The organism is Nioella sp. MMSF_3534 (genome assembly GCF_030732985.1).
GTDB lineage: Bacteria > Pseudomonadota > Alphaproteobacteria > Rhodobacterales > Rhodobacteraceae > Nioella.
Genome location: NZ_JASHJX010000035.1, coordinates 1 through 48,234, shown reverse-complemented (window position 1 = coordinate 48,234; position 48,234 = coordinate 1). Strand labels below are relative to the sequence as shown.

Genomic DNA, 48,234 nt, shown 5'->3' with positions numbered 1-48,234 from the left:
GGGTTCATCCCCGCCATCCCGTTATGCGTATTTGGACTGGATCTCTTCCGAGATGTTCTGCGGAACCGGCTCGTAGTGGTCGAACTGCATCGTGAAGTTCGCACGGCCCGAGGACATCGAGCGCAGCGTGTTGATGTAGCCGAACATGTTGGCCAGCGGCACAAAGGCGTCGATCGCGATGGCGTTGCCACGGGTATCCTGCCCCTGAACCTGACCGCGACGGGACGTGAGGTCGCCGATGATGCCACCGGTGTAGTCCTCGGGCGTCACGACCTCGACCTTCATGATCGGTTCCAGGAGCTTTGCCCCGGCTTTCTTCATGCCCTCACGCATGCCCATGCGAGCTGCGATTTCGAAGGCCAGAACGCTGGAGTCAACGTCGTGGAACTTACCGTCGACCAGGGCCACCTTGAAGTCGATCACGGGGAAGCCAGCCAGCGGGCCGCTATCCATGACGGACTTGATGCCTTTTTCAACACCGGGGATGTATTCCTTCGGCACGGCACCACCAACGATGCGGGATTCGAAGGAATAGCCTTCGCCCGGCTCGGTCGGCGAGATGATCAGCTTCACTTCGGCGAACTGACCAGACCCACCCGACTGTTTCTTGTGGGTGTAGGTATGCTCGACCTCGTGGCCGATGGTTTCGCGGTAGGCCACCTGCGGCGCACCGATATTGGCTTCCACCTTGAATTCCCGCTTCAGGCGGTCGACGAGGATGTCGAGGTGAAGTTCGCCCATGCCCTTCATGATGGTCTGACCGGACTCGAGGTCGGTTTCGACGCGGAAGGACGGGTCTTCGGCGGCCAGACGGGCCAGACCCTGGGACATCTTCTCCTGGTCGGCCTTGGTTTTCGGCTCGACCGCGATCTCGATCACCGGATCGGGGAAGGTCATGGTTTCCAGAACCACCGGATCGTTGACGGCGCAGAGCGTGTCACCGGTCGTGGTGTCCTTAAGGCCTGCCAGTGCGATAATGTCGCCTGCGAACGCTTCCGTGATTTCCTCACGGTTGTTCGAGTGCATCATCATCATCCGGCCAACGCGTTCCTTCTTGCCCTTGGTGGAGTTCAGAAGGGTATCGCCCTTGTTGAGCACACCGGAGTAGATGCGGGTGAAGGTCAGCGAACCGACGAACGGGTCGTTCATGATCTTGAACGCCAGGGCCGAGAAGGCCATGTCGTCATCGGCACGACGCGGGATGTTCCGGGTTTCGGTTTCGTCGCCGGGCTTGAAGCCCATGTAGTCGACCACGTCCAGCGGGCTGGGAAGATAGTCCACCACGGCGTTGAGCAGGGGCTGCACGCCCTTGTTCTTGAACGCCGAGCCGCACAGCACGGGAATGAACGACATCGACAGGGTGCCCTGACGGATCAGCTTGCGCAGCGTCGGAACGTCAGGCTCGTTGCCTTCCAGATATTCCATCATCGCTTCGTCGTCCATTTCGACGGCGTTTTCGATGAGCTTGCCACGCCATTCTTCGGCGGTGTCCTTGAGCGAGTCACGGATGTCGCGCTGTTCCCAGGACGCGCCCAGGTCTTCGCCGGCCCAGACCCATTCTTTCATGGTCACGAGGTCGACGATGCCTTCCAGCTCGTTCTCGGCGCCGATCGGGATCTGGATCGGGGCCGGGGTCGCGCCGGTGCGGTCTTCGATCATGCGCACGCAGTTGAAGAAATCTGCGCCGATCTTGTCCATCTTGTTGACGAACACGATGCGCGGAACCTTGTAGCGGTCAGCCTGACGCCAAACGGTTTCGGTCTGGGGTTCAACACCTGCGTTGGCGTCCAGAACGGCAACGGCACCGTCGAGAACCGCCAGCGAACGTTCCACTTCGATGGTGAAGTCAACGTGGCCGGGAGTGTCGATGATGTTCATCCGGTGCTTGGGCGTGTCGGCATTGGTGCCATCTTCGGTGCGTTCCCAGAAGGTGGTGGTCGCAGCCGAGGTGATGGTGATGCCGCGTTCCTGCTCCTGCTCCATCCAGTCCATGGTGGCTGCACCATCGTGCACCTCACCGATGTTGTGGGATTTGCCGGTGTAGTAGAGGATACGCTCGGAACAGGTGGTCTTGCCCGCATCAATGTGGGCCATGATCCCGAAGTTCCGGTAACGGTCGAGCGGATAGTCGCGAGCCATTGGTTTCGGTCCTTTGGCGAAAAAGAGAAAACCGCCGGGGGATCATTCCCCCGACGCGATTGCTTACCAGCGGTAGTGCGAGAACGCCTTGTTGGCGTCTGCCATCTTGTGGGTGTCTTCCCGCTTTTTGACGGCGGTACCGCGTCCATTGACGGCATCGACAAGCTCGCCTGCCAGGCGCTCTTCCATGGTGTTTTCGTTCCGCTTGCGCGATGCGGCGATCAGCCAGCGAATGGCGAGCGCTTCGCGACGTTCGGGACGCACTTCGACGGGAACCTGGTAGGTGGCACCACCGACGCGGCGGGAACGAACCTCGACAGCCGGTTTGATGTTGTCGAGAGCTTCGTGGAAGACTTCGACGGGGGCGCGCTTGAGCTTGCTCTCGACCCGGTCAAAGGCATTGTAGACGATGCGTTCTGCGACCGACTTCTTGCCGTCGATCATCAGGTTGTTCATGAACTTGGTCAGCACCGTATCGCCGAATTTGGCGTCGGGCAGAACTTGGCGCTTCTCAGCAGCGTGGCGACGAGACATCTGTTGATCCTCTTACTTGGGGCGCTTGGCGCCGTATTTCGAACGACGCTGACGGCGGTCCTTGACACCCTGGGTGTCGAGCACGCCGCGGAGGATGTGGTAACGGACGCCGGGAAGGTCTTTTACACGACCGCCACGGATCAGGACGACAGAGTGTTCCTGAAGGTTGTGGCTTTCACCGGGGATGTAGCTGATCACCTCGTAGCCATTGGTCAGACGGACCTTGGCCACTTTCCGCATGGCCGAGTTCGGCTTCTTCGGGGTGGTGGTGTAGACGCGGGTGCAGACACCACGCTTCTGAGGGCAGGATTCCAAGTGCTGGGACTTGGAGCGCTTCACTTTGGGCTGCCGCGGTTTGCGGATCAGCTGTTGGATCGTCGGCATGGGGTCTCCCCGTTTCGCTCGTTCATGTCATCAGACGCAGTTGCTTGCACAAAAACGTCTATGGCCGCATGTGCCCCTTCCCTACCTGGAGGACACAGCGGTGGAATTCTCAGAGGATCGGGGCACAACAAACGGCCCGGATCATGACCACTCAAATCTGTATACCGGACCCACGCCGCGATGAACGCGAAGGGGTCAGGTGGCGCGCGGTATAGGGGGAATCGGATAGGGTGTCAACAGCCGCACAGGGCCGTGCAACGCATAGGTCAGAAGCCGCGCTGCAACGCGGCCCAACCTCGCCGGAAGGCCTCAATATCCACCTCAAAGCGCCGTTTGACAAGGTCCGGCAGATCTGCCGGATCAATCTCAGCCGGGTGGGTTCCGGTCAGGCTGATCGGGCTGTCATTCGTCGCATGTGCGCCACGCAGGAACATGACCTGATCCGTGAACGACACAAGCGGCATCCGCTGCCAGACCCGCTGATGGGGAAAGTCCATGACGCAGGCGTCATCGCCGGGGCGCAGATAGACGGTCAGCGCCGGGGCCCAACAATGGGCCAGCACCGGCGTCAGCGTGATATCAGGACCGGTCGCCGCCACCACAACGCCCTTTCCCTGATCCAGCGCCAATCGCCCCCTTGGCCGCCAGATATCCCTGAGCTGACCAAAGCTGCGGCGAATATTGGTGACGTAGTTCAACGCAACCGCGTCGTCGTCATCCAGCCGGAATTCCGCCACCGCCCGCGCCTTGGGGTCGCGTGCGGCTTGCAGGAGTTCTCGGTAGACCTGCCGGTGTGGCCCGGTCGGGCGATAGACAGGCCGGATCTGCGGCAGCGGATCGATCAGCGCATGCAGGCGGCTGTGCCATGGGTCCGGCAGATCATCGCCCATCAACAGCAACAGGGTAAAGTCCTGCCCGGTTTGCGCCCGGATGCCGGGCAACAGGATATGCTCGAACCAGAAAAGCCGGGTGTCCAACCGCTCCGGCGCATAGAGCGCGGCGCGGCGGTCTTCCATCGTCTCATGCCGGGTCTAGAACCCCTCCAATGCGGCGGGATAGGAAAAGCGGCACAGCCCCAGAACCTGCACCCCACCGTCAGCCATCCGCCGCCTCGCGCAGCTTGCGTTCGCGGTAGAGCGTGAAGATGCCCGTTGCCACCACGATCGCCGCGCCCAACAGGGTCAGCGGACGCGGCCAATCGCCAAAGACGAACCAGCCCAAAAGCAGCGCCCAGACCAATGCCGTATAGCGGAAGGGTGCCACGAAACCGATTTCTCCCACCCGCATCACCATGATCGAAAAGAGATAGCCGCCGATGATGAAGAAGGCTGCACCGGCGACCAGACCGGCTTGTCTCACGGTTACCGGCTCCCATCCCTGCCAAAGCATCAGAACCCCGCCGAACAGCCCGACCGATCCCGCCGTGATCACCGCCACGGCCAGCGACGGCACCCCGTCCGAAAACCGCCGCGTGACAAGATCCCGCGCGGTGACCAGCAGGACCGCCAGAACCGCAACGAGGGAGTAGACGTTGAACCCTTCGGCCCCCGGCTTGACGATCAGCAAGACGCCGGTGAAGCCCACGACAATGGCCGCCAGACGCTTCCATCCCACGGGCTCGCCCAGAAACAGCGCACCAGCGAGGGTGATGGTCAGGGGCAGCGCGGCGAGGATCGCCGTCACATTGGCCAGCGGCATGTTCACCAGTGCCACAAGGAAGGCCACCATCGAGGTGATCTCGGCCCCGGTGCGGCCTGCCACCCTGCCCCAATCCCCACGCGGGATGGCCAGGCTGCGCAGCCCGAGCGCATAGGCCAGTGCGCCGATGAACACCGTCGTCAGGATGCCGCGCAGAAACACGATCTGAAAGAGCGGCAGATCCTCCGCCACCAGCTTTATGCAGGCGTCGTTGAAGGTGAAGGCGGCCATGCTTCCCATCATTAGAAGCGCGCCTTTCAGGTTGGGAGAGAGGATCATTCCCCGTCATTATCCTTGTCGGAAGCAAACTGCCGCCACATCAGCGGCAGCACCTCCTCCGGGTCAAGCCCGAAACGGTCAGACAAGATCTTCTTGCCCTGCCATTTCGCCAGCGGCTCCGCCCCCGGCGGGATGGTCCGGCCAGAATCATTGTGCTGATGAAGCGTCCGCACGAACATCAGGTCGGTGGGGTCCGACCACATCCGCGCATGGGCCGCCACGCGCCGGTGATTCCAGCGAAACATGTTGGACCGGGCATCGGGCCTGGTTATCATGGCACTGGCCAGCCCGAGCGGACCGATTTCCCGGAAGTCATAAAAGGGCTGCTCCCGGTCATTGAGATCCCAGTAGATTCCCCGATGAAAGGCGATGACAGCCGGGTGATCCTCATCCGCCCAACCCAGCCTGATCAACTGGTCGGCCACGGCGCGGGTCCTCTCGATATAGTCCACCGCCACGGCGTCATCATCGTCAATCCGAAAACCCGTGATGTAATCGGCCCCCGGTTCGGTTCCACGCCGAAACGCGCGCCGGGTGGCGTTCAGCGGGCCATTGGGTTCGATGGCGCAAATTCGCAGGAATGGATAGCGCTCGGCCAGCCCCTTCAGGCGCTTGCGAAACCGCATGGGCATCGAGGTGCCGATCAGCACGACCAGCCGGAAACCCTGGTCGGTCTGGGCCGCAAGCGAGGGCAGGCAAAGCTTTTCGAAGAAGGCAAATCGGCGGGCCATACGGGCAGGATCGTAGAGCAGGTCCATAAGCGCGGCTTCGTCCAGCTTCGACGCCTCGAACCCGCCTGCGCCAAGATAGGAGAAGCGGCACACACCCACGATCTGATTGTCGAAACCCGTGGCCATGCACCCACCTTGTCACACAAAAACCGATGGGTCGAATGCTAGGCCAAAGCAGCGTTCGAGGGAATCCCTCAATCATGGGTCCGCGCGATGTACGCTCTCGACCCCGATGAACCGGGCCATGCGGGCCAGCTCTGCCTCCAGCTTCTCTTCCCGCGCGGGCCTCCATTTCACTCCCGGTTCCGGCCAAAGCTTCAGAACATCGAGGCGAGAGGCCTTGCGGTCTGCCTTCACCTCGATCCGGCCCACGAAACGCTCCCCTTCCAGGATCGGAAAGACGTAGTATCCCCAGATCCGCTTCGCGGCGGGCACGAACATTTCGACCCGGTAGTCGAATCCGAAAAGCCGCGACAGCCGGTTGCGGTCGCGGATCACCGGATCGAACGGGTTGAGGATACGCAGGCGGCTGGTAGCAGGGGACAGCCCGAAAAGCCGGCTCTCGATATCCGGCGGCGCAACGGCGCTGGCCCAACTGCCATCGGCACCCTGGACCGAGACGGGAACAAGCGGCGTCCGCTCCGCCCAGGCCCGTGCCTCGGGCAGCGTGACCGCATCCCAAAAACGTTTCACATCGCCCGCAGATCCGAAGCTCATCCGGTCGAGCGCGGCATCGCAAAGCCAGGTAATCTGATCACCTTCGCTCAGCTCCTTCTCGCGCAGATGCGCCGGGAACACCCGTTCTGCCAGATCATAGAACTTGGTGAAATTGACACGGTGGCAGGTGGCCAACTCGCCCGCATACCACATGTAATCCAGCGCAAGCTTGTGCGGCGGGCGGTGCCACATCTGCCGCTCGCCCTCGATCTTCGTGTCAAACGCATGGGTGGAGAGTGCCCCTTCCCGCGCGATCCGGTCCTTGATCTTCTGCCGACCCTCAGCATCGGGCAGCCCTTTCACCCAACCGGCCCGGTCGTAATAGGCGCGCATCCGGTCGAACTGCCGTCGCCACATGGGCAGGAACTCCATCGGCAGGACGCTGGCGTCATGGGTAAAATGCTCGAACACCGCGCGATCCCTGGCCAGCAGCCAGTCCAGCATCGGTTCGCGGTAGTTCTGGTTGCGGCTCCAGAGAATGTGGTGATGGGCGCGGGAGACGACCTGGATCGTATCCAACTGCACGAAACCAAGCGCGCGGACCATTGCCGCCAGATCCAGCGGGCCGGTCGGCGTTTCCCCCAGACCCTGGGAATGCAGCCAGAGCCGCCGCGCGTTGCGGTTGTCGATCTTCAGTTCGGCCACGGTGGCGCCTCAGGTGGTCAGGTTGGTCTTCACCCTAGGGGCGCTCTGGCCAAAGAAAAACCCCCACCGGCGGACCGGCGGGGGCTTTGATCTTGTCAAACCTCGAAGGGCTTATTCGTCCTCGGGGGCCGGAGCGGCGAAGACATCCGCCTCTGCCGGGGCCTCTTCGGGGGCGGCCAGCGCGGCGGCGGCTTCCGCCTCGGCACGGGCCTCTTCGATCACCACATTGTCACGCTCTTGCGCGATCTTGCGGACCTGCTGCGTGGCACCACCGGTACCCGCCGGGATCAGACGGCCGACGATGACGTTTTCCTTCAGGCCCACCAGCTTGTCGCGCTTGCCCTGAACCGAGGCTTCGGTCAGCACGCGGGTGGTTTCCTGGAAGGACGCCGCCGAGATGAAGGACCGGGTCTGCAGCGAGGCCTTGGTGATCCCCAGAAGGATCGGCTCGCCCTGTGCCGGACGGCCGCCCTTGGCGATCGCCTTCTCGTTGGCCTCGTCGAACTCTGCCTTGTCCACGTTTTCGCCTTTCAGCAGCGTGGTTTCGCCAGAGTCGAGGATCTCCCACTTCTGCAGCATCTGGCGAACGATCACCTCGATGTGCTTGTCGTTGATCTTCACACCCTGCAGGCGATAGACGTCCTGCACCTCGTCGATGAGGTAATCGGCCAGAGCCTCGATCCCCATGATCCGCAGAATGTCATGCGGTGCCGGGTTGCCATCCATGATGTAGTCGCCCTTCTGGACGAAATCGCCCTCGGCAACGGGGATGTGCTTGCCCTTGGGCACCATGTATTCCACGGGTTCCTGGGTGTCGTCGGCGGGCACGATCGAGATCCGGCGCTTGTTCTTGAAGTCGCGACCGAATTTCACGTAGCCGTCTTTTTCGGCGATGATGGCGTGATCCTTCGGACGACGTGCTTCGAAGAGTTCGGCCACACGCGGCAGACCACCGGTAATGTCCTTCGTCTTCGCGCCTTCACGCGGGATACGGGCCACAACCTCACCGGCAGCAACCTGCTGGCCGTCTTCGACCGACAGAATTGCGTCCACCGACATCGGATAGGTCACCGGGTTGCCCGCGTCGTTGCGGACCGGTTCGCCATCTGCGTCAGCGATCAGGATTTCCGGCTTCAGTTCGTTGCCCTTGGGCGCGGTGCGCCAATCCATCACGATCTTCTGGGTCATGCCGGTGGCATCGTCGGTCTCCTCGCGCACGGCAATGCCGCTGACGAGGTCGACGAATTTCACGGTACCCGCCTTCTCGGCGATGATCGGCAGGGTGTACGGATCCCATTCGAACATCCGCTGACCGCGTTCCACGGCTGCGCCTTCCTCGACATGGATCTTGGCACCGTAGCCCGGCTTGTAGCTGGCCCGTTCCGCGCCCTGATCATCGACGATGACCAGCTGCATGTTGCGGCCCATCACGATCTGCTCGCCTGCCGAGTTGGTCAGCAGGTTGGCGTTGCGGTACTCGATCTTGCCGGCCTGGCCCGCTTCCTGGAAGGACTGCTGGCCACCCTGGGCAACACCGCCGATGTGGAATGTCCGCATCGTCAGCTGCGTGCCGGGTTCACCGATGGACTGCGCCGCGATGATGCCCACGGCTTCGCCCGTGTTCACCCGCGTACCGCGGGCAAGGTCACGACCGTAGCAGGTGGCGCAGACGCCCTCTTCGGCCTCACAGGTCAGCGGGCTGCGGATGCGCATCGACTGGACACCCGCCGCTTCAACGGCGTCGGCCTTGCGTTCGTCGATCAGCTCTCCTTCCGCAACGATCACCTCATCGGTGCCGGGCACCAGCACATCTTCACCACAGGTGCGGCCAAGGATGCGCTCCGCCAGCGAGGACACAACCTCACCGTCGCGGGTGGCGGCCTCTGCGGTGATCGTGTTCGAGGTGCCGCAATCGACCATGCGGACGATGCAGTCCTGCGCCACGTCCACCAGACGGCGGGTCAGATACCCCGAGTTCGCCGTCTTCAGAGCGGTATCGGACAGACCCTTACGGGCGCCGTGGGTGGAGTTGAAGTACTCCAACACGGTCAGGCCTTCCTTGAAGTTCGAGATGATCGGCGTCTCGATGATCTCACCCGACGGCTTGGCCATCAGGCCGCGCATACCGCCAAGCTGCTTCATCTGGGTGACCGAGCCACGCGCCTTGGAGTGGGCCATCATGTAAACCGAATTCGGTTCCATTTCGGCGCCGGTCTCATCATGGCGAATGGCCGAGATCGTATCCATCATCGCCGCGGTGACCTGGTCGTTACACTTCGACCAGGCGTCGATGACCTTGTTGTACTTTTCGCCCTGGGTGATCAGGCCGTCCATGTACTGCTGTTCAAAGCCTTTGACCTGCTCGCGCACGTCGTCGACGATTTCCCACTTGGTGTCGGGGATCACCATGTCGTCCTTGCCGAACGAGATGCCCGCCTTGAACGCCTCGCGGAAGCCCATGCCCATGATCTGGTCGCAGAAGATGACCGACTCCTTCTGGCCGCAATAGCGGTAGACGGTGTCGATGACCTGCTGAACTTCACCCTTCTTGAGCAGGCGGTTCACCAGTTCGAACGGGGCCTTGGCGTTGAGCGGCAGCAGCGCGCCCAGTTTCAGACGGCCCGGTGTGGTCTCGTAGCGCTTGAGAACCTCGTTGCCTTCCTCGTCGATCTGCTTGATCCGCGCGGTGATCTTGGCGTGCAGGTGCAGTTCGCCGGAATCCAGCGCGTGTTGAACCTCGTCGATATCGGCGAAGATCATGCCTTCACCCGGCATCCCTTCCCTCTGAAGGGTCAGGTAGTAGAGACCAAGAACCATGTCCTGCGAGGGAACGATGATCGGCGCGCCGTTGGCGGGCGACAGAACGTTGTTCGTCGACATCATCAGAACGCGCGCTTCCAGCTGCGCCTCAAGGCTCAGCGGGACGTGCACGGCCATCTGGTCGCCGTCGAAGTCGGCGTTGAAGGCCGAACAGACCAGCGGGTGAAGCTGAATGGCCTTGCCTTCGATCAGCACGGGCTCGAACGCCTGGATGCCGAGACGGTGCAGCGTGGGCGCACGGTTCAGCAGCACGGGGTGTTCGCGGATCACCTCATCGAGGATGTCCCACACCTCGGGGCGCTCTTTTTCCACCAGCTTCTTCGCCTGTTTCACGGTGCTGGACAGGCCCTTGGCCTCCAGCCGCGAGTAGATGAAGGGCTTGAACAGTTCGAGCGCCATCTTCTTGGGCAAGCCACACTGGTGCAGCTTCAGTTCCGGCCCGGTCACGATGACCGAACGGCCCGAGAAGTCGACCCGCTTACCCAGAAGGTTCTGACGGAAACGACCCTGCTTGCCTTTCAGCATGTCGGACAGCGATTTCAGCGGGCGCTTGTTGGCCCCGGTGATGACACGACCACGACGACCGTTATCAAAGAGGGCATCGACCGATTCCTGCAGCATCCGCTTTTCGTTGCGGATGATGATATCGGGCGCGCGCAGTTCAATGAGGCGCTTCAGACGGTTGTTCCGGTTGATGACCCGCCGATACAGGTCGTTCAAGTCGGAGGTCGCGAAACGGCCACCATCCAGCGGCACCAGCGGGCGCAGTTCCGGCGGAATGACCGGGATCACGGTCAGGATCATCCATTCCGGGCGGTTGCCGGATTCCAGGAAGTTCTCGACGATCTTCAGCCGCTTGATGATCTTCTTGGGCTTCAGTTCACCGGTGGCTTCTTTCAGGTCCTCACGCAGCTGCGCAGCTTCGGCTTCGAGGTCGATATTCTGCAGCATCTCGCGGATCGCCTCGGCGCCGATATTGGCCTGGAACGCGTCCATGCCATAGGCGTCCTGCGCATCCATGAACTCTTCTTCGGTCATCAGCTGGCCGTAGGTCAGGTCGGTCAGACCCGGCTCGATCACCACGTAGTTTTCGAAGTAGAGAATGCGTTCCAGATCGCGCAGGGTCATGTCCAGCATCAGGCCGATGCGCGACGGCAGCGACTTGAGGAACCAGATATGCGCGACCGGCGCGGCCAGTTCGATATGGCCCATGCGTTCGCGGCGGACCTTTTGCAGCGTGACTTCCACACCGCATTTCTCGCAGACGACGCCGCGATACTTCATCCGCTTATACTTGCCGCAGAGACATTCGTAGTCCTTCACCGGCCCGAAGATGCGGGCACAGAACAGGCCGTCACGCTCGGGCTTGAAGGTCCGGTAGTTGATGGTCTCGGGCTTCTTGATCTCACCAAAGGACCACGAGAGGATCCGTTCCGGAGAGGCCAGAGAGACCTTGATTTCGTCGAACACCTTCTGGGGGGCCAGCGGGTTGAACGGGTTGTTGGTCAGTTCCTGGTTCATGTCTTAACCTTTCTCAGGCTGTGCGTTCGGGTTGAGAGGGGCGAAGGCGCTTCGAAGCGCCTTTCCAAGCGCCTTCGAAGGCGCTTTTTCCGTCACTCTTCTCCACCCTCCGCATCCAGGAGTTCCATGTTGAGGCCGAGGCCCCGTACTTCCTTGACGAGAACGTTGAACGACTCCGGCACGCCGGCTTCGAAATTGTCCTCACCCTTGACGATCGACTCGTAGACCTTGGTCCGGCCGGCCACGTCGTCCGACTTCACCGTCAGCATTTCCTGCAGGGTGTAGGCGGCACCATAGGCTTCCAGGGCCCAGACCTCCATTTCCCCGAAGCGCTGACCGCCGAACTGCGCCTTACCGCCGAGCGGCTGCTGCGTTACCAGCGAGTACGGCCCGGTAGACCGCGCGTGGATCTTGTCGTCCACCAGGTGGTGCAGCTTCAGCAGGTACTTCACGCCCACGGTCACCTTGCGGCTGAACTTCTCGCCGGTGCGCCCGTCAAAGAGGTCGGACTGGCCCGAGGTGTCGAACCCGGCACGCTCAAGCGCGTCGTTCACGTCTGCCTCTTTGGCACCGTCGAAAACCGGGGTCGCGATCGGAACGCCACGGGTGACGTTGCCGGCCATCTCGACCAGCTGATCCTCGCCCGCATCAGACATGATCTCGTCATAGACGTCGCCATAGGCGATCTTCATGGCGTCACGGACCGGGGTCATGTCACCGGTGCGGCGATAGTCCTGCAGCGCCTCGTCCACCTTCAGGCCCAGACCGCGTGCGGCCCAACCCATGTGGGTTTCAAGGATCTGACCGACGTTCATCCGGCTCGGAACGCCGAGCGGGTTCAGAACGAAATCAACCGGCGTGCCATCGGCGAGGAAGGGCATGTCTTCCATGGGAACAACCTTGGAGATAACCCCCTTGTTCCCGTGGCGACCGGCCATCTTGTCGCCCGGCTGAAGCTTGCGCTTCACGGCGATGAAGACCTTGACCATCTTCATCACGCCCGGCGGCAGGTCGTCACCACGACGCACCTTCTCGACCTTGTCCTCGAAACGGTGATCGAGTGCGCGTTTCTGCGCCTCGAACTGCTCGTGCAGGGCTTCGACCTGGGCTGCGTCCTGCTCATCCCCGAGGGCAAGCTGCCACCACTGGCCACGGCTGAGCGTATCCAGCAGATCGTCATTGATCTCGGAGTTCGCCTTGACGCCTTTCGGGCCCTTCACGGCCGTCTTGCCAATGATCATCGACTTCAGACGCGCGTAGATGTTGCGTTCGAGGATGACCAGCTCGTCGTCCCGGTCACGGGCCAGACGTTCCACTTCCTCACGCTCGATCTGCAGCGCCCGTTCGTCTTTCTCGACGCCATGACGGTTGAAGACACGAACCTCCACCACGGTGCCGAAGTCACCGGGCTTCACGCGCAACGAGGTGTCGCGCACATCCGACGCCTTCTCGCCGAAGATGGCGCGCAGAAGCTTTTCTTCCGGCGTCATCGGGCTTTCGCCCTTGGGCGTGATCTTGCCGACAAGGATATCGCCCGGTGCAACCTCGGCGCCGATATAAACGATGCCAGCCTCGTCGAGGTTGCGCAGCGCCTCTTCCCCGACGTTCGGGATATCGCGGGTGATCTCTTCCGGCCCCAGCTTGGTGTCACGGGCGGCGACTTCAAACTCCTCGATATGGATCGAGGTAAAGACGTCATCGCGCGCGATCCGTTCCGAGATCAGGATCGAGTCTTCGTAGTTGTAGCCGTTCCACGGCATGAAGGCGACGACGACGTTCTTGCCGAGCGCCAGTTCCCCCATATCGGTGGACGGGCCATCGGCGATGACCTCGCCCTTCGACACGCTGTCACCCACCTTCACCAGCGGACGCTGGTTGATGCAGGTGTTCTGGTTCGACCGCTGGAATTTGCGCAGACGGTAGATGTCGACGCCCGCATCGCCCAGTTCCAGATCCTCGGTAGCGCGCACCACGATCCGGGTGGCGTCCACCTGGTCGATCACGCCGCCACGCTTGGCCTGGATGGCCGCGCCGGAATCGATGGCCACCTTGCTTTCAATGCCGGTGCCCACGAAGGGCGCATCGGCCTGCAGAAGCGGCACTGCCTGACGCTGCATGTTCGAGCCCATCAGCGCGCGGTTGGCGTCGTCGTTTTCGAGGAACGGGATGAGCGAGGCCGCAACCGACACCAGCTGCTTGGGCGACACGTCGATCAGGTCCACGCTTTCGCGCGGCGCCATGGTGTATTCACCCGATTTGCGGGTGTTCACCAGGTCGTTGATGAACTTGCCGTCCTCATCCAGCGTCGCGTTGGCCTGGGCCACGGTGTGACGCATTTCCTCGGTCGCGGACATGTAGTTGACCTCGTCGGTCACCTGGCTGTCCACCACCTTGCGATAGGGGGTCTCGATGAAGCCGTATTTGTTCACGCGGGCATAGGTGGCCAGCGAGTTGATCAGGCCGATGTTCGGACCTTCCGGCGTTTCAATCGGGCACATCCGGCCATAGTGGGTCGGGTGCACGTCGCGCACCTCAAAGCCCGCACGTTCGCGGGTCAGACCGCCCGGCCCAAGCGCCGAAAGGCGCCGCTTGTGGGTCACTTCCGACAGCGGGTTGGTCTGGTCCATGAACTGCGACAGCTGTGAGGAGCCGAAGAATTCACGCACGGCAGCCGCGGCGGGCTTGGCGTTGATCAGGTCCTGCGGCATCACCGTGTCGATCTCGACCGAGGACATACGTTCCTTGATCGCGCGTTCCATGCGTAGAAGGCCGACGCGATACTGGTTTTCCATCAGCTCGCCAACGGACCGCACCCGGCGGTTGCCGAGGTGGTCGATATCGTCGATGTCGCCCAGACCGTCGCGCAGTTCCACCAGAGCCTTGACGCAGGCGATGATGTCTTCCTTGCGCAGGGTCCGCTGCGTGTCTTCCGCATCCAGCGCCAGACGCATGTTCATCTTGACCCGGCCAACGGCGGACAGGTCATAACGCTCGGAATCGAAGAACAGCTGGTCGAACAGGTTCGACGCGGCCTCGACGGTCGGCGGCTCACCCGGACGCATGACGCGGTAGATATCCATCAGCGCCGTGTCGCGGCCCATATTCTTGTCGGCGGCCATGGTGTTGCGGATGTAGGGACCGACATTGATGTTGTCGATGTCCAGAACCGGGATCTCGGTAAAGCCCGCGTCCAGCAGCTCTTTCAGGCTGCCGCCGGTCACTTCGCCGTCCTTGTCGACCTCCCAGGTCAGCTCATCCCCGGCTTCGACATAGATCGCGCCGGTTTCCTCGTTGATGATATCCTTGGCGACATAGCGGCCAACGATCTGCTCGAACGGCACCAGCAGTTCGGTGACATTGCTCTCTTCGATCAGCTTCTTGACCGCGCGCGGGGTCACTTTCTTGCCCGCTTCGGCAATCACTTCCCCGGTGGCGGCGTCCACGAGATCGTGGGTGGGACGGGTGCCGCGCACGCGCTCGGGGAAGAACTGGGTTGCCCAACCCTTGTTCTTCTCAAGCTTGAAGGTGACCGTGTTGTAATAGGCATCCATGATGCCTTCCTGGTCCAGGCCGAGCGCATAGAGCAGTGTGGTCACCGGCAGTTTGCGGCGACGGTCGATACGCGCATGGACGATATCCTTGGCGTCGAATTCGAAATCGAGCCAGGAGCCGCGATAGGGAATGATGCGGCAGGCAAAGAGCAGCTTGCCGCTGCTGTGTGTCTTGCCCTTGTCATGATCGAAGAACACGCCGGGAGACCGGTGCATCTGGGAAACGATGACCCGCTCGGTGCCGTTGACGATGAAGGTACCGTTTTGCGTCATCAGGGGCATGTCGCCCATGAACACATCCTGTTCCTTGATGTCCTTGACCGACTTGGCGCCGGTATCCTCGTCCACATCGAACACGATCAGGCGCAGCGTCACCTTCAGCGGCGCGCTGTAGGTCATGTCGCGCTGCTGGCATTCCTCGACGTCGTATTTCGGGCTTTCCAGCTCGTATTTGACGAATTCGAGAATCGCGGTTTCGTTGAAATCCTTGATCGGGAAGACCGACTGGAACACGCCCTTGATGCCTTCGCCATCGGCGGGCTGTTCCTGGTCGCCGGACTTGAGGAAGAGGTCGTAGGACGACTTCTGCACCTCGATCAGGTTCGGCATTTCCAGCACTTCGCGGATTTTGCCGTAAAATTTGCGGATTCGTTTCTGGCCTGCGTAGGTCTGAGCCATGCTCTCGGACACCTTTCGTTTCTTCGCGCTCGCACGGGCCGTCGGGGCACCGGCCATGCGTCGCACTGAAACCAGACGGGTTCGGATCAATTCATGCCTGCCGTCCCACCGGCGGGCTCCCGATCCTGTGAACCGCGTCTTGGGGAAGGTCCGTCACATGCGGGCCCTCGCCAAGACGAGGCTGGCTGGACCCGGGAAATCCCCGGATCCAGCCGCTTCTTTCAACGTCCCGACACAAAAGGCCGGGCGCAGATTACTTGAGCTCGACTTCGGCGCCAGCTGCTTCCAGCTTGGCTTTGATGTCTTCGGCTTCGGCTTTGGAGACCTGCTCCTTGACGGCTTTGCCGCCAGCTTCGACCAGCTCTTTTGCTTCTTTGAGGCCCAGGCCGGTGATGCCGCGGACTTCTTTGATGACGTTGATCTTCTTGTCGCCAGCGGACTTCAGGATCACGTCAAATTCGGTCTGCTCTTCAGCAGCAGCAGCTTCGCCGCCGCCAGCAGGACCGGCCATCATCACAGCGCCGCCAGCGGCGGGCTCGATGCCATACTCGTCCTTGAGGATGGTTTTCAGTTCTTGGGCTTCCAGCAGGGTCAGGTTGACGATGCTTTCAGCAAGTGCTTTCAGATCAGCCATTTTTCAGGTTCCGTATCTAGGTATGTGTTCCAACGTCGAGAGCATTGCGCCCCTACGACGGGTCTCAGGTTGCTTACGCGGCTTCGGCCTTCTCTTCGATGGTCGAAAGGATGCTCGCGATGTTCGAAGCAGGTGCGCCAATGGCCCCGGCGATGTTCGAAGCGGGTGCCCCGATGCAGCCAACGATGGAGGCGATAAGCTCCTCGCGGGACGGCATGTCGGAGACGGCTTTGACACCGGCGCGGTCCAGAACAGTGTCCCCCATTGCGCCGCCAAGAATGACGAACTTGTCATTCTTCTTGGCATACTCCTCGGCCACCTTGGCTGCTGCCACGGGGTCCTCGGAGAAGGAGAGCACGGTCATGCCCGTCATCAGGTCAGCAATGCCTGCGCACGGCTTCCCATCGAGGGCGATCTTGGCGAGCCTGTTCTTGGCGACACGAACGGACCCACCCGCTTCACGCATTTGCGCGCGCAGGTCCTGCATCTCGGCAACCGTGAGGCCCTCGTAGTGGGACACTACGACGACGCCAGAGCTTTCGAAGATCTGGCCGAGTTCCTCGACCACTTTCTCTTTCTGGGCTCTATCCACAGTTTCACTCCAATTTGGGGGTCTCCCCCCGGCTCAAGTTTGGCTGGGTTTCCCCAACCTCTTCGGGTCCAAGTCAGGGTCCCGAGCCGTCAGATCGCCCGAAGGAAACCTTCGGAAATTCCTAGTCTCGCTTCCCATCTCAGGAAGGAATTATCAGGCTTTCGCCCAACCCTCCGTCTCGGACAGGACGAGGCCACCTTGGCGGCCCCGCCATTCACACCGGCGAACCGGTGCAAAATTCGTAGGGTGGGCAGTTCTGCCCACCTCCGGATCAGTTGCCGGTCGCGCTGTCGACGGACACGGACACGCCCGGGCCCATGGTCGAGCTGAGCGACACGCGCTTCATGTAGGCGCCCTTGGCACCGGTCGGCTTGGCTTTCGACACCGCGTCCACGAAGGCACGGATGTTCTCGGCCAGCTGGTCGGCGTTGAACGACACCTTGCCCACACCGGCATGCACGACACCTGCCTTCTCGGCGCGGAACTGGACCTGGCCACCCTTGGCCGCTTTCACGGCTTCGGCAACATCCATGGTCACGGTCCCGACCTTCGGGTTCGGCATCAGGTTCCGGGGGCCGAGCACCTTACCCAGACGGCCGACGATCGGCATCATGTCCGGGGTGGCAATGCAGCGTTCGAACTCGATGGTGCCGCTCTGAACGGTTTCCATCAGATCCTCTGCGCCGACGATATCCGCGCCTGCGGCCAGGGCTTCTTCTGCCTTGGGGCCACGGGCGAAGACGGCGACGCGGACGGATTTTCCGGTGCCATTGGGCAGGGTGACCGTGCCGCGGACCATCTGGTCGGCGTGGCGCGGGTCGACGCCCAGGTTCATCGCGATCTCGACCGACTCGTCGAACTTGGCGTTGGCGTTGGCCTTGATCAGCGCAACGGCGTCCTCGACGGTGATATCTTCCTTGCCGGCGAAGGCTTCGCGGGCGGCGCGGGTACGTTTACCGAGCTTTGCCATGATTTACCCTTTCACCTCGATGCCCATCGAATTGGCCGAACCGACGATGATCTTCATCGCGGCTTCGACGTCATTCGCGCTGAGATCCTTCATCTTGGCTTCCGCGATCTCGCGGACCTGCTTGACGGTCACGGTTGCGATCGTTTCACGGCCGGGATTCTCGGCGCCGCGAGGACGGTTGCGCTTGCCGACGGGCTTCAGGCCGGCGGCCTTCTTGAGGTAATAAGACGCCGGGGGCGTCTTGATCTCCATCGTGAAGGACTTGTCCTGGTAGTAGCTGATCACGGTCGGGCAGGGCGAACCCGGCTCCATTTCCTGCGTCTTGGCGTTAAACGCCTTGCAGAATTCCATGATGTTGATGCCGCGCTGACCGAGGGCCGGACCCACGGGCGGAGACGGGTTGGCTTGCCCCGCCTTGATCTGCAGCTTCATCTTGCCGATCAGTTTCTTGGCCATTTGGCCTCTCCTTCCATCATCGGCGGGGATCATCCCGCCCTATGAAGACGCAACGCGTTGCGCCCTCGGTGGTTAGCGTGGTGCGGTCCGGACACGCGTGCCCTCGCCTCCCACGAATGATCACGTCAGGCCTGCTTGGTGACCTGCGTGAATTCCAGTTCGACCGGGGTTTCCCGGCCAAAGATCGACACCGTCACCTTCAGGCGCTGATTGGCGTCGTCCACTTCTTCGACCATGCCATCGAAATCCTCGAACGGGCCTTCGTTGACCTTGACCTTCTCACCGATCTCGTAGGTGATGGTCGAGCGCGGCTGCGCCTCGCCCTCTTCGACCCGGTTCAGGATCGCATTCACCTCGGCGTCGCGCATCGGCATCGGGCGGCCTTGCGGGCCCAGGAAGCCGGTGACGCGCGGGATCGAGTTGATGGCGTGATAGGCGCGGTCGGTCATCTCCATGCGCACCAGCACATAGCCGGGCATGAAGCGGCGCGGTACGGTGACTTTCTTGCCGCGGCGCACCTCGATCACGTCCTCTTCGGGCACCAGAACTTCCTCGATCTCGTCCTGGAGGCCGCCTTCTTCCACGGCAGTTCTGATCTGCTCGGCAATGCGCTTTTCGAAATTCGAAAGCACCGAGACCGAATACCACCGCTTCGCCATACCTGCCCGTTCCTCAAGCCCGGGGTCGCAGACCCCAAAATTTCCAAGTGTTCCCAATGCTTTACCCAAATCGGGCCGAACAAAAAACAGCGTGCATCACGAATCGACGCACGCCATTTCCGGGAAAGTGAGCCGTGACCTACCCCCCAAGTGACGGAAAATCAAGGGGTTCGGTCCGGGTTTCTTCTGGTCAGCCAGCCATCGTCAGGATCAGTTCCAGACCCCACCGGATCAGGATGTCCACGAAGGAAAAGAAAATCGCACCGACAATGGCCAGAGCAAAGACCATCAGAGTGGTCACTAGCACCTCGCGCCGCGTCGGCCAAACGACCTTGGAGACCTCCGAACGGGTCTGTTGCAGGAACTGAAGCGGGTTGGTGGCCATGGAATCTTCATCCGGATGAGTGCGTCTGACCGGGGGTATATACGCAAGGGGGACCGGCGGCGCAAGGCGGGCAAGCGGGGCAAAATGGCCTGTCGCCATGCGTGCACCCCCCGTGCACCCCCTGTACACCCCCCGTGCATATGAAAAGCCGGTTTCGCCGACTTCGTCGTCGACCCGGGAGCGGCCCTCCTCAACCCCCGGCTGACGCCGGAGGCCTCGTCGGTCCGCGTTGCCACGGAGGCGTGGTGAGGGTGGAGCGCGATGGATGCGGGCGGTCCAGTGGCGCGGGAGGGATGCCTCCGGCGGAGGTATTTGGGGCCAAGATGAAAGGGGGCGTTCGGTGCCTGACCAGAGAGATACGAGTCATCCCAGGCGCCATCCGGTCACGCCACGTCCCGCGCGATCTGGAAGAGGGCGTCGCCCCGGTCCACCCGTCCGAGCGCGCGCATGGCGAGAATCATTCCATCATAGTCCGAGACGATCCCGGTCGGGGCGCGCTTTGGGTCGTCGGGGTGGTGAATCGTGGCAAGGACTGTCCCGACACCAACCTCGGCGCCGATTTCCAGCAGGGGTTCGAACACGCCCCGTTCATAGGCATGGACCAGGCCCTGAATATGCAGCTCTCACGTGCCGCGCGGCGCGTCCGGTTCATATCCCGGCAGCATCCCGACCGCGTGCAGAGCACGTTTCAGCCCGCGCTCGGCCAGCGCCAGGATCTCGGGCGTGACCGCGCCGCCGCCGCCGAGTTCCGCGTTCACGGTCACGACCCCCTTGCGCGCGGCTGCCCCCATCGTGGTACGCGCCGTGCTGTTCGGGCCGCCACCGCCGGTGAAGACCCAGGCGTAAGGCAGATCGAAGGCGGTCTGGAGTTTGCGCAGAGTCGCGGATTCTTCCTCGGTCCAGCCGGGACAGCGCATGAAGGTCGGCGGATAGAAGAGAGACGCGCCGCCCGAATGCAGGTCGATGGCATAATCGGCCAGCGGCATCAGCACCTCTTCGACATAATGCGCGATCAACTGGGTCGGCGTGCCGCGCGGATCGGCGGGGAAGGCGCGGTTGAGGTTGCCCTCGTCCACCGGGGAACAGCGCAGGCCCGCATCGGCGGCGGGGAAGTTCAGCATCGGCAGGCAGATGATGCGGCCGGTGATCTGGTCCGGCCGCAGGGTCTTGGCCAGCCGGTCGATGGCGACCTGGCCTTCATATTCGTCGCCATGGGTGCCGCCCATCAGCACCATGGTCGGACCCTCGCCGTTTTTCAGCACCGTGACCGGGACCGGAATGAAGCCGTAGGCGCTGCGGGTGACGGAATGGGGCACGCGGAGATAGCCGGTCTGGCGGCCCTCGGCCTCGTAATCCACCTCGGACGTGATCAGCGTTTCGGTCATGGGGCACCTCCTTGGGTCAGCCCCAGTCCATCACAACCTTTCCGGCCTGACCAGAGAGCATCGCGGCGAAGCCCTGTTCGAAATCGTCGATGCCGATCCGGTGTGTGATCAGCCCCGTGAGGTCCAGCCCCGACTGCACCAGCGCGATCATCTTGTACCAGGTTTCATACATCTCGCGCCCGTAGATGCCCTTCACGGTCAGCATCTTGAAGATGATCTCGTTCCAGTCGACGGCGAACTCCGTTGGGGCGATGCCCAGAAGGGCGATCTTGCCGCCATTGTTCATGCGGTGGATCATCTGGCGCATGGCCGCCGCGGCGCCGGACATTTCAAGGCCCACGTCGAAGCCCTCGGTCATGCCGATCTGGCCCATCACCTCGCGCAGGGTGGTGGAGGAGGTATCGACAACATGCTGCACGCCCAGATGCCGGGCAAGGTCGAGCCGGTAGGGCGCGATATCGGTCAGCACCACCTTTCGCGCGCCCGCCTTTTGCGCCACGAGCGCGCCCATGATGCCGATGGGGCCCGCGCCGGTGACCAGCACGTCCTCGCCCACCAGATCGAAGCTGAGCGCCGTGTGAATCGCGTTGCCGAAGGGATCGAAGATCGCCGCGATTTCGTCGGGGATGTCGTCGGGGATGGGCACCACGTTCGATTCGGGGATGCAGAGATACTCGGCAAAGCTGCCGGGGCGGTGGACGCCCACGCCCTTGGTGTTGCGGCACAGGTGCCCCCGGCCCGCGCGGCAGTTGCGGCAGGTGCCGCAGGTGATGTGCCCCTCGCCCGAGACACGCTGGCCGATTTTGTATTTCGTGGCCGCCGCGCCCATATCGACGATCTCGCCACAGAATTCATGGCCCACGACCATGGGAACGGGCACGGTCTTGGCGCTGAACTCATCCCATTTCCAGATATGCACGTCGGTGCCGCAGATGGCCGATTTCTTCACCTTGATCAGCACGTCTTGCGGCCCCGGTTCGGGGACGGGCACGCGTTCCATCCAGAGGCCGGGTTCGGGCCTGGCTTTGACGAGGGCTTTCATGTCGTTGCGCATGTCAGATCACCCCCATGTCGCGGCCAACGGCGATGAAGGCGTCGATGGCGGTGTCGAGTTCCGCGCGGCTATGGGCGGCGCTCATTTGCGTGCGGATGCGATCCTGGCCCTTGGGCACCACGGGGAAGCTGAAGGGGGCGACGTAGACGCCCTTGGCATCGAGCCGCGCCGCCATGTCCTGCGCCAGTTTCGGGTCGCGCAGCATGACGGGGATGATCGGGTGTTCGCCGGGCAGAAGGTCGAAGCCCGCCGCCCCCATCCGCGCGCGGAAATGGGCGGCGTTTTCCATCAGCCGGTCGCGACGGTCCGTGGACGCCTCCAGCATGTCGAGCACCTTGAGTGAGGTGGCGGCGATGACCGGCGCGAGCGTGTTCGAGAAGAGATAGGGGCGGGAGCGTTGGCGCAGCCATTCCACCACCTCTTTCCGCCCACTGGTATAGCCGCCGGAGGCCCCGCCAAGCGCCTTGCCGAGCGTACCGGTCAGGATGTCGACCCGATCCGCAACGCCGCAATGTTCCGGTGTCCCGCGCCCGCCTGCGCCCATGAATCCAACCGCGTGGCTGTCATCGACCATGACCATCGCGCCATACTTGTCGGCCAGATCGCAAATCTCGGGCAGCTTCGCGATGTATCCATCCATGGAAAAGACGCCATCGGTCGCGATCATCTTGAACCGTGCGCCGTCTGCGGCCTGCAACTGCGCCTCCAAATCGGCCATGTCGGAATTGGCGTAGCGCAGGCGCTTGGCCTTGCACAGGCGCACCCCGTCGATGATCGAGGCGTGGTTGAGCGCATCCGAGATGATCGCGTCCTCGGGGCCAAGCAGCGTTTCAAAGAGCCCCGCATTGGCATCGAAGCAGGAGGAATAGAGGATCGTATCCTCATGCCCCAGAAAGCGCGAGAGGCGCGCTTCCAGCTCCTTGTGTTCCTCCTGCGTGCCGCAGATGAAGCGCACGGACGACATGCCGTAGCCGTAGCGGTCGAGCGCATCGCGCCCCGCCGCCACCAGATCGGGGTGATCGGACAGGCCGAGGTAATTGTTGGCGCAGAGGTTGATCACCTCGCGGCCTGTAGAGAGGCCGACCGTGCCCGCCTGCGGTGTGGTGATGACTCGTTCGGATTTGAAAAGCCCGGCCTCGCGCAGGCCGTCCAACTCTTGCGAAAGATGGTCGATGAAAGCCTTGGTCATGCGCTGTTCCCTTTGCCATGTTGCGGCGACTGTCCTGCGGATGCACAGGGCTTGTCACGCCCTGCCCGCGTCATGCAACGGCCTGTGTGCGACGATCAGCCGGTTTGGCGCAGGCGGGCCAGCAATTCGTCGGTGGCAACGCCGGTTTCCGGCAATCCTTGCGCGCGCTCATAGGCGCGGATCGCGGCGCGGCTGGCGGGGCCGATCACCCCGTCGCTGCCGCCTGTGTCAAAGCCTTGGGCGGTCAGCCGCTCCTGCAGTTCGATCCGGCCCGCACGGGTCAGGCCGTTTTCGTCGGGCGGGTAGTTGCCGCGAATGGGCGGGCCGCCAACCAGCCGGTCGGACAGGTGACCGATGCCGATGACGTAGTTATTGGCCGGGTTATAGCGCCGGATCGCGGTGAAGTTGCGGAAGATCATCAGCGCAGGGCCTTCGATGCCCATCTGCAAAAGGATCGCCGCCTCGCCATGGTCGGGCACCCGGTTCCCATCCATGTCGCGCACCCCCATGTTCATCCAGGAGGCGACGGAGCGGGTGCGAGTCCGCCCGGCGAGGCTCTCGTCGAACCCCTCTGGCAGTTGCACCTCGACGGCCCAAGGCTGGCCGCGCCGCCAGCCATGCCGGGCCAGATAATTGGCGGTGGTCGCCAGCGCATCGGTCGGATCATCGTCCCAGCACCCGCGCCGACCGTCGCCGTCGAAATCGACGCCGTAATCCTCCAGCACTTCCGGCATGATCTGGGTGTGTCCCATGGCCCCCGCCCAGGAGCCGCGCATCTGCGCCACGGTGCTGTCACCCCGGTCAAGCGCCCTGAGCGCCGACATCAGCTGGCTGCCAAAGAACCGCCCGCGCCGCCCGTCGAAGGTCAGCGTCGCCAAAGCCGCGATGACAGGCGCGTCACCCTCTCGCGTGCCGTAAAAGCTCTCCATCCCCCAGACCGCACACATGACGTGTTTCTCGACCCCGAAACGGTCTTCGATCGCCTGCAACACACGGTCATGCTGACGCAGCTTGGCGCGCCCCATGCTGATCCGCTCCTCCGAGGCGGCGATGGCGAGGTAATCCTCCATCGTGCGGTTGAACTCCGCCTGGTTGCGGTCGCGCTCGATCACCAGCGGCACATAGCCCACGCCGCGAAAGGCGCGGGTGACGGTGGCTTCGGAAATCCCGTTCTCCACCGCCCGTACACGGAACCCGGCCAACCATCGGTCAAAGTCAGCATTCGGCACGCTGCGCCATTCATCGCGGCTGACCAGCCCCGCGCCGCCGGTCACGCATCCGGTCAACAGCAGGGCAGGCAGTCCGAGGGAAACGGCGCGGCGGGAAATCTGGACAGGCATGAACGCGGCTCCAATCAACGGGTTCCACCAGCCTGCCCGCTCTGGTCCTCATGCGCAACTGCCGCCTGCGCCCTGAACCGCAAGCAGGCGGGCTCCTGCTTTCATCTTGGCAAAAATACCTCGGGGGAGTCGCCTGCAAGGCGACGGGGGCAGAGCCGCCTGAACGCTCTTGCAAGAGCGTTGGTCGCGGCCCGGCACGGGCCGCGCGGATCGACGTGCCGAAGGCACGGCGAAACCCCGATCCGCGTCAGAGATCCAGCTCGATCACCCCGCCCGGCACAGCCGCCCGGCTCTGACAGGTGATCATCGCCCGCGCCCGCTGCGCCCTGGACAGCACGAAATCCCGATGCTCCACCTCCCCCGATAGGACCCCGCATTTGCAGACCCCGCAGATGCCGTCATCGCATTTCAGATCCACCGGGATGCCCGCCGCCTGCAGGACCTCGGCCGCCGTCTGGTCCTCCGCCACCGGTAATTCCCGCCCGTCTTTCAGGCGCAGGACAAAGGGATGGTTTTCATAGTCCGGCTGCTCGGGCACCGAGAAATACTCCAGGTGCCGCGCCTCCTCGGGGAAGCCTGCCTTTTCAGCCGCCTCGAGCACCGCACTCATATAGCGATCCGGCCCGCAGGTGTAGACATGCCAGCCGGGCCGATACCCCGCCATCAACGCATGCAGATCGGCGCGGCTGCCCTCGTCGGAAAAGTGCAGGTGAACCCGGTCGGCCCAGGGCATCGCCGCCAGATCATTCAGATACCCGGCAGAGGCCCGCGACGAACAGGAATAGTGCAGCACGAAATCCCGGCCCTGCCGGTGCAGCTCATTTGCAAAGGCGATCATCGGGGTAATGCCGATCCCGCCGCCCATCAGCAGGGTCCGTGTCGCGCCCATATCCAGTTCGAAATGGTTGATGGGTTTCGAGATGAAGATCTTGCGCCCCGGCGTGAAGATCCGGTGCATCAGCTTCGATCCGCCCCGCCCCTCATCCTCGCGCAGCACCCCGATCTGGTAGACCGACCGGTCCGCAGGGTCGCCAGACATGGAGTATTGCCGCAGAAACTCCGGCGCGACGACGATGTCGAGATGCGCGCCCGCCGTCCATTCTGGCAGATCGCCACCGTCGAGCGCGCGGAATTCGTATCTGGTTACGTCCTGCGTCATCTTTTCGGCTGTCGTCACCTCCACCCGGATCACGGGCGCGTCGCCGGGAACGGTGTATTCGTGCAGATGCTCCGTCTCGCCCTGTTGCAGCCGCAGCTTGTATTCCTGTGCGGTCACCATCGCCTGATAGGCCTCGATCCCCTTTTCCCGGTCCATCGGGAACGGGTAGGGCCACGGGTGCGGCGCGAGCGGCGCGGGATAGACTGCCAGCGTCTGGTCCTCGTATTTCAGGTCGAGCCCCTTTTGCAGATCGCGCCGGTTGAGAGGATGCTGTGACGGACGATAGGCCCCGTCCTCCTCCAGCTCGATATCCCACCACCATTTCTTGACGTCGTTCAGCCCGCCATTGCCCACGGCATCATCCAGCCGGGCCAGAAGCGGCGCGGTCCCGGGCATATTCATCGCTGCCCACCGGAAGGGTTTTTCCGCAAACAGCCCCTCCAGGTTCCAGGGACAAGTCTTCATGCAGCGCCCGCACATCGCGCCGCCCTTGGTGGTGATCCGGTAGGTCGCGCATTTCTGGCTGTCGGATTTCCAGATCTCGTAGCCGTTGAACATCAGCTTCGGCCCGGCGGTGATCGCGCCGGAGGGGCATTCGCGGGCGCATTTGTTACAGCTCTCGCAGAACCGTTGCAGGCCGAAATCAATCGGCTTGTCATGGGCCAGCGGCATGTCGGTCGTCACCACACCGGATTTCAGGCGCGGACCGAGATAGGGGTTGAGGATGACCTCGCCGATGCGGCTGACCTCCCCCAGTCCAGACAGCAACAGAAGGGGCGGTTGCAATACCTCGCCATCCATCACCGAATGGGCCTTGGCCTTGTAGCCGAGGTTGCGGATCTGCTGCGCGATGACTCCGCCGAGCAGCGAAAACCGCAGATAGGCGCGCATGGATTGGGCGACCGATATCCAGTCATCGCCGGACGCGCCCTCCATGGTCTCGTATCCCTGGTCGATGATCATGCTGATCGCCTGATCGTGGGGCGGGTCGATGGGGTCGCCTAACGCGTCATGGGAATACCACGCCCAATCCGGACAGCGTGACAGGCCAACGGCATCGACGCCGAGGAAGTAGCTGGCCGCCTTGATATTCGCGGCATTGCGCGCGGCGTCGGTCGGGCGGGGACCATCCGGGTTCGGCACGCCATCCTGCAACAATACGAAGGCCCCAAGCGCGCGACGTTGCGCGGTCGAGGGGGCGGATTTTCGCACGTAGTGACCGCCCTTGGCGCCGTCCTGCAAGGCCTTGCCCATATCGCCGAACTGGGCGCGGGCGAACATATCGGTGCGTTTGGGAACGCGGGCCACGCGGGCCTCGTCGATATAGGTCGTGGGCGTGTCGACGCGCTTCAGTTTCTCGAACGGGTGCCCGCCATCGACGAAGCGGCGCTTGTCGAACGGGTTGCGGTTGAGCGCGGAGCGCTGCACACCCTTGCCAAGCCGCCACGCTGCGCCGCCGCTGCCGGGGGTGTCCGCGAGGGGCCGGTCGCAGGTCAGGTCCATCTGGCAGGTCACGACAGAGACGCCAAAGCGATCTCCGACAAACGGGGCCAGCAGCTGGCCGCCCTCCACCCGCGCCAGCCCCGCCGCCACGGTCAGCTTGTTGCGGTCAACATCGCTTGCCGCGCCTGAATGGGACTTGGCCGCGAACCCCAAAAGCCGCAGGTAATTGGCGATGACGCTGGCGGTTTCGTTGGCGCGCAGACAGGCCCGCGCCTCCAGCGCGTCGTCCAGCCAGTCGCAGCCCTCCTCGCCCGCCTCCGGCGCGCGCGGGTTTTCGTAGAGATAGACGATGGCGTGCGTGTGCCCCTCGATCGTTGTGGGCGGGGCCTCCATACTGTCTTTCAGATCGGCCATGATCATGTCGATGCCGGAGGCCAGCGTCTTGGTCTGCCGGGTTTTCAGGTCATGGGCCAGCCGGTCGATATCCGGGTTGCGGATCGGGTCAGCCAGCAGGGCAGTTTCCGGCAGGCGGCAGATGCCCACCATCGCGGCGTCGTTGAAATAGCCAAAGGCCTTGAGGTGATTGGCCCGCTCCGTCGGATCGGCTGGGATGTCAGAGGTCACGGGGTTCACCAACCCGTCGCGGATCGCGTCCAGCATCGCCTGGTATTCGCGCATTGCGTTCACGATGCTTTCGGGGGCGTCGGGGCGCCTGAAACTCACCGTGCGCATGGCCGGGACCGCCGATAAATCCGCACGATCCGTGCGCGACAACCGCTCCAGCGGGAAAGGCCCCAGATGGACGGGTCGGTTGCGATCAGAGAAGATGCGGGTCATTGGCGGCCCCGGTGTCCCGTGAGTTGAGACCTCTTGCTTAGCCGATGCCGGACCGCCTATTCTGTCACCCGTATGAGTGACAACCCGATCACATCCCCCCTGCCCCGCGATCCCGTCGCCGCAGTTGTGGCCACTGTGCCAACAGACGGGTTCGGGGCGGCACTGCTGGCCCACATCCGCACCCAGGCCGAGATCGCAAATTTCGGGGCCTTCCTTGTGCCAGATCTGAGCAACCCGCAGCCGGTCCTGTCGGTCTGGTCGGGGCAGATGAGCGACTATTGGTTCAATGTGAACGCGCGGCGCATCACCTCGCACGACACGCTGCGCCGCGACTTCGTCGAGCGTATCCGCCGCGCCCCGCCGGGCGGGCTGGTCATCGACAGATGGCACCCGCCCGCCGACGACCCCCGCGCACCGATCTATATCCGTGACAAGGTGATTGAGCGGGTTTCGGTCGCCTCGCACATGGGGCGGGGCGGCTTCGTGTCGTTCTACCTGCGGGGCGAGCGATCGGGCTGGTTGACCGCCACGGACATGGACCGGCTGCGCACGGTCCTGCCGCTGGCCCATGAATTGATCGGGCTCAGGCATCGGCTGGTCGGGACGTCCGACAGCACGGCCTCGGGGCTGCGGGACAGGGCTGTGGACCCGTTCACGGCCCTAAGCTCGCGCGAGGCGGAGGTCTGCGACCACGCCGCACGCGGGGTTTCGGTGGCGGGAACCGCCGTGGCGCTCGGGGTGTCCGAGAACTCGGTTCGCACCTTGCGCAAGCGGGCCTGGCGCAAGCTTGGTGTCGGATCTGCGACGCAGTTGACCGCACTGGTTCTGGCCAACCGGGGCTAAGCCCCTTTCCGCCCCGTCCGTTTCGTGGAAACATCGAACCAAACAGCGGAGAGAGAGTGATGAGACTGGAAGGCAAGACCGCCATCGTGACCGGCGCGGGATCAGGCTTTGGCGCGGGGATCGCGCGGCGTTTCGCGGCGGAGGGCGCGAAGGTTATGGTCGTGGACCTGAATGGCGACGCGGCAGAAACCGTCGCGGCAGAGATCGGCGGCATCGCGCAAGTCACCGATGTCTCCAACGGCGAGAGCGTCAGGGAAATGGTGCGCGCCGCGCTGGATGCCTGGGGCCGCATCGACATTCTGGTCAACAATGCCGGCATCACCCATTTGCCGAAACCGCTGGAAACCGTGACGGAAGAGGAATTCGACCGGGTGCTGGCCGTGAATGCCAAATCGGTCTACCTGACGGCGCGGGAAATCGTGCCGCATATGAAGGATGCGGGCGCCGGGGCCATCGTGAACATCGCCTCCACCGCCGGGGTCAGCCCGCGTCCGAACCTCAACTGGTACAACGCGTCAAAAGGCTGGATGATCACCGCGACCAAGGCCATGGCGGTGGAACTGGCCCCCTTCGGCATCCGGGTGAACGCGGTCAATCCCGTCGCAGGCGAAACGCCGCTTCTGAAAAGCTTCATGGGGGAGGACACGCCGGAGATACGGGCCAAGTTCATCTCGACCATTCCAATCGGCCGGTTCTCGACGCCCGAGGACATCGCCAACGCGACGCTCTATTTCGCCTCGGATGAGGCCAGCATGGTGACCGGCGTGGCGATGGAAGTGGACGGGGGGCGTTGCATCTGATGCGCCCTGGCCCCCTGAACCTGATCACCGATGTGCCCGGCCTGCGTGTGGGCAACGCGGAGGATCACCGGGTGAAGACCGGCGCGACCGTACTGCTGGCAGACCGGCCCTTTACCGCCGCCGTGCATGTGATGGGCGGCGCGCCCGGCACGCGGGAAACCGACCTTCTGGCCCCCGACAAGACGGTGCAGGATGTCGATGCGCTGGTGCTGTCGGGCGGCTCGGCCTTCGGGCTGGATGCGGCATCCGGCGCGGCGGATTGGCTGCGGGGTCAGGGACGCGGGTTTGCCGTTGGCGATCAACTGGTGCCGATCGTGCCGGGAGCAATCGTGTTCGACCTGATCAATGGCGGCGACAAGGATTGGCGCGATAACCCCTACAAACGGCTCGGGGCCGAGGCGGCGATGGCTGCCGGGGGGACATTCGCCCTTGGCACCGCCGGGGCCGGAACGGGGGCGATCATTGCCGATCTCAAGGGTGGCCTTGGGTCGGCTTCTGTCGTTCTGCCATCGGGCCATACGGTCGGGGCGCTCGTGGTGGTGAATGCGCTCGGTCAGGTGACCGTTGGCGACAGCGGGCATTTCTGGGCCGCGCCTTACGAGATGGAAGAAGAATTCGGAGGGCGCGGGATGGCCCCCGGCTTTGACGCCAGACAAGCCCCGCGCCACAAGGGCGGACCTGGGCAGGCCACCACGATTGCCATCGTCGCCACCGACGCCGCGCTAACCCAGGCACAGGCCACCCGCATGGCAACCGCCGCCCATGACGGCATGGCCCGTGCGATCTATCCCAGCCACACGCCGATGGACGGGGATCTCGTCTTTGCCGCTGCAACGGGGGAAAGGCCGCTTGCTGACCCGGTCTGGGACGCCCTGCATCTGGGACATGCAGCTGCGTTGTGCCTGTCGCGCGCCATTGCCCGTGGCGTCTATGAAGCGACCCCCGCAGATGGCGACCCGCTGCCGACGTGGCAGTTGAAGTTTGGCTGAGACTTGGTGAATCCGGTTCGGCGCGCTAAGCTGCGCGCATTGTATTGATCACGGAGATTTCACATGCGACTGACAGCAATCGCAGCCGCCGTAACACTGGCCGTATCCCCCCTGCCCGCCCTCGCGGACTCGCACGAGGATGAGGTCATGGCCACGCTGCAATCCGCCATGGACGCTTATGGTGCCGGCGACATCCAATATGCACTGGAGGAACTGGCCTATGCACAGCAACTGCTGAACGGGCTGGTGGCCGAAGGGTTGCAGGGCTTCCTGCCTGCGGCGCTCGATGGCTGGACGATGACCATTGACGAGGATGCGGCCCAGGGCATGGGCTTTATCGGCGGTGGCACCATTGCGCGGGGCGAGTATTGCGGGCCGGGGGCTTGCTTTACGATCACGCTGATGGCGGACAATCCGATGGTCACCTCTATGGGCGCGATGCTGGGGAACGCCCAGATGATGGCCGCCATGGGGCCGATCGTGCGGATCAACCGGCAGAGCTTCCTCAACCAGGATGGGGACCTGTCGGCGCTGATCGGCAACCGGATCCTTGTGCAGGCCGAGGATGGCGACGAGGACGTGATGGTCCGGCATCTTGAACAGATGGACTTCCGCGAGATGATGATGTTCGGGATGTAGTCCCGATGGATGGCCCGGCCAAGACGGTCGGGCCGTCGCCCCGGTCAGGGGGCAATCAGCACCTTGGCATCCTTGGCGGCAAGCGCCTTGGGGAAGCGGTCCAGTGCCTCGGCCAGCGGCAGAACCTCCGACACATCGGTGTGCCATGCCCCGCTTGCAAACCGCGCCTGCACCTCACCCACAATCGCTGCCACCGTCTCGGGGGGCGTTTCGCGCATCCAACTGGACAGCCAGAATCCCTCGATCCGTTTGCCCATGAAGATGAACTGCCCCATCTGGTCGAGGCGCGGCGGCGTGGTGGCCAGCCTGCCATAGCAGACCCACCTTGCGCCTCGTGGCATGGCGAAGAACAGGTCAGCGGCCACCTGATCGGCCACGGCATCCAGCAGGATGCGGGGCCCATGTTCAGCCATGACCGCCTTGGTCCTGTCCGCAAAATCGGAGGCGGTGCTGACCAGCACATCCGCAGCGCCAAGGGCCTTCAGCGCCTCGGCCTGCTCGGTGCGGCGCACCACGGGGATGGCCGCGATGCCCGCATCCTTGGCCAGTCCGATCAGGAACTTGCCAAGCTGCGATCCACCGGCGGTGAACAGGAACGCCCCGGCCCCATCGGCCCGCACGATGTCGAACATGGCCATCGCGGTCATCGGGTTGACGATCAGGCCCGCCGCGTCCTCATCCCGCAGATCCGGGCGCAGAGGGATCATCATGCGCGCGTCGGCCATGGCATATTCCGCCCAGGTGCCCCAGCCCAAGCCAAAGAAACTGACCCGCTGACCCAGAAGCGGCGTATCGCCCGCCACGACTTCGCCCACGCCTTCGAACCCGGCGGGCATCCCGGCTTTGCGCGGCTGGCCGTACTGACCGGACACGAACATCAGGTCAGAGGGGTTCACTGCGGCACGGGCGACCTTGATCAGCGCCTGTCCCTCTTTGGGTTGAGGAACCGCCAGCGTGGTCAGCTCCACGAAGGGCGCCAGGTCGGTCGGCATGTCACCAGAGCCGCCGCTGGCATATCCGTCTTCGCGCAGGACAAGCGCGGTCATCGTGTCGGGCAGGGTCATTGGGTTTACTTATCTTAGTAGCGATCGCGAAGCACTCGGTCGGAATACAAAATCTACTCTGAAGACTCTATCTGCGGCGATTGCCGAGATACATGAAGATGCCTATCCCAAGTGCTATGCCAGAAAGCGGCATTATCGTCTCACCAAGGGAGTTTAGGCCACCGGTTTCGGCTGTTGCCCAAGTTGTGGCAAACAACCCGAATCCTCCAATCGTCATGAGGATTTTTGCAATGTTTCGCTTGATAACGATGGGATCAGAAGGGTCTTCTTCGCTAGCGCTCGCATTGCTTGATTTGGAAGCAGAGGGCGTTTCCTGCCCGGAGCCAATTGCAGCGATCAACTGAGAATGCTCAGAGATAGATATTTCACCTTTAGCAAGTCGTTCGTCCGCAATTCTCTTTGCATCACTCACTGTAATACTCCTCAGCATCAATCATGTAGCTCTTGCGCATTCGGTCTTAGTCTAGGTTCGAAGCAGGTTTAAAAGCCTGCTACTCCAATGTACCCTACACGAAACCTTGTTTGCGCAACTAACTTTGTGGATAAAAAATCAGCTTCAAAGAGCTGTGCCTCCCAAGCGGACAAAGAAAGGCCCCCGACCTAAGGCCGGGGGCTTTTTTGTTCGGTCGGTGGCGCGCGTTTAGTGCAGGCGGGCCGAAACCTCTTCGATAGCACCGTCGATCAGCTTGTTCTGATCTGCGGCGCTGGTCTTGGCGGCAATCACTTCCGCGGCGGCGGCCACGGCGATGCTGATAGCCCGGTCGCGCACTTCACGGACGGCACCGGCCTCGGCAGAGGCGATCTGATCCTCGGCAGCGGTCAGACGGCGCGCGATGGAGGCTTTCAGGTCGGCCTTTGCCTGCTCGGCTGCAATCTGGGCTTCCTCGCGGGCCTGGGCGACGATGCGCTCGGACTGTTCGGCCACTTCACGCTGCTTGCGCTCGTAAGAGGCGAGGATCGTCTGAGCCTCTTCACGCAGAGCGCGGGCTTCGTCCAGCTCGTTGCGGATGCCTTCGGCGCGCTGATCCAGAAGACCCATCAGGATGCCGGGCACCTTGAAGTAAACCAGGACCCCGATGAACACGAGGAACGAGATCAGCACCACGAAGTCGGTGTTGAACAGCGAGAAGAACGGACCCGACGCCGCGAAAGCGGGCGAGCCGATCAGTGCGAAAAGAACTGCAAGGCGTTTCATGTCCCTTATCCTTTCACACGTGCGGTGACGGCGGCGGCGATCGACGCATCGTCGGATGCGGTCGGTGCCAGCGTGGCCACGATCTCGGCTGCGGTGTCGCGGGCAACCGCGTCCACGGCTTCCAGTGCACCGGCGCGGATCTCGTCGATCCGTGCGGCGGATTCCGCGGCCTTTGCGGAAATCTCGGCATCGGCCTTGGCGGTTGCATCCGCAAGGTCGGCCATGATTTCGGCGCGGGTTTCGGCTGCGATGGCCTGGGCTTCGGCGCGGGCGTCGGCGAGGGCCTTGTTATAGGCTTCTTCGGCGGCGGCGGCCTGACGCTTCAGGTCTTCGGCAGCGGCGATATCATTCGTTATGGTTCCCTGACGCTCGGCCAGAACAGCCCCGATCCGGGGCAGAGCGACGCGAGACAGGATCAGGTAGATCACCACGATGGTGATCACGAGCCAGAAGATCTGGTTCGGGAAAGTAGAAAAGTCGAGCTGCGGCATTCCGGGTGCGGAAGCAGCGCCCTCTGTTGCGTCAACGGCCATCTTGTCCTCCGAGGAACCTGGTTACACCGGACCGCTCGCACGCATGGCAAACGGTCCGGCCGTAAGGATGGTTCGCGAAAGGCTTAGACGGCGAACATCAGCAGCAGAGCGACGAGGAATGCGAAGATCCCCAGTGCTTCTGCGAATGCGATGCCGATGAAGAGCGTTGCGGTCTGGCCGGCTGCTGCCGACGGGTTGCGCAGTGCGCCGGACAGGAAATTGCCTGCCACGTGACCCACACCGATTGCGGCTGCGCCGGAACCGATTGCTGCGAGGCCAGCGCCGATGTGTGCGAGATCGCCTTCCATGTGATTTCTCCTTACGATTGGAAGTTTTCGATATGTGTGTTTCTTAAGACGTGCGGTCAGTGCGACGGATGCAGGGCATCGCGCAGGTAGACGCAGGTCAGGATCGTGAAGACGTATGCCTGGATGAAGGCCACCAGAACCTCCAGCCCATAGACCGCCGTAATCGCCACCACCGGGGCAATGGCCCCGACGCCGAGGACACCAGCAAAGCCCGCGAACACCTTGATCACCGCGTGGCCTGCCATGACGTTACCGGCAAGACGAATGGAGTGGCTGACCGGGCGGACGAAGTAAGAGATCAGCTCGATGATCGCCAGGATCGGGCGCAGAGGCAGCGGCGCGGACGAGACCCAGAAGAGCCCCAGGAACCCGGCACCGTTCTTGACGAAGCCCACGACGGTTACGGTCAGGAACACCGCCATAGCCAGAACCGCTGTGACAGCGATATGCGAGGTGGTGGTGAAGCTGGTCGGGATCAGGCCGAGGAAGTTGGCCATCACGATGAACAGGAACAGCGTCATGATATAGGGGAAGAAGGCCAGGGCGTCCTTGCCGGCCACGTCTTCCACCATCTTGCGGATGAAGCCGTAGGTCAGTTCCGCAACGGACTGAGCGCGCGAGGGTACGATGGCGCGGCCACGAGACCCCAGCACCATCAGGACGAACACGCCGACAATGGCCAGCATCATCCACAGGGTCACATTGGTGATGGTGTAGAAGGAAATCGGGCCGTCGCCGAACAGCGGCTCGACAATGAACTGATCCATCGGGTGGATCTGAAGCCCACCTTCAGCCCCATGTGCCGCATCCGCGCCATGGGCTGCCTCGGTTCCGTGAGCAGCCTCGGCGCCGTGCTCGACGACCGCTTCCTCACCGTGGGTCTGTTCTTGTGCGTCTTCGGACACGTCTCATTCCCTCTCATCGCGCGCGGCTGCGGCCGCTTCGTTTTCCTTCTGGATCTCGTGGGCGGAGCGGATCATCGTCTTCACCCCGGCCACGAAGCCCAGCAATGTAAACACCACCATCAACCACGGCGCGCTGCCAAACAGCGCATCAAGTCCGTAGCCCATGGCAAAACCGATCCCCAGACCGGCCACAAGCTCTATCACCATCCGCCAGGCATGTTGCGCCATGGAATAGTGTTCCTCGGTATGGGGTCGCGCATCCTGCTGTCCGGCTTTCAGTCGTTCCAGCCGCTGTTCGAAGTCTTGCAAGCGGTCGGGATCGGGCCCGTCGGACATGGAAAACGCCCCCTTCAGAGGTTCGGGCGGAACCTAGGCAGAGCACCCCACAGAGTCAACGCGAAGTTTGCCAAGATTCATTTGCTATATGTCATTGAATAGTCTGCATATTTTGATAGTGCGACAATGGCGACCCTGCCCCGATCAACCGGCTTTGCAGGAATCCGATATTCAACCGATCGGTTGACAGTATATTAAACCAAATGGTTGACGATGCCCGTCAGGGCAGGGATATGCGCGCAATGACACCCGATCTCGACACCGTCTTCTCGGCCCTTGCCGACCCCACCCGCCGCCGCATCCTGACAATGTTGCTGGAGGATGACATGGCCGTGACCGATGTGGCCGAGCCGTTCGAGATGTCCTTGGCTGCGATTTCCAAGCACCTGACGATCCTCGCGGGGGCGGGCCTGATCAGTCAGGAAAAGCGCGGTCGGGTCAAATGGTGCAAGCTGGAACCCGACGCCCTTAAGGGGGCCTCGGTCTGGATGCAGGGGTTCGGGCAGTTCGAGCCGGTCAATCTGGATGCGTTCGAGGCCTTCCTCGCGCAGGAGCTTGGCGACAGTCCCGACTAGGCTTTTGCAGCCCGCAGGCAGGATCGAATGAACTTGGCCGCAGACCGGTAGTGGCTCGGCCCCGCCGCTTCGGCATATCGCCCCGTGGTCCAGCCGGTTCCCCCCGGCATCTGCCCGCCGTAAAGCGCTGCATCATCCTGCGTGTTCAGATAGGCCATCAGGCGCGCGTGCCCGTCCTCCAGACGCTCCCTCGCCTCTTGCCACGACACATCTGCGTATTTGTCCCGCAGCCCGGCATTATAGGGTTTGAGCTGATTCCACTTCACCCCATGGTCGGGCATCTGGGCCGCTTCACCCTCCTCCAGCCACTGAAAGAACAATCCGATCCAGTGCGACCGGTGCAGGATGACGTCGCGGATGCTCCACTCATCCTCGAAGCCCCGGTTCGCAAGGTCGTCGGGGATGTCGGAGATCAGGGTTTGCAGCTTGTTGAACTCCTTCTCGGCAACAGCCAGAAGGTCGGCGCGGTTCGTGGCAGCAGGCATGAATACTCTCCTCACTCGTTTGCCGCGTGACTATACCTTCGAACCGATCTTCACCTTGATCCGGCGCAAACTCAGCCGTCGTTCTTGAGCAGGAGAAGCAGTGCCAGCACCGTCAGAGCCACGCCGCCAAGGACGTAGACCGTGGGCAACCCATTGCCGAGGAAGTATTCCCACCCGATCACCCATGTGGGTGTCAGGTAGGTATAGGCCATGACCTTGGAAGCCGGCAGTTGCATCGATGCGAATTGCAGCAACACCACGGTGACCGCCGTGGCAAAGACCGCCGTATAGGCCAGCGTGATCCAGACAATGCCGGGCAGCGCCGCCCAATCGGTCGCCAGCACCTCGCCCCCACCCCACAGGAACAGCACGAAGGCGCCGCCCAACATGGTGCCAAAGGTTGAAACCGGCGCGGGCTCGCCCCGGTTCAGCATCCGAACCATAGGCGTGTAGATCGCGTGGGCGATACAGCCGATAAAATAGACCACCTCGCCGCGCCCGATCTCGAAGGCCAGCAACGCCGACAGGTCCGCCCGGAAGATCACCCACAGCGCGCCAGCCCCACCGATGGCCAGCGCCAAGGCCATGCGTCCTGTCATGACCTGGCTGAGCAGCAGGAATCCGAAGCCCGCCGTCATGATCGGTGTCAGGGTAAAGACCGCTGCGGCGGATACCGGGGGGGCCGTTTTCAGCCCCTCGAACATCAGCACGAAATACGCACCGAACAGGCCGCCAAGGACAAGGTAGCGCCACGGGGCATGGAAATGCGTGCGCCGAAAGCCACCACGCGCCTGCACGATCAGCGACACAACCACAGCCCCGCACAGGAAGCGCACCGCGTTGAAGGCCGCCGGGTCGATATGATTGGCCGTCATCGAGCCAAGCGAGAATGACCCGGCCACCAACGCCGAAAAGGCCAGCATCGCCAGATGGCCGCGGTATCCGCCGGTCATGTCAGGCCGGGTCCACGGGCCAGTCGGCGACTTTTTCCTTGAGGAACCGCAGCACCGTCTGAACCTTCGCCGTCCGATGCAGATCCATATGGGTCACCAGCCACAGCTTGACCGACCATTCCTCCAGCGGCGGCAGCATCTCAACCAGGTTGTCATCGGTTTGCAGATCGAGGCTGGACACGAAGCCGATCCCCATGCCCGACATCACCGCCTGCCGCATGCTGTCGGTATCGTTGCAGCGGAAGCGGATGCACTCCTCGGGCACCACCTCGGACAGCCAACGCAGGAAGGGCGCGCGGGGGTTTTCCTGCGCCGAACCGATGAAGCGGTGCTGAGTGATATTGTCTTCGGTCAGCGGGCCGAAGCGGTCCAGATAGTCTTTCGTGGCACATAGCACCGTCGACAGGGTGCAATAGGGCTGCACGATGTTGTCCTGATTGTCGCCCGGCTTTCCGGCCCGGATCGCCACATGCGCCTCGCCATATTCCAGCCGGTAGAGCCGCATGTCGGTGAGGAACTGGATCTGAAGGTCCGGGTGCTGTTCCTGAAACTCTCCAAGCGCCGGAACGATCAAAGGCGCGATGACGTTGAGCGACGTGATCAGCAATTCGCCCGTGACCTCGTTGCCGCGTCCCTTGATGCGGCTGGCCAGCTGCGTGAACTGGTCGTCAGCACGCCCCCCGACGGACAACAGATCCTGCCCGGCTTCTGTCGGCGTGTAGCCCCGCGCATGGCGCTGGAACAGTTTCGCCCCAAGCCGCGCTTCCAGCGAGTCGATATGGCGGATCACAGTGGCATGATGCACCCCCAACACCTCGGCGGCACCGCTGACCGTGCCCATGCGCGCCACCTGATACGCCGTGCGGATCTCGTCCCAATCGATGAATGACATCGGCTTTTGTCCTGTCTGTGCATCACTTCACGCTTCCGTAGTCATCATGCCAACTCTGTTCATCGGAGCAAGGGAAAAGCTGCGGAGGCTTTGAAAGCGTTTGACCGCGACGCTTCACAAAATCGCACAGAGGCTGTTTTGATATCTGCGTTTTGTGCGGTCACAGGGTGATTAATTCGAAGCCTAGACGCAACCCAAGACATCCAAGGACAGTATCCCATGACCCATTCCATCCTCCGCATCGACGCTTCCGCCCGCCGCGACGGCTCTGTCAGCCGCGACCTGAGCGACCGTATCATCGCCCGCTTCCCCGAGGCGACCGTCACCACCCGCGATCTGGCCCGTGGCCTGCCCCTGATCGACGAGACCTGGGTCGGTGCCAATTTCACACCCGAGGCGGACCGCAGCCCCGAGCAGCGTGAAACTCTCGCGCTTTCGGATGAGCTGATTGCCGAGTTGAAAGACGCCGACACGCTGGTCATTGGCCTGCCGATCTACAATTTCGGTGTCCCTGCCACGTTGAAAGCATGGGTCGACCTGGTGGCCCGCGCAGGCGTGACCTTTCGCTATTCCGAAGCCGGCCCCGAGGGCCTGATGACCGGCAAGCGCGCCATCGTCGCCGTTGCCTCTGGCGGAACCGAGGCCGGGTCCGAGATCGACTTTGCCACCGGCTATATCCGTCATGTCCTGGGCTTCATCGGCATCACGGATGTGACCTTTGTCACCGCCGACAGGCTGGCGCTGGACGTGGACGCCACCTTGAACGCGGCCCATAGCCAGATCGACGCTCTGCCCGTCGCCGCCTGAGGTTTCCGACGGGGCGCAGGAAAGCTCCCATTTTCCAGCGCCCCGTGCTAACCTGCCCTTATGTTTCGCCTTGCGATCCTGTTGATGGCATTGCCCTTTCCGGCCATGGCCCTGACCTGCACCATGACATTTTCGGTGCATATCACCCATGGCATCGGCCCCTATCCGCCCGGTACAGACCTGAATGGAACCGCCGAGTTTGAAACCCTGCGCAGCTTCCGGCAGGAGGGCGGGGCAACGGCGCATCTGGCCACCGGCACCATGGGGCTTGATGGTCATATCACCGGCAGGCTCTGGACCCTGATCACCACCAGCCGCACCGTCGCCGCAGACCTTGTTGGGCTCTATGCGCTCGATGTGGAGGGGCTGACCTTTGTCGGGCAGGATTTTCGCGGGCCCATGGCGATCACGCTTTATGGCGATCCGGGCAGTTGGCCCCATGAACGCCCCCCGATCACGCAGGAGGAATGGGACAGCCTGACCCTGCGCCGGTCCTTCCAGCTGCATGCGCCCGACAGCTCGGACATGTTGGGCGGTGACATCACCCGATTGCACGCGATCTGCGAGGATTGATGGATGGAGATACAGGAGACGAATAACCAGCGACTGGTGCTCAGCGAGAAGGATGGAGAGCTTTCTCTCATCTACATATTCATTGCCCTTCTGATCCTGGCCGCTGCTGTGCCGTTTCACCTGTGGGGCGAGATCCCCTGGCTGGCCTATCTGGGCTACGGGCTGGCTGCCTTCGTATTGGTCATCGCCTTTCTCGCCCGCAACAGCTGGCACCGTCTGGTCTTTGATCGTGAAGCCGACCACGTGGTGTACACCCGCAAGCTCGCCCTTCGGCGAAAGACCGAAACAATGCCGCTGTCCGCCGTTCACTCTGTCATTGTCAAGGAACGCGAAATTCGCGTGGAAAGCGGGAAATCCACGGTGTACCGGGTCGTCATCCGCCCTTTCGAGGGGTCAGGCCACTACGCAATCGGCTTCCTGATGCCGGGCCAACGTGCCGCGGAACGAGTAGCGGAACGCTGCACCGACTGGCTGGGAACCGAAGCGGCAGCGGCTGACGCTTGACTCACCCCTGACCCCGACGTAAACGGGCGCCTGATATCCGGGAAGTGCCAGCTTTCCGGTCCTGAGTCTGTTTTCAGGATCGCCCCCCGTCAGCGAGTTTCGCCCACGGGGGTGTTGGTGCATTCCTCGCTGTCCCTTATCTGGGATGGCAACCGAAGTAGATGAAAAGGGGCCGCGCCCATGTTCGAAAATCTGTCCGAACGCCTGTCTGGTGTCTTCGACCGCCTGACCAAGCAGGGTGCCCTGTCCGAGGATGACGTTCGCACCGCGATGCGCGAGGTGCGGGTGGCGTTGCTGGAAGCGGACGTTTCGCTGCCGGTGGCGCGCAACTTCATCAAATCGGTCGAAAAGAAAGCTACAGGCGCGGCGGTCACCAAGTCGGTCACCCCCGGCCAGCAGGTCATCAAGATCGTCCATGACGAGCTGATCGAGACCCTGAGGGGCGAGGGCGACCCCGGCGCGCTGAAGATCGACAATCCGCCCGCCCCGATCCTGATGGTGGGCCTTCAGGGGTCCGGTAAAACCACCACCACCGCCAAGCTTGCCAAGCGTTTGAAGGAACGTGAAGGCAAGAAGGTGCTGATGGCCTCGCTCGATACCAACCGCCCGGCGGCTATGGAACAGCTGGCCATTCTGGGTGTGCAGATCGGTGTGGACACCCTGCCGATCGTGAAGGGCGAGACCGCGCAACAAATCGCCAAGCGCGCCAAGACGCAGGCCAGCTTAGGTGGCTATGACGTCTACATGCTGGACACCGCCGGTCGTCTGCATATCGACGCAGAACTGATCCAGCAGGCACAGGAAGTGCGCGACATCGCGACCCCCCGCGAAACGCTGCTGGTGGTCGATGGCCTGACCGGTCAGGACGCGGTGAATGTCGCGAAGGAATTTGACGACAAGATCGGCGTGACCGGCGTCTGCCTGACCCGGATGGACGGTGACGGGCGCGGTGGTGCGGCGCTCTCGATGCGGGCGATCACCGGCAAGCCCATCCGCTTTGTCGGTCTCGGCGAAAAGATGGATGCGCTGGAAACGTTTGAGCCCGAGCGGATCGCCGGCCGCATCCTCGGCATGGGCGACATCGTGGCCCTGGTCGAGAAAGCCCAGGAAACGCTGGAGGCCGAACAGGCCGAGCGCATGATGAAGCGCTTCCAGAAGGGTATGTTCAACATGAACGACCTGAAGGGCCAGCTGGAACAGATGCTCAAGATGGGCGGCATGGAAGGCATGATGTCGATGATGCCGGGCATGAAGAAGATGGCCAAGCAGGTCGAGGATGCCGGGTTCGACGACAAGGTTATCAAGCGGCAAATCGCTCTGATCAATTCCATGACCAAGCGCGAGCGTGCCAATCCCGGGTTGCTGCAGGCCAGCCGCAAAAAGCGGATCGCGGCAGGGGCCGGGCAGGATGTGGCCGAACTGAACAAGCTGCTGAAGATGCACCGGCAGATGTCAGACGCGATGAAGAAGCTTGGCAAGATGGGCAAAAAGGGAATGATGCGCGGCGGTCTCGGCGCGCTCTTTGGCAAGGGCGGCGGCATGCCCGGAATGCCCGGCGGCCCCGGTGCAGGCGGCATGGATCAGGCGGCACTGGAACAGGCCGCAAAGCAGCTTGGCGCGCCCGGTTCGGGCAATATGCCCGGCCTCGGCGGTGCCCCGCTGCCCCCCGGCCTGTCAGGCTTCGGAAAGAAGAAGTGACCACAGCCCTGCCGCATATCCCCACGCTCGAAACCGAGCGTCTCGTCCTGCGCGCCCCGCGCATGGGGGATGTGCAGCATTGGTGCGACTTCACGGCAAGCAGCCGGGCCGAATTCATCGGTGGCCCGATGATCGCCGATCCCGCAAAGGCATGGCGCGCCTTCGCGCATGTGGCGGGTATGTGGATGCTGCGCGGCTATGGCAGCTTTGTCTTCGCGCTCAGATCAGACCCCGAGACACCTATCGGGATGACCGGCCCCTGGCATCCGATCGACTGGCCGGAACAGGAACTCGGCTGGACGGTCTGGAATGCTGATGCCGAGGGCAAGGGCTTTGCCCTTGAAGCCGCGAAAGAGGCGCGTCGGTTTGCCTATCAAGATCTCGGCTGGCCGACGGCGGTGTCCTATATCGACAGCCGCAACACACGGTCCATCGCCCTTGCGGAACGTATGGGATGCGAAGTGGATGCAAACGCCAAGGCACCCGAAGCTGAGGAAGGCGAGGTCATACTGGTCTTCCGCCACCCCGCACCGGAGGCGCTGCAATGATCCGCGCCCCGCACGAGATTCCCGCAACCGGCCCCGCCGCTGCATTCGCCACGTCGCTGCAGGCCACCTTGCCGGTGCTGGACACCGAACGGCTGGTGCTGCGCGCCCCCCGGATCGAGGATTTCGAGACTTATGCTGCCATCGGTGAAAGTGACCGGGGTCAGTATCTGGTGGACGACAACACCGACCGCGATGCGCTCTGGCTCGACTTTGCGCAGATGGTGGCCTGCTGGCTGTTGCGCGGGCATGGCGTCTGGACGGTTGAGACCCGCGACACAGGCGACACCATCGGCTTCGTCCTTCTGGGGTTCGAACCGGGCGACCATGAACCGGAACTGGGCTATCTGTTCCTGCCCGAAGCGGAAGGCCACGGCTACGCGCAGGAGGCCGCCCGCGCCGCCCGTGCCCATGCCTTCGACACGCTCGGGCTGAAAACGCTGGTCAGCACCATCGACCATGACAACACCCGGTCAATTCGGCTGGCCGAACGGCTTGGCGCGACCCGCGATGCCGCCGCCGAAGCGGCCCATGGAAACGCCATCCAAGTATTCCGCCACTGCGCAGAGGAGACCCTGCAATGAGCGACGACACCGCCCGCGCCGCCGAGATCCTGAAAGGGCATCGCGAGTCCATCGACCGGCTGGACGCGATCCTTGTCTATACGCTTGGCGAGCGGTTCAAGCACACGCAGGCCGTGGGCCGGCTGAAGGCCACCCACGACCTGCCCCCCTCCGACCCGGCCCGCGAAGCCAAACAGATCGCGCGGCTGGAGGATCTGGCGAAAGAGGCCGATCTCGACCCCGAATTCGCCAAGAAGTTCCTGAACTTCATCATCGCTGAAGTGATTCAGCACCACAAACAGCACCAATCCTGAGGCCCCGGCCTCGACCGCCATTCAAAGGAGACACTCACAATGGCTATGAAAATCCGGCTCGCCCGCGGCGGCTCCAAGAAGCGCCCCTTCTACCGCATCGTGGCATCCGACAGCCGCATGCCGCGCGATGGCCGCTACATCGAGAAGCTCGGCACCTACAACCCGCTGCTGCCCAAGGACAGCGAAGACCGCGTTCAGATGAACATGGAGCGCGTGCAGTACTGGCTGGGTGAAGGCGCGCAGCCGACCGACCGCGTGTCCCGCTTCCTCGAAGCCGCTGGCGTCGTCGAGAAGAAAGAGCGTGCCAACCTGAAGAAGGGTGCCCCCGGCAAGAAAGCCCTGGAGCGCGCAGAAGAGAAAGCCGCCAAGGCCGCTGAAGCTGCCGAAGCTGCTGCTGCCCCGGCCGAAGAAGAAGCCGCTTCCGAAGAGTAATCGGAATGCGCGCGTTTTCTCGCGGCTTTCAAGACGATCTGACGGATCTGATGCGGTGGCGGCGCGATGTGCGCCGCTTCCGTCCCGATCCGGTGGACGAGGCGCTGTTGGCGGAAGCCCTCGGCGCCTTTTCACTTGCGCCCTCGGTCGGGCTGTCGGAACCGTGGCGGCTGGTCCGGGTGGACAGTGCCGAAAAGCGGGCGCTTGCCGTCGAGAATTTCGAGGCTGCCAATGCGCAGGCGTTGGCGGGCTACAGCGGCGACAAAGCCGAACGCTATGCCGGGCTGAAACTGTCGGGCATGCGCGAGGCCCCGGTTCAGCTGGCCGCCTTCTCTGACGAAGCGACCACAAAGGGCGCGGGTCTGGGACGCCAGACCATGCCCGAGATGCTGCGCTATTCCGTCGTGTCGGCGCTGATGCTGTTCTGGCTGGCGGCGCGGGCACGGGGGCTTGGCGTCGGGTGGGTCTCGATCCTGGATGACGAAAGACTGACGCGCGATTTGGAGGTGCCCGAGGATTGGGCGCTTGTCGCCTATCTGTGCGTCGGCCTGCCGGAAGAAGATGGCGAAACCCCGGAACTGGAACGGCTCGGATGGGAGCAGCGCGACAGCACGCTGGACCTGCTGATCCGCTGAGGTATTGCCGATGATCCTTCTGCCGATCGCCTTCGCGATACTGGGGCTTTACCTGCTGATCATGGGCGATGGCCCTGCGAAACTCGTCGGCGTGATCCTGATCCTCGTGGCCGCCGCTTTCATCTTCCTGTTCTGGGTTGCGATTTACGTGGAATTGCCGCCCGTTGACGCCTATCTTCCCGCCTTGGAGGTTCACCATGTCTGACAGAGTTTGCTTGGCCGCGATCACCGGTTCCTACGGAGTCCGGGGAGAAGCACGGGTCAAAAGCTTCTGCGCCGAACCCTCGGCGCTTGGCGACTACGGCCCCCTGTCGGACGAAAAAGGCTCACGCGAGTTCAAGGTGACCATCACCCGCCCCGTAAAGGGCGGCTTCGCGGTGCGCCTGTCGGGTGTAAAGACCAAGGAAGAGGCCGACGCACTGAAGGGCGTCCGCCTCTATGCCCCGCGCGAGGCCCTGCCTGCCCTGCCCGATGATGAATTCTACCATGCCGACCTGATCGGCCTGACCGTTGTCGATACCGGCGGGGCCGATCTGGGGCAGGTTCATGCGGTGATGAACCATGGCGCGGGCGATTTGCTGGAGGTCCGCCAGAAGGGCAAGTCCGGCACGGTTCTGGTGCCCTTCACACAGGCCATCGTGCCAACCGTCGACCTGACTGCAGGCCGGATCGTGGTGGACCCGCCCGAGGGGCTGTTCGACGAAGACTGATCGCTATCGCGGACAGAACAGGCCTCGGCAGGGTTGCGGCTGCGGGTCCGTTTCCATCGGCAGAAGGAAGGCCTGCACCTCGGCGTGGTCTCCATGGCTGACGAAATCGAACGGGTTGCGGGCAATGACCCGGCTCATCGGGCCGGACATGGGGCCAAGAAACACGTCGATATGGTTGCCGGTCACCGCGCCGCCCGTATCCTCGCAGACAAAGATGCCGTCATGCACGGTTCCATCGGGCAACTCCACTCCGTCAGCCGCAGGGATATAGATGCGCTGACCGAATTCCGGGTAGCCGCCATTCACCCACGGGGTGGACCCGCCAACCCATCCCAGATCGCAGGCGATGGTGCGAAACGGGTGAAGCGGGTTGCTGCGGGCCCCTGTGCCGTAGGGGTGCGGTGAGCGTTGCCAGCGTACACGCTCGCTTGGTCCATGGCTGCAATTGGCCTGCGGCGATCCGGTGACGCCTGCAAAGTTGAAAACCTCGCCCCCCACCCGCAGGCTGCCCGCCAGTGCCCCCGCACACCAGTCAGCTCGCGCGACTGTGGGGCCAATCACCCTGCCGCCCATGCTGCGGATCGGGATGCCGCCGCCATCCGTGCGGCCGTCCACCAGGCGATAGACCGTGGCCCAGACCGTGATTGGGGTGCCGTCCGGCGGCGGGGCATGCTGAGCGCCGCAACCCGCGACGCCAAGACCGAAACCGCACACAAGCAGGCGGCGCAGAAGACGAGAGAACATGGCCGTCAGAAATCCGTTTGTTCAAAAACTGCCCTATACCCTAGCATTCTGGCCGAAAAATCAAGCTTTTCAGGGCGTGGCCGGGCAAGCCTTGCCCGTAACAGCCTCTATTGTATCGCGCCACGCTTGCTTGTAACCCCTTGGCCCATGTCCGATGCACCCTCCAAATCCCATGGCCGCCTGTCGATCAGCGCGAGCCTGAAGCCCCGGGACCTGATGACGCCCACGCCCCGCCTGAAGGGCGCGTGGACGGCCAAGGTGCTGACGCTGTTCCCCGAGGTCTTTCCGGGTGTTCTGGGCGCATCCCTGACCGGCAAGGCGCTGCAACAGGGGTTGTGGGCGCTGGAGCCGATTGACCTGCGCATCTTTGGGGTGGGCAAGCATCGCAACGTCGATGACACGCCTGCCGGCGGCGGGGCCGGGCTGGTGATGCGGCCCGATGTTCTGGGGCGGGCAATGCGGATGGCCTCCAACGGCACGCCGAACGATCCCGCCCGCTGGCCGCGTGTGTACCTCAGCCCCCGTGGCAAGCCCTTCACCCAGGCCGACGCGCAACGCTTTTCCCAGGCCGAGGGGATGACCCTGCTTTGCGGGCGGTTTGAAGGGGTGGATCAGCGGGTCATCGACCATTTCGGGATGGAAGAGATTTCGATCGGGGATTTCGTGCTGACGGGCGGAGAGATCGCGGCGCAGACCGTCATCGACGCCACCGTGCGGCTGATTCCCAATGTTCTGGGCAACCAGGCCTCGACCGAGGAGGAAAGCTTCTCTGACGGGCTCTTGGAACACCCGCAATACACCAAGCCCGCCATCTGGGAAGGCCGGGAAATCCCCGAGGTTCTGCTCTCTGGCCATCACGGCAAGATCGAAGCGTGGCGCAAGGCGCAGTCCGAGGCCCTGACGCGGGAACGGCGCCCGGACCTGTGGTCCGCCTATCAGGCCCGCAAGAACCAGGGTTAATCCCGCAGCCCCTGCCCCGCCAGCCCGCGCAGCCCCTGCGCCTGCATGGCCGCGACCACACGGGCCGGGTCCAGCGCCTGAACCGGGGCGCTGCCCGCCAGCGCCAGCGCCGCAGCGTTGCCCACGGCCTGCCCCATTGCCATGCATTGCGGCATCCCCCGGATCGAGGCGAAGGCCACCGGGTCGGCGGACACGTTGCGGCCCGCGAACATCAGGTTTTCCACCCGTTCGGGCACCAGTGCGCGGAAGGGCAGCGTATAGAACCCCTCCTCCAATGCCGCGTCATGGGTCATCGCGCCACCGTCCCCGCGCATCACGTCATCGACCGGGTTGGAACAGGCCACGATCCCGTCGGGGAACTTTGTGCCTGCCGCGACCTCTGCCCCCGTCAGCCGGTGCATCCCATGCAGCTTGCGGGTTTCACGCACACCCACGGTGGGGCCAAGCGCCGTCATCCAGGCACGTTCGAACCCCGGCACATCGGTTCGCAGAAACGCCACCAGATGCGCCACCCGGCGGCGGCCTTCCTGCGTCGCGCGCGCGACCGAGGCCGGGTCGGTGCCGTCCACATTGCGGATGATGACCGAGTTGCAGAAGACCGTACCGGGGTGAAACCCCTTCATCATGTAAAGCTGCGCGAGGTCCGGGTGCAGCCGCCCCTCGGCCACGCCTTTTTCTGCGAAGCGCGTGAAATAGGGGTCGCCCTCGGCAAAGACCTGATCCCAGGGCGCGTTCACCATCAGGAAGGACAGCGTCACGCCCATCATCTTGCCGCTGGCGTCGCCCAGATCGAAAGGGACCCCCGCCTGTGCCGCGACATGGCCATCGCCAGAGGCATCGACCACCATTCGGGGACGGAAGGTCAGCGGCCCATGCCGGTCCATCGCGCGGACAGCGGCAATCCGGTTGCCGTCCATCACCGGGGCCTCGGCCAGCGTGTTCAGGTGCAGATGAACGCCTGCCTCCTCCAGCATGGCGAACATCTCGATCTGCGCCATGTCAGGGTCATAGATCACCTCCGCCCCGAAGTTTTCCAGCGTCGAATAGCGCTTTTCGGCGGCGGGCGGGTCCATCGCGGCCAGCCTGTCCGTCAGCTCGTCGAAGAGGCCCCCGATCGACACGTCACAAGGAAAACCGCCGCCCCATGGCATACCGGGGCAAAAGGCCATGACGCCGCCCAGTTTGGCACCGGCTTCGATCAGGCACACAGACGCCCCCTGCCGCGCCCCGGCAACCGCTGCGCCAAACCCGGCGGTGCCGCCCCCCACCACCAGCAGATCGGGGCTGTGTGTCGGCTCTGTCATTCGAGGAATCTCCTGTTCCGGTCATGTCTGATGGGGTGCTTTCGGGAAGGCTATGGTCAGGCCACTGCTCTGGCTGGCCCGTTTGCGACACATCCAGCAACTCGGGGCTTGATCCGCCCCCCCTTCCC

The 48,234-nt window shown here is 63.1% G+C and carries 50 protein-coding genes; 17 read left to right on the top strand and 33 right to left on the bottom strand.

Annotated features, from left to right (window positions below):
- Positions 1–21: 21 nt before the first annotated feature.
- From fusA to RBB16_RS14620, 21 genes are all read right to left on the bottom strand, one after another.
- On the bottom strand, positions 22–2,139 hold the full coding sequence (gene fusA, locus RBB16_RS14720) for an elongation factor G (RefSeq protein ID WP_306046880.1): 2,118 nt from the start codon (positions 2,137–2,139) through the stop codon (positions 22–24).
- 63 nt (positions 2,140–2,202) lie between these two features.
- Positions 2,203–2,673 (bottom strand): 30S ribosomal protein S7, encoded by a 471-nt coding sequence (rpsG, locus tag RBB16_RS14715; RefSeq protein ID WP_071691208.1) that lies wholly within the window; start codon positions 2,671–2,673, stop codon positions 2,203–2,205.
- A 12-nt stretch (positions 2,674–2,685) separates the two neighbouring features.
- A complete protein-coding gene (gene rpsL / locus RBB16_RS14710) occupies positions 2,686–3,057 on the bottom strand; it encodes a 30S ribosomal protein S12 (protein WP_071673925.1) in 372 nt (123 codons plus the stop codon).
- Between the two features lie 266 nt (positions 3,058–3,323).
- Positions 3,324–4,073, bottom strand: a complete 750-nt coding sequence (locus tag RBB16_RS14705; RefSeq protein WP_306046879.1) for a glycosyltransferase — start codon at positions 4,071–4,073, stop codon at positions 3,324–3,326.
- A gap of 79 nt (positions 4,074–4,152) precedes the next feature.
- Positions 4,153–5,034, bottom strand: coding sequence for a DMT family transporter (locus RBB16_RS14700; RefSeq protein ID WP_306046878.1), 882 nt, complete (start codon positions 5,032–5,034; stop codon positions 4,153–4,155).
- The gene (locus tag RBB16_RS14695; protein ID WP_306046877.1) at positions 5,031–5,891 is read right to left on the bottom strand and encodes a glycosyltransferase; all 861 of its coding nucleotides are present in this window, start codon (positions 5,889–5,891) and stop codon (positions 5,031–5,033) included. The genes RBB16_RS14700 and RBB16_RS14695 overlap by 4 nt, the downstream gene beginning before the upstream one ends.
- A gap of 72 nt (positions 5,892–5,963) precedes the next feature.
- Positions 5,964–7,127 (bottom strand): winged helix-turn-helix domain-containing protein, encoded by a 1,164-nt coding sequence (locus RBB16_RS14690; protein ID WP_306046876.1) that lies wholly within the window; start codon positions 7,125–7,127, stop codon positions 5,964–5,966.
- A 111-nt stretch (positions 7,128–7,238) separates the two neighbouring features.
- Complete coding sequence (gene rpoC, locus RBB16_RS14685) at positions 7,239–11,468, bottom strand: DNA-directed RNA polymerase subunit beta' (protein ID WP_306046875.1); 4,230 nt, start codon at positions 11,466–11,468, stop codon at positions 7,239–7,241.
- 92 nt (positions 11,469–11,560) lie between these two features.
- Positions 11,561–15,697, bottom strand: coding sequence for a DNA-directed RNA polymerase subunit beta (gene rpoB, locus RBB16_RS14680; RefSeq protein ID WP_306046874.1), 4,137 nt, complete (start codon positions 15,695–15,697; stop codon positions 11,561–11,563).
- Between the two features lie 253 nt (positions 15,698–15,950).
- A complete protein-coding gene (gene rplL / locus RBB16_RS14675) occupies positions 15,951–16,331 on the bottom strand; it encodes a 50S ribosomal protein L7/L12 (RefSeq protein WP_071691215.1) in 381 nt (126 codons plus the stop codon).
- A 73-nt stretch (positions 16,332–16,404) separates the two neighbouring features.
- Positions 16,405–16,923 (bottom strand): 50S ribosomal protein L10, encoded by a 519-nt coding sequence (gene rplJ, locus RBB16_RS14670; protein WP_071691216.1) that lies wholly within the window; start codon positions 16,921–16,923, stop codon positions 16,405–16,407.
- Between the two features lie 271 nt (positions 16,924–17,194).
- A complete protein-coding gene (rplA, locus tag RBB16_RS14665; protein WP_306046873.1) occupies positions 17,195–17,893 on the bottom strand; it encodes a 50S ribosomal protein L1 in 699 nt (232 codons plus the stop codon).
- Between the two features lie 3 nt (positions 17,894–17,896).
- Entirely contained in the window at positions 17,897–18,349 is a 453-nt protein-coding gene (gene rplK, locus RBB16_RS14660; RefSeq protein ID WP_071691218.1) for a 50S ribosomal protein L11, read from the bottom strand.
- 125 nt (positions 18,350–18,474) lie between these two features.
- The gene (gene nusG, locus RBB16_RS14655; RefSeq protein ID WP_071691219.1) at positions 18,475–19,008 is read right to left on the bottom strand and encodes a transcription termination/antitermination protein NusG; all 534 of its coding nucleotides are present in this window, start codon (positions 19,006–19,008) and stop codon (positions 18,475–18,477) included.
- 190 nt (positions 19,009–19,198) lie between these two features.
- Positions 19,199–19,393 carry a preprotein translocase subunit SecE gene (secE, locus tag RBB16_RS14650; RefSeq protein ID WP_071691220.1) on the bottom strand — a complete coding sequence of 65 codons (195 nt, stop codon included), beginning with the start codon at positions 19,391–19,393 and terminating at the stop codon, positions 19,199–19,201.
- Positions 19,394–19,776: 383 nt separating this feature from the next.
- Positions 19,777–19,974 carry a hypothetical protein gene (locus RBB16_RS14645; protein WP_306046872.1) on the bottom strand — a complete coding sequence of 66 codons (198 nt, stop codon included), beginning with the start codon at positions 19,972–19,974 and terminating at the stop codon, positions 19,777–19,779.
- A gap of 42 nt (positions 19,975–20,016) precedes the next feature.
- Entirely contained in the window at positions 20,017–20,778 is a 762-nt protein-coding gene (locus tag RBB16_RS14640) for a succinylglutamate desuccinylase/aspartoacylase family protein (RefSeq protein WP_306046871.1), read from the bottom strand.
- A 16-nt stretch (positions 20,779–20,794) separates the two neighbouring features.
- On the bottom strand, positions 20,795–21,820 hold the full coding sequence (gene tdh / locus RBB16_RS14635) for an L-threonine 3-dehydrogenase (protein ID WP_371931251.1): 1,026 nt from the start codon (positions 21,818–21,820) through the stop codon (positions 20,795–20,797).
- Positions 21,821–21,833: 13 nt separating this feature from the next.
- Positions 21,834–23,021, bottom strand: coding sequence for a glycine C-acetyltransferase (locus RBB16_RS14630; RefSeq protein ID WP_306046869.1), 1,188 nt, complete (start codon positions 23,019–23,021; stop codon positions 21,834–21,836).
- Positions 23,022–23,116: 95 nt separating this feature from the next.
- Positions 23,117–24,361, bottom strand: coding sequence for a lytic murein transglycosylase (locus tag RBB16_RS14625; RefSeq protein ID WP_306046868.1), 1,245 nt, complete (start codon positions 24,359–24,361; stop codon positions 23,117–23,119).
- A gap of 247 nt (positions 24,362–24,608) precedes the next feature.
- Positions 24,609–27,800, bottom strand: coding sequence for a reductive dehalogenase (locus RBB16_RS14620; protein ID WP_306046867.1), 3,192 nt, complete (start codon positions 27,798–27,800; stop codon positions 24,609–24,611).
- A 72-nt stretch (positions 27,801–27,872) separates the two neighbouring features.
- Between RBB16_RS14620 and RBB16_RS14615 the strand changes: the two genes are divergently transcribed.
- From RBB16_RS14615 to RBB16_RS14600, 4 genes are all read left to right on the top strand, one after another.
- A complete protein-coding gene (locus RBB16_RS14615; RefSeq protein WP_306046866.1) occupies positions 27,873–28,643 on the top strand; it encodes a helix-turn-helix transcriptional regulator in 771 nt (256 codons plus the stop codon).
- Between the two features lie 59 nt (positions 28,644–28,702).
- On the top strand, positions 28,703–29,443 hold the full coding sequence (locus RBB16_RS14610) for an SDR family oxidoreductase (RefSeq protein WP_306046865.1): 741 nt from the start codon (positions 28,703–28,705) through the stop codon (positions 29,441–29,443).
- The gene (locus RBB16_RS14605) at positions 29,443–30,432 is read left to right on the top strand and encodes a P1 family peptidase (RefSeq protein WP_306046864.1); all 990 of its coding nucleotides are present in this window, start codon (positions 29,443–29,445) and stop codon (positions 30,430–30,432) included. The genes RBB16_RS14610 and RBB16_RS14605 overlap by 1 nt, the downstream gene beginning before the upstream one ends.
- A gap of 63 nt (positions 30,433–30,495) precedes the next feature.
- Complete coding sequence (locus RBB16_RS14600; RefSeq protein WP_306046863.1) at positions 30,496–31,071, top strand: hypothetical protein; 576 nt, start codon at positions 30,496–30,498, stop codon at positions 31,069–31,071.
- A gap of 44 nt (positions 31,072–31,115) precedes the next feature.
- On the opposite strand, the gene RBB16_RS14595 is transcribed toward RBB16_RS14600, so the two are convergent.
- The 7 genes from RBB16_RS14595 to RBB16_RS14565 all read right to left on the bottom strand — a co-directional run bounded on the left by RBB16_RS14595 (position 31,116) and on the right by RBB16_RS14565 (position 35,412).
- Complete coding sequence (locus RBB16_RS14595; RefSeq protein WP_306046862.1) at positions 31,116–32,135, bottom strand: zinc-binding dehydrogenase; 1,020 nt, start codon at positions 32,133–32,135, stop codon at positions 31,116–31,118.
- 67 nt (positions 32,136–32,202) lie between these two features.
- A complete protein-coding gene (locus tag RBB16_RS14590; RefSeq protein ID WP_306046861.1) occupies positions 32,203–32,547 on the bottom strand; it encodes a hypothetical protein in 345 nt (114 codons plus the stop codon).
- A 228-nt stretch (positions 32,548–32,775) separates the two neighbouring features.
- Complete coding sequence (locus tag RBB16_RS14585) at positions 32,776–33,339, bottom strand: F0F1 ATP synthase subunit B (protein WP_306046882.1); 564 nt, start codon at positions 33,337–33,339, stop codon at positions 32,776–32,778.
- The gene (locus RBB16_RS14580; RefSeq protein WP_071691232.1) at positions 33,336–33,863 is read right to left on the bottom strand and encodes a F0F1 ATP synthase subunit B'; all 528 of its coding nucleotides are present in this window, start codon (positions 33,861–33,863) and stop codon (positions 33,336–33,338) included. The genes RBB16_RS14585 and RBB16_RS14580 overlap by 4 nt, the downstream gene beginning before the upstream one ends.
- Before the next feature lie 83 nt (positions 33,864–33,946).
- Positions 33,947–34,171: a F0F1 ATP synthase subunit C gene (locus RBB16_RS14575; RefSeq protein WP_071691233.1), complete on the bottom strand. Its 225-nt coding sequence runs from the start codon at positions 34,169–34,171 to the stop codon at positions 33,947–33,949.
- A 56-nt stretch (positions 34,172–34,227) separates the two neighbouring features.
- A complete protein-coding gene (locus tag RBB16_RS14570) occupies positions 34,228–34,947 on the bottom strand; it encodes a F0F1 ATP synthase subunit A (RefSeq protein ID WP_281249841.1) in 720 nt (239 codons plus the stop codon).
- A 132-nt stretch (positions 34,948–35,079) separates the two neighbouring features.
- Positions 35,080–35,412 carry an AtpZ/AtpI family protein gene (locus RBB16_RS14565; protein ID WP_306046860.1) on the bottom strand — a complete coding sequence of 111 codons (333 nt, stop codon included), beginning with the start codon at positions 35,410–35,412 and terminating at the stop codon, positions 35,080–35,082.
- Between the two features lie 242 nt (positions 35,413–35,654).
- Here RBB16_RS14565 and RBB16_RS14560 point away from each other — a divergent pair, with 242 nt between their 5' ends.
- A complete protein-coding gene (locus RBB16_RS14560) occupies positions 35,655–35,987 on the top strand; it encodes a metalloregulator ArsR/SmtB family transcription factor (RefSeq protein WP_306046881.1) in 333 nt (110 codons plus the stop codon).
- On the opposite strand, the gene RBB16_RS14555 is transcribed toward RBB16_RS14560, so the two are convergent.
- The 3 genes from RBB16_RS14555 to RBB16_RS14545 form a co-directional block, all read right to left on the bottom strand.
- Positions 35,984–36,472, bottom strand: a complete 489-nt coding sequence (locus RBB16_RS14555; protein ID WP_306046859.1) for a ClbS/DfsB family four-helix bundle protein — start codon at positions 36,470–36,472, stop codon at positions 35,984–35,986. The genes RBB16_RS14560 and RBB16_RS14555 overlap by 4 nt on opposite strands.
- Positions 36,473–36,543: 71 nt before the next feature.
- The gene (locus RBB16_RS14550; protein ID WP_306046858.1) at positions 36,544–37,425 is read right to left on the bottom strand and encodes a DMT family transporter; all 882 of its coding nucleotides are present in this window, start codon (positions 37,423–37,425) and stop codon (positions 36,544–36,546) included.
- Position 37,426: 1 nt separating this feature from the next.
- Positions 37,427–38,317, bottom strand: coding sequence for a LysR family transcriptional regulator (locus RBB16_RS14545; RefSeq protein WP_306046857.1), 891 nt, complete (start codon positions 38,315–38,317; stop codon positions 37,427–37,429).
- Between the two features lie 219 nt (positions 38,318–38,536).
- On the opposite strand from RBB16_RS14545, the gene RBB16_RS14540 reads away from it, so the two are divergent.
- The 11 genes from RBB16_RS14540 to rimM all read left to right on the top strand — a co-directional run bounded on the left by RBB16_RS14540 (position 38,537) and on the right by rimM (position 45,098).
- Positions 38,537–39,124 (top strand): FMN-dependent NADH-azoreductase, encoded by a 588-nt coding sequence (locus RBB16_RS14540; protein ID WP_306046856.1) that lies wholly within the window; start codon positions 38,537–38,539, stop codon positions 39,122–39,124.
- An 84-nt stretch (positions 39,125–39,208) separates the two neighbouring features.
- Complete coding sequence (locus RBB16_RS14535; protein ID WP_306046855.1) at positions 39,209–39,697, top strand: hypothetical protein; 489 nt, start codon at positions 39,209–39,211, stop codon at positions 39,695–39,697.
- Between the two features lie 3 nt (positions 39,698–39,700).
- Positions 39,701–40,201: a hypothetical protein gene (locus RBB16_RS14530; RefSeq protein WP_306046854.1), complete on the top strand. Its 501-nt coding sequence runs from the start codon at positions 39,701–39,703 to the stop codon at positions 40,199–40,201.
- Between the two features lie 180 nt (positions 40,202–40,381).
- Positions 40,382–41,899: a signal recognition particle protein gene (gene ffh, locus RBB16_RS14525; protein ID WP_306046853.1), complete on the top strand. Its 1,518-nt coding sequence runs from the start codon at positions 40,382–40,384 to the stop codon at positions 41,897–41,899.
- Entirely contained in the window at positions 41,896–42,447 is a 552-nt protein-coding gene (locus RBB16_RS14520; RefSeq protein ID WP_306046852.1) for a GNAT family N-acetyltransferase, read from the top strand. Before ffh ends, RBB16_RS14520 begins: the two co-directional genes overlap by 4 nt.
- Positions 42,444–43,028: a GNAT family N-acetyltransferase gene (locus RBB16_RS14515; protein ID WP_306046851.1), complete on the top strand. Its 585-nt coding sequence runs from the start codon at positions 42,444–42,446 to the stop codon at positions 43,026–43,028. Before RBB16_RS14520 ends, RBB16_RS14515 begins: the two co-directional genes overlap by 4 nt.
- Positions 43,025–43,321: a chorismate mutase gene (locus RBB16_RS14510; RefSeq protein ID WP_306046850.1), complete on the top strand. Its 297-nt coding sequence runs from the start codon at positions 43,025–43,027 to the stop codon at positions 43,319–43,321. Before RBB16_RS14515 ends, RBB16_RS14510 begins: the two co-directional genes overlap by 4 nt.
- A gap of 39 nt (positions 43,322–43,360) precedes the next feature.
- Entirely contained in the window at positions 43,361–43,753 is a 393-nt protein-coding gene (gene rpsP / locus RBB16_RS14505) for a 30S ribosomal protein S16 (protein ID WP_306046849.1), read from the top strand.
- Positions 43,754–43,758: 5 nt separating this feature from the next.
- Positions 43,759–44,388, top strand: a complete 630-nt coding sequence (bluB, locus tag RBB16_RS14500) for a 5,6-dimethylbenzimidazole synthase (protein WP_306046848.1) — start codon at positions 43,759–43,761, stop codon at positions 44,386–44,388.
- Positions 44,389–44,398: 10 nt separating this feature from the next.
- The gene (locus RBB16_RS14495; RefSeq protein ID WP_071691249.1) at positions 44,399–44,593 is read left to right on the top strand and encodes a hypothetical protein; all 195 of its coding nucleotides are present in this window, start codon (positions 44,399–44,401) and stop codon (positions 44,591–44,593) included.
- Positions 44,586–45,098, top strand: a complete 513-nt coding sequence (gene rimM, locus RBB16_RS14490; RefSeq protein ID WP_306046847.1) for a ribosome maturation factor RimM — start codon at positions 44,586–44,588, stop codon at positions 45,096–45,098. The genes RBB16_RS14495 and rimM overlap by 8 nt, the downstream gene beginning before the upstream one ends.
- Positions 45,099–45,101: 3 nt before the next feature.
- Here the strand turns inward: rimM and RBB16_RS14485 are convergent, their stop codons facing one another.
- Positions 45,102–45,842, bottom strand: a complete 741-nt coding sequence (locus RBB16_RS14485) for a 3D domain-containing protein (protein ID WP_306046846.1) — start codon at positions 45,840–45,842, stop codon at positions 45,102–45,104.
- 147 nt (positions 45,843–45,989) lie between these two features.
- Between RBB16_RS14485 and trmD the strand changes: the two genes are divergently transcribed.
- The gene (gene trmD / locus RBB16_RS14480; protein ID WP_306046845.1) at positions 45,990–46,802 is read left to right on the top strand and encodes a tRNA (guanosine(37)-N1)-methyltransferase TrmD; all 813 of its coding nucleotides are present in this window, start codon (positions 45,990–45,992) and stop codon (positions 46,800–46,802) included.
- Here the strand turns inward: trmD and RBB16_RS14475 are convergent.
- Positions 46,799–48,106 (bottom strand): FAD-dependent oxidoreductase, encoded by a 1,308-nt coding sequence (locus tag RBB16_RS14475; protein ID WP_306046844.1) that lies wholly within the window; start codon positions 48,104–48,106, stop codon positions 46,799–46,801. The two genes, trmD and RBB16_RS14475, sit on opposite strands and share 4 nt — an antisense overlap.
- Positions 48,107–48,234: the final 128 nt, after the last annotated feature.

Excerpts from the sequence above, each read along its gene's own strand:
- fusA (WP_306046880.1), bottom strand. The coding sequence starts at position 2,139 with ATGGCTCGCGACTATCCGCTCGACCGTTACCGGAACTTCGGGATCATG.
- rpsG (WP_071691208.1), bottom strand. The coding sequence starts at position 2,673 with ATGTCTCGTCGCCACGCTGCTGAGAAGCGCCAAGTTCTGCCCGACGCC.
- rpsL (WP_071673925.1), bottom strand. The coding sequence starts at position 3,057 with ATGCCGACGATCCAACAGCTGATCCGCAAACCGCGGCAGCCCAAAGTG.
- RBB16_RS14705 (WP_306046879.1), bottom strand. The coding sequence starts at position 4,073 with ATGGAAGACCGCCGCGCCGCGCTCTATGCGCCGGAGCGGTTGGACACC.
- RBB16_RS14700 (WP_306046878.1), bottom strand. The coding sequence starts at position 5,034 with ATGATCCTCTCTCCCAACCTGAAAGGCGCGCTTCTAATGATGGGAAGC.
- RBB16_RS14695 (WP_306046877.1), bottom strand. The coding sequence starts at position 5,891 with ATGGCCACGGGTTTCGACAATCAGATCGTGGGTGTGTGCCGCTTCTCC.
- rpoC (WP_306046875.1), bottom strand. The coding sequence starts at position 11,468 with ATGAACCAGGAACTGACCAACAACCCGTTCAACCCGCTGGCCCCCCAG.
- rpoB (WP_306046874.1), bottom strand. The coding sequence starts at position 15,697 with ATGGCTCAGACCTACGCAGGCCAGAAACGAATCCGCAAATTTTACGGC.
- rplL (WP_071691215.1), bottom strand. The coding sequence starts at position 16,331 with ATGGCTGATCTGAAAGCACTTGCTGAAAGCATCGTCAACCTGACCCTG.
- rplA (WP_306046873.1), bottom strand. The coding sequence starts at position 17,893 with ATGGCAAAGCTCGGTAAACGTACCCGCGCCGCCCGCGAAGCCTTCGCC.
- rplK (WP_071691218.1), bottom strand. The coding sequence starts at position 18,349 with ATGGCCAAGAAACTGATCGGCAAGATGAAGCTGCAGATCAAGGCGGGG.
- nusG (WP_071691219.1), bottom strand. The coding sequence starts at position 19,008 with ATGGCGAAGCGGTGGTATTCGGTCTCGGTGCTTTCGAATTTCGAAAAG.
- secE (WP_071691220.1), bottom strand. The coding sequence starts at position 19,393 with ATGGCCACCAACCCGCTTCAGTTCCTGCAACAGACCCGTTCGGAGGTC.
- RBB16_RS14640 (WP_306046871.1), bottom strand. The coding sequence starts at position 20,778 with ATGACCGAAACGCTGATCACGTCCGAGGTGGATTACGAGGCCGAGGGC.
- tdh (WP_371931251.1), bottom strand. The coding sequence starts at position 21,820 with ATGAAAGCCCTCGTCAAAGCCAGGCCCGAACCCGGCCTCTGGATGGAA.
- RBB16_RS14630 (WP_306046869.1), bottom strand. The coding sequence starts at position 23,021 with ATGACCAAGGCTTTCATCGACCATCTTTCGCAAGAGTTGGACGGCCTG.
- RBB16_RS14625 (WP_306046868.1), bottom strand. The coding sequence starts at position 24,361 with ATGCCTGTCCAGATTTCCCGCCGCGCCGTTTCCCTCGGACTGCCTGCC.
- RBB16_RS14620 (WP_306046867.1), bottom strand. The coding sequence starts at position 27,800 with ATGACCCGCATCTTCTCTGATCGCAACCGACCCGTCCATCTGGGGCCT.
- RBB16_RS14615 (WP_306046866.1), top strand. The coding sequence starts at position 27,873 with ATGAGTGACAACCCGATCACATCCCCCCTGCCCCGCGATCCCGTCGCC.
- RBB16_RS14610 (WP_306046865.1), top strand. The coding sequence starts at position 28,703 with ATGAGACTGGAAGGCAAGACCGCCATCGTGACCGGCGCGGGATCAGGC.
- RBB16_RS14605 (WP_306046864.1), top strand. The coding sequence starts at position 29,443 with ATGCGCCCTGGCCCCCTGAACCTGATCACCGATGTGCCCGGCCTGCGT.
- RBB16_RS14600 (WP_306046863.1), top strand. The coding sequence starts at position 30,496 with ATGCGACTGACAGCAATCGCAGCCGCCGTAACACTGGCCGTATCCCCC.
- RBB16_RS14595 (WP_306046862.1), bottom strand. The coding sequence starts at position 32,135 with ATGACCCTGCCCGACACGATGACCGCGCTTGTCCTGCGCGAAGACGGA.
- RBB16_RS14580 (WP_071691232.1), bottom strand. The coding sequence starts at position 33,863 with ATGGCCGTTGACGCAACAGAGGGCGCTGCTTCCGCACCCGGAATGCCG.
- RBB16_RS14575 (WP_071691233.1), bottom strand. The coding sequence starts at position 34,171 with ATGGAAGGCGATCTCGCACACATCGGCGCTGGCCTCGCAGCAATCGGT.
- RBB16_RS14565 (WP_306046860.1), bottom strand. The coding sequence starts at position 35,412 with ATGTCCGACGGGCCCGATCCCGACCGCTTGCAAGACTTCGAACAGCGG.
- RBB16_RS14560 (WP_306046881.1), top strand. The coding sequence starts at position 35,655 with ATGACACCCGATCTCGACACCGTCTTCTCGGCCCTTGCCGACCCCACC.
- RBB16_RS14555 (WP_306046859.1), bottom strand. The coding sequence starts at position 36,472 with ATGCCTGCTGCCACGAACCGCGCCGACCTTCTGGCTGTTGCCGAGAAG.
- RBB16_RS14550 (WP_306046858.1), bottom strand. The coding sequence starts at position 37,425 with ATGACCGGCGGATACCGCGGCCATCTGGCGATGCTGGCCTTTTCGGCG.
- RBB16_RS14545 (WP_306046857.1), bottom strand. The coding sequence starts at position 38,317 with ATGTCATTCATCGATTGGGACGAGATCCGCACGGCGTATCAGGTGGCG.
- RBB16_RS14540 (WP_306046856.1), top strand. The coding sequence starts at position 38,537 with ATGACCCATTCCATCCTCCGCATCGACGCTTCCGCCCGCCGCGACGGC.
- RBB16_RS14535 (WP_306046855.1), top strand. The coding sequence starts at position 39,209 with ATGGCATTGCCCTTTCCGGCCATGGCCCTGACCTGCACCATGACATTT.
- RBB16_RS14530 (WP_306046854.1), top strand. The coding sequence starts at position 39,701 with ATGGAGATACAGGAGACGAATAACCAGCGACTGGTGCTCAGCGAGAAG.
- ffh (WP_306046853.1), top strand. The coding sequence starts at position 40,382 with ATGTTCGAAAATCTGTCCGAACGCCTGTCTGGTGTCTTCGACCGCCTG.
- RBB16_RS14515 (WP_306046851.1), top strand. The coding sequence starts at position 42,444 with ATGATCCGCGCCCCGCACGAGATTCCCGCAACCGGCCCCGCCGCTGCA.
- RBB16_RS14510 (WP_306046850.1), top strand. The coding sequence starts at position 43,025 with ATGAGCGACGACACCGCCCGCGCCGCCGAGATCCTGAAAGGGCATCGC.
- rpsP (WP_306046849.1), top strand. The coding sequence starts at position 43,361 with ATGGCTATGAAAATCCGGCTCGCCCGCGGCGGCTCCAAGAAGCGCCCC.
- bluB (WP_306046848.1), top strand. The coding sequence starts at position 43,759 with ATGCGCGCGTTTTCTCGCGGCTTTCAAGACGATCTGACGGATCTGATG.
- RBB16_RS14495 (WP_071691249.1), top strand. The coding sequence starts at position 44,399 with ATGATCCTTCTGCCGATCGCCTTCGCGATACTGGGGCTTTACCTGCTG.
- rimM (WP_306046847.1), top strand. The coding sequence starts at position 44,586 with ATGTCTGACAGAGTTTGCTTGGCCGCGATCACCGGTTCCTACGGAGTC.
- RBB16_RS14485 (WP_306046846.1), bottom strand. The coding sequence starts at position 45,842 with ATGTTCTCTCGTCTTCTGCGCCGCCTGCTTGTGTGCGGTTTCGGTCTT.
- trmD (WP_306046845.1), top strand. The coding sequence starts at position 45,990 with ATGTCCGATGCACCCTCCAAATCCCATGGCCGCCTGTCGATCAGCGCG.
- RBB16_RS14475 (WP_306046844.1), bottom strand. The coding sequence starts at position 48,106 with ATGACAGAGCCGACACACAGCCCCGATCTGCTGGTGGTGGGGGGCGGC.